The organism is Pedobacter panaciterrae (genome assembly GCF_013204795.1).
GTDB classification, from domain to species: Bacteria; Bacteroidota; Bacteroidia; order Sphingobacteriales; family Sphingobacteriaceae; genus Pedobacter; species Pedobacter panaciterrae.
Genome location: NZ_JABMKW010000008.1, coordinates 692058 through 749728, shown reverse-complemented (window position 1 = coordinate 749728; position 57671 = coordinate 692058). Strand labels below are relative to the sequence as shown.

The following is a 57671-nucleotide window of genomic DNA, read 5'->3' as shown; positions in this document are numbered from 1 at the left end:
GATTACGGTTATTCAATGCCATCAAATCATCCACAGTCTTAAATCCTGCCTGATGAAACGCTTCATCTGTGGGAGCAAAAATAGATTTGAAGATCAGGTAATTATCGTCGATCGACAATCCTTTGGGAAATCGATCGCGATCAACTGCCCCCATCATAGCCTCATCCCAAAGCATATCGGTTTTGGTCATAATTTCAATATACATTCCAAAACGGCCATCATCCTGCAAAGCCTGTAACATTGTTTTTTCTGGTTTTTTCAGTACCCGGTCTATTGGCCAGAAAGTTCCGTTTTTTGCCAGAGTAACAGCCGAGCCTCCGCTTTTTTTACCATTAATCAGCAGATCATTGCCCGATACATTGATGTATTGCCGGTAAAAATAAGGATCAGTCTGGTATTGGTTATCATATCCCTTTACTTGTATATGGGTATTTTCCAGCAAGCTGATACCAATCGTATTTTCTCCCCTTTCACTCAGGTCTTTAGGGTTAACAGCCGCCGATAAAGTATGGTAAAGCAGCAAGCTATCCAATAAAGCAGGGCTGGTGTTATTAATGACTTCTAAAGTCATTCCATCTGCAGTAAACGCCGCATCACTTGGCACCAAAAGGGTTATAGGGGCATTACTACCTCTTTTTTCTATAATACTGTTCATATTGCTGCGTTTCCAGGCTGCTTTAAAAAGTACATATGGTGATGCCTCCAGCACCTGGTTCAGTGTAATAGTTAAATCTTCTGCAGGTACCTGCACACCTTCAACTTCAGGCTGAAATTCAGCTTTTCTGCAAGATGCCAATGTTATAAATAACAGGCAGATATTGATAAGTTTTAAATTCATCTTATTCTTGTTATAAATCATCTAATTACTCTTTATTGCCTGCTCAGGAAGGATTAAAATACCTTGAAGGTCTTGTACCAGGCCATTATCGGTAAGGTTATCTATCGCTTTCTGATCGTGTCCTTTTACATTAGTCACAATGTCATAAGGGAAGTTCTTATTCGTCCTTACTTCAATATTATAGCCAATAGATTGATCGTAAATGTTGTCGTAGTTGAACCTGCCGGCAGTAATTGTCATGATATAAGTATCATTAGCTACCGGATGATAGTAAAAGGAATCGTTGTTGATGATACTGAATACCACAAAATCTGACACAAAAAAGTGCTTCTTTCTCATCACATAACAGCCAAACAGACGGTCGCCGATATAACTATTTACATTTAAGCCGGCAATTACCTCCGCAGTCATACCATTCGCTTCAAACTCCTTATTTTTTGGGGCCAGTATGGTGTAAGGTCCCTCTGTTGCCAGTTCATCCCAGAATCCGAACTTCTTTAATCCGCTTACCAGGATGCTATATTCAGGTCTGGCAGACAACCAACCTTGTACGGTGGTATTTGCAGTAGATTTCATTACCCTGTCCAGTACATGTAAGGTACCATTTGCCAGCGTTACATCTTTTCTGCTGGCAAGTGAGCCATTAAAATATAAAGTATTGCTGTTATCTCTGCTAACAATGGAAGCATACAATTCAGTCCCCGCCAGTGTACGGTAACGCACATCTATCCCATTAAAAGGAATATCCTTTAACATTATCCGTTCATTTAAAATATGGCGTTGTACCAGAAATTTTAATGTATCAGGGTTCATTTTATCAAAATCGCTGGGGCGGTTTATCCCTATGATATTAAAGGCAGCATTACTGGGGGCTAAGATTGTAAATTGCCCGGCACCGTTTAACTCTGGTCCTATTCCTGTTTTCTCTATTGCCGAAGCAAATAAGCTGAGGTCATAGTTATTCTTTACAAAGTCAAAGCCAGGTCGAAAATTGTCATTCGCCTTATCAATATGAAGATCGTCGTGCTTACAGGCGTTTAAACCCAGCAACCACAACACCGACAGGAAGTAAAGGCATTTCTTTAATGATTCGTATTTCATTATTCTAATTATTGGATTAAACCATTAGTAAACTGGAGGCGCATATTTACGCTGTATGGTACTGAGGTAAACATTTCCATTTACAATCTCAATGGTATTTACAGTGGCAAACGACCGCGGATTATATTTACCGGAGTGGATGTTTACAATCATATTGGGCATTACGATCTCGTTCCATTGCCTGTAATCCGGGTACGGTGTTAAACAGTTTATAGAAGCCCAGTTCCCATCCGTTTGATTTACGGTGGGGCCATAAGGAATATTTCTAATGTCCATGCCGGGTGCCAGAAAATCAAACCGCTGCCACATGTCAGTAAAAATACCTCCAGCGCTTGCATCGGCAAACAATGGAAAACTGTAATACGGGCTAACTTCAAGTACGTCAGCGTTTCTGGTTAAATTGCCCAGATATTTTCCGTTATAACCGGATATTTTTGGTGAAGAAACAGTCCTGTTTTTATACAGGGTTACAAAAATATTCATCTGGTCTTTTACACCATTTCCCATGGCTCCCTTTCCGTATTCGTTGCCTCCTTTAGCGTCGTTATCTGCCTGCCAGTATCCCTTGGCACTCATGTTATAGAAGTTAACATAGATTGAGGAATCGGATAATGGCAGTTTGTGAAAATTCTCTTTTCTAAGGTAAATGCCATTCCTTTTCGTCAGGAAATCTTTCTGCAACACATGCAGGGTATATACCTCCTTGCTATCCAACACCATCGTAGTATCGATCAGGAAACTTTTTTTCAGTTTAGGATCCAGGTTAAAAAACGGAACGGTGTTTTTTGGACGGAACATAAACACAATGCGGTGTTTACCTGATGGAATCTGCGCCCAGCTGCTTAAATCGAAACCATTTAAAACAGGTCCGACCAACACATTTTCCCTGCCTGGATACTCCGGGTTGTTTACACTTGTCCCACTCCCGATATGAGATGGGTAAGGTGGCGCATAAGGATCACGCTTATCCAAAAAATCTCCTTTAATCTGAGCGCCGACAGGCATACCGTCCTGATCCATTTCAGGATCAATCAGCATGGTCAAAAAAGGGAGCATTTCATCTTTATTATCGACTCCAATCTTATAATTAAGGTTGTTAAAAACCCTTAGATAAGCTGGATCATCAATTTTTTTATACTCTACCTTTGAACAGCCCGTTGCAAACCACAACAGAGCGACAGCAGCATAAAATGTGACATTCTTAATTCTTAATGGTAACATAATACTGATTCTTTTATTTGGTGTGTTTCAGGATAATCATCTTTGCTTTTTGACCCGCAGGGGCTAATGGACTGGTGCTGCCAACCAATGCTATGGTATAAATACCAGGCTCATGGTTGGGTAAACCGCCCCTCACATATAAGCTTGGTCGGGCAATAAGCTGTTGTCCTTTCAGTACGGGTATATCACTAGCCCAGCTTCCAGGAATTACGCTTGGCGCAGAACGAAAAGCCATTATTTTATACGGAATATTATCCTGATCTATTTGTATATATGGGGCCTCCGTGGGAAAAACACCAGGTCTCAGGTTATTTACTGCCGCCGGATTCCTATTGTAACTGTGAAGAAAAGACTGTCCGTTATCCTTTGTAAAAGTGACATATGGTAAATCCGGACAAAGGTTAAGAAAACGGATACTAAAAGGATAGTCCAGTTTATTACGCACATAGGTGGCGTCATCTGTGGCTGTATTACCGGGAATTACCCTGCTTAAATCATTAGCCACCGTACTAATGGTTGCCTTACCACCGGCGTCGGGATGAATCCATAAAGTAAAATTAGTATTAGGATCTAACCTCAGCTGATTACTGGCCAATACATTTCCAGCTGCATCTTTAGCTTCGATGGTATAATTACCCGTTATATAATTCTGATAATCTGTATGCTCGGTATAGGCTAGTGCATTACCCAATACATTTCCATTCATGGTTATTTTAACCCCGTCTATGCCTACCAGGGTATTTACTGCCTGCACTCTTGCATAGGTTACATTCAGTGGTTCACTGATATCATTCATGATCATGATGGCATTCTGATATCCTGAAACCTGTTCACCAGGATTACCGATTAAATAAGGGATCGTAAAATTATATGGCGCAATAACAATGGTATAAATCCCTCCTGGCACAAAGCTTTTAAATGCACTGAAAGTTAGGTGTGTATCCTCAGGAGGCCAGCCACGGACAGAGGTAAGGGTTGATGTTGCCGGAAAAATCGGCATCTTAGTAGTACCTGGCACCTGAATCCCTGCTGAGGTTAACACCTTTAGCTGCGCGGTAGTATAAGGCAGTTCGATATAATCAGAATATTGCCCCGGCAAGATGTTACTGGTCGTACCACTTACTGGTGTGCCATCAGCCCATGTAAGGCTCATTGGCCCTACCAGGTTCTCCATATCACTTATCTCAATATTCGAAGAAAGATTGAGCAGCCTTACTTTAAACTTGGCAGGATCTGAAGGGGGAGAAACCGCACGCGGAATTTTTAGATATTTAGGTTCTCCGTCTACAATACGTTCTGTGGCGAGCAGGTAATAATCCATAGCCTGTGCTGCATCTTCCTGAAGATCGATTGTAAGCTTATCACCCGGAGTATTATACCCCCCAATTTCGGTAAAAAAGCGGGCCTTTCCGTTTTTTAAAAGCGATTGAGGAATGTTCCATGTTGAACCCAGTTTACCCCCGTTTTCAGGAAAATATTTAGTGCCCGGTATTACTGTAGAGATTGGATCTGTAGGCAAAACATACCTGTTATTGGTCAGTGTATCACCATCCATTATCACCTGACCGTAATTCCCCAGGTTTACAATACGCAGTGATGAGTTTTTACGAGCGTCTGTGATTAGCCTGTTATCGTACTCAAAATCCTGCTTTTCCTTTTTACAGGAACCTAGCCCCAGCAACATCAAAAATCCAAGGAATAATGGCAATTGCTGAGTGTATTTCGTTAATTTCTTCATCTTTAATACAAATTATAAGTGAACCCCATCATAAATTCTCCCCCACGTTTATAACTGCGGTTCAGGTATTTATTTCCGTACCATTTACCACCGGTACCTGGGTTGGCATAAACGGTTTCAATTGCAGGATTTAATATGTTTTTAGCATATCCCTTAAAAATAACACGCTTAGTTACACGTTGACTGAACACAAAATCCAGCATAGGCACCGGGCGGGTATACAGATCGGGCTCCCCGGTTAAATTAATCTGTATCAAACGCTCGCCAACCATATTAAATGTTCCGGTAAGGCTGGTACCTAATTTCTTATTGTCGTAATTTATCCAACCGTTAATAGAGAAGGGGGCTTGCTCAAACAAAGGGCTGTTATCTGGCGTATGCCTGTCCAAAGACCTGTTGGCTTCCAATCTTTCCGGTGATTTTTTGATATCACTTTGTGCCAGTAAAAGGTTAGTTCCTGCAAAGAAGTTGCGGAGCGGGTCCCACATCCTTCCCAGGTCTTTTACAATCTCGAATTCTACTCCCCATACTTTACCCACGTTTGGATCATTTTCAAATCTGATGGTTGGATATTCAGGATATGTTGCTGCTAAACCACTGGTTTTTAAGCTAAAGACCTTATACAACTGATTTTCAATCCGTTTACCAAATAAGGAGACAGCGATAACCTCTCCACTATTAGGGAACCATTCCCACCTAAAATCCAGGTTTTGAGTAGTCTGATTGATCAGTTTTGGATTCCCGACAACCAGTCCCATTTGGAAAGCATCAAATTCAAATACATTGGTGATTTCCCTTAATTCGGGTCTGGCCAGTGTCGTATTAAAGCCAGCCCTGAAGTTCATATTTTCCCTAAAATTATAAGTGGTGTTCAAAGAGTAGTAAGGCTTATAACCAGGTTTATAAACGGAGTTAGGGCTCATTAAAGTAAGCGGAATATTGGTGCCCGGTGCGGTTAAAGCCGGATCAAGGAATACACCAGAGGTATCTACCGCCGACTGGATATTGGTAGATTCGAAACGAACACCACCGGTTAACCTTAAATCTTTGGTCAATTTTAAATCCAGCATGGCGTAAGCCGCTTTGGTCTCAAAAAAACCGGTATAGTTGTTTGGTGATTTCTGGCTGTTGTATAAGAATCCTCCTACCGGGCTTGCGCCTTCGCCCATACCTGCAGTTGGTGCATGGATTCCAATAATCTCATTACTCACCAAACGATCGAGGTTTCCGGAAACCGTATACAATGGCAACGATTTATTGGAAGAAAAATTAGAGCCCGGTAAGAACAACACATTCTCTGTAAATACACGGTCGCGGTTCAGGTAATTTACCCCGGTTTTTAGCTCCTGCTTTTGCCCGAATAATTTAAACGGCACTGTTAAATCTGCCTTATAGTTATAATTGGTCTCGTCCAGGTTTCTGTAACGCCGACCATTGGGCTCTGCCTGAATAATTCCATAAGCACCAAAGCCGTTAACATAACCAGAAGAAAGTGCATATAAATGCGAACTGTATACCTGGTCCGGAATGGTGTTACCATTGCCGGTGGTAGGGCTACCATAATACCCGCCGTTACGTGGTGTATAATCTGCCAGGGTTACAAACCGGTAATCAGGATCATTCTGACCAGCCTTAGAAGAGGAAATGTTGTAACTTAATTTAGGCGAGTAGTCTGATTCCAAAAACTTATGCTCTCCCTGAAGGTTAAAGGTATTTAGTGTACGATAACTCTGTTTTAAAGAATAAATGGTACTTTTCACTTCTCCTGGCAACCCGGTATATTCGTAACTCCCATTCATATTGGTGGCTTGTGTTTCACCTCCCCAGCTACCCAGATACTGCATGCTAATTTCATTTCGGGTATCGAAGCGATAAGTTAAACCACCCAAAACACCATAATTAAGTGTTTCGTTACCTGTATTTTCCTTATAGGTCTGGTACCGGCCCATGTAAAGATTGTTCGGAGTAATGTAATTTGGAATATTTCTTGGACTGCTTACCTGCGGGTTTCCGGTTACCACACCCTGATAAATACTGTATTGCTGAATATCACCACCCGAAATATCTGTGGTACGGCGATAATAGTTACCGCCAGCTATAATACCCAGTTTATGCTTTTTAAACAAGGTATAACTATTACCAAAAGTTGCAGAGTATAACTGATTTAATGGAGCCTGTTTATATTTGGTAGTCAGCACAGGATCAAAGCCCTGCATTATCCCGTTAATACGACCAACTTCCTGCTTTGCCGCGGGACTGTACCCGCTGTTCGAAATCATATTCTGGATCTGGTTTACCCCACCTTTATACTTTGTGGCCAGGTTTAAGAAATCAGCAGACAAATTCTTGTTATTGATCTTATCCCCCAAAAAGCCCATATCGCTATTGAAAAAACTATTATACTGTCCCCCTATCCCGATATTTGAGTTAAAACCAGATTGAATAATTACATTCACCACCATGCTATCGGGCACAGACTTGGTTTTCAATTCTACAATACCTGCTGCTGCATCTGCAGGTTTATCAGGTGTAACTGTTTTATAAATGGTAACATTATCTAAAAGAGAGGCGGGTACCAGATCGAAAGGAATTGAACTTCTGTCAGGATCTGACGAAGCTAAGCGTACGCCATTCAACTGGCCAACTACACTCCTGTCTCCCAAACCACGGATAGCTACATATTTATCATCAGTTACTGTAACCCCAGGCACTCTCTGCAGCGCCTGTGTTGTAGTAATACTTGCTGTCCGTTCTATCTGAACTGCAGATATGGCATCTTGTACAATAGCCGCTTTTTTACGCTCGTCGAGCACCGCCACCTCTGTATTTGTCTTCCTACGGGCCTGAACAGTTACCTCGCCCAATTGGGTAGAGGATGATTTCAGTAAAATTCTCAACTCTTTAGTATTCGCATCAACCTTAATTTCTCTACTCTGATAACCGATGTAAGAAATCACAAGTATCGCTCCGCCCTCAGGTACGGTAATACGGAACTTACCATTCATATCAGTAGATGCGCCACCACCCATTGTTTTAATGCGAATACCTACGCCAATTAGTGTTTCACCAGTTTTCTCATCTACAATCGTTCCTGAGATAATTATGGGGACTGGTTTTTTAGTAATTACAACATAACCCTCAATTACTTTATACTCCAGATTAGTATTGTTTAAAACTTTAGCCAGCGCATCGGCCACAGTAATCTCAGTAGCATCTATGCTTATTTTTTTTGTGATTTTATTTAGCAGGCTTACCTGGGCATTGATCTGTATGTTCGATTGCTTTTCTATTGTACTTAAACAATTTTCGACACTTGCATTTTCCAGCTTAAGCTTAATTTTCTGATTCAAATTCTGACTGCGAACAGAGCTGGCAAATAGCACTCCAATAAATGTGAGGTTGACAGCGATCAGAAGGAACGAGCATTTCATAAAGAAATAAATTTTATCTGTTACCAGATTGTTATTAGCCATCTTGCTAAACTTCTTTCTGATGATAATAGCACCTTTTAATAACATGCTAATAAATCGAAAAGAAGAACGCAGATGTAATCCTTTTTGCATATTTTTGATCATTACGGGTTTTCGCCAGTGGCGGATATCTGTTAATATTTATCTCTGGGCTGATGCGTCTTCGAAAACAACCAGCTCGTTGATGATTTTTGCGTCCTCCTTAGCGGGAGGGCGTTTCTTTTTTTAAGTCCAGGTGTTACATATCTTGTCCTTTCCGATTAATTAATAGTAATGTGATTGCCTTGAATATGATATTTAAATTGTCCCGAGACACTTAAAATCTTCATTAAGGTATTGATAGGTACATTTGCCGTCAGGTTGACTTTTAACAACTTTGAAGCGTTTTTTTTATTTTTAAAACTGATTTCCACGTCATACCACCGCTCCAGAATATTTGCGATTTCTGATAGAGGGACTTTATTAAACACCAAACGTCCATCTTTCCATCCGCTGATATCCTTAACCACTACAGAGCCTAATGTTTTTATATGATCAGTTTCATTCCATGTTACGGTTTGCCCGGGCATCAATATGGCAATTGATTCTGTTTTGTTAGTGGCATGCCTATCCACGCTAACCTTACCTGTACTTACAGAAACAGTAACCGGCTTATTAATAAATGCATCTACTTTAAAAGAAGTACCTAATACCTTGGTTGTGATTATTCCGGTATGGATAATGAATGGTTTCTTTGGATTTTTAGTAACCTCGAAAAAGGCTTCTCCTTCCAGATTTATTTCTCTGGTACTTCCATTAAATTTTTCTGCATAACGCAATTTACTCTCAGGCCCAAGATAAACCTGTGAGCTGTCAGGCAGCGTTATAATCGTTCTGCGTCCGCTAGGGTTATGTTTTTCTACATAAGCAATCACTAATGACTCATTGCTTCTTTTGGATGTAATAACCCAAAGTCCGGCCCCAATAAATAATGTTACCCAGATTGCTGCGTATTGCCAGTTCGTAATTCTTTTAATAAATGGAATAGGAGTATTTTTTGCAACGGTTATTTCTGAGTTTAGAGATTCTTCATTGATCCGCTGATGTATTTTTCTTTTCCAGTCAGCCATCTGCTGCGAATGGTGGTTTGTATCATTGGCATTAGTTTCATTTACCCATTGTTCATTCCATACTTCATCAAACAGTTGCTGAGCATTCTCCTGCTTAAGAAAGTCTCTCACTAATTTTAATTCCTCCTTATTACAGAGGCCGGCAAGGTATTTTTTAATGAGGGCCTTATCTATTTTTAAATTCATTGTATCTATCCTTCACCTACAAGACACCGATAAACGTTAGGCAGGGTGAGCGGAAATGAAAAAAAAATTAAAAAAAGAAAATAACAGTTAGTAGGATCGTGATATCGATGTGTTCTTTAAGACTCTCCCGCAGATATTTGAGCGAAACCAGCATCTGGGTCTTGATTGTATTTACAGAAAGGTTCATGCTTTCTGCAATTTGCGGATAAGTCATTTGTTCTTCACGACTTAGTTTAAAGATTTTCCTTCGCTGCGGGCTTAGCTGGCTTAGTTTCAGCTGGTATACCTGTTCCAATTCCTTGTACTGAAGACGATGGTCTGCTGAATGGCTAACAGTAGCCGCCTGCTCTGGCAAAAAACTAATGTCTGCAGTGAGCAGCTCCTTTTTACGGAGATGATTGAACATCACATTTTTCATTGCTGTAAACAAGTAGGCACTGAATTCTCCGGTAACCTCCAAATCCATCCTTTTTTTCCAGATGTTGAACATCAGGTCCATAACCAACTCTTCGGCCACGGCGGAATTTTTAACGTAGTTCAAGGAGAACTGGTAGAGTTTACCAAAATACCGTTCAAACAACTGATCATATGCCCTCAGGTTGTTCAGGCGACATTCTTCAAGTAGCAAGTGGTCGGATAGCTTGTGGTAATCTTTTATCATTCGCTGAACAAATAATTCATTCAGCAAAACTAAATGTTTAAAAAGCCTCCTGCATTACCATAATGTTAATTGTAATATTGTTCTTCGGATCTTGTTAAGAGATGCATCTCAAAAGACATTCAACCTTTATTTAAAAGCGTTGTTTTGGCTTGTAAGTCGATAAAAGGCCTAAAATATCATCCCTGGTGACCAAAGCAGGATTATTGAACTGCCTGTCTAAAAGATAAGCAGGCATATCAAAAGCACCCCCGGTAGTAATCACTGAAATACCTGCATTTATTTTTCTATATGACTGATATTCACCTATTCCCGGATCAAATTCTTGGGCTCTCATCAGCAGTTCATAAATTACATATACAGAGAATTTCATGCAATAAAATTACATGATTTAAATAATATTAAATTATCATTTATTTAACAACGGACGACATATCTTACTCATTGATTTGACCTTTCGGCAAGTCAAGTACATAGTAAAGTACATCTTCAGTAGTTCCATCAAGACAATTACATGCTTCTCGATGGCTGTATCGAAAGCCAAAATGTTGGTTAGCGGCTTTGGAAGCAATATTGCTCTCCCGGTGGCTTACACTTAGCCGCTTGCCGTACCAATAGTGGGTAAATAGTCGCATTTTTTACTTCAGTAGATGATGCATTGACTTATGAAGTTATCGTGTTGGCAGACTGCTTTGATAACGTTCAATTAAACGCAGTAATACCTCGGTCGGAACAACCAGTGTAGTTGTCCTGCTGGAACGCGCTATATTAATGCCACAGAAACGATTCTTAAGGTCAAAAACAGGACCGCCACATTCCTCGGGCTTGACCCTGCCATCATGACTAAACACCTGCGTAAACCCATCGCGTCTGATGCTTTTACCTCCATTAAACAGTTCTGCTGGATGCGTTGATAAAGGCGATTTGAATACATCCAAAGTCAGGTTTTTGAAATAGAGTTGATCTAATCGTTTTATCTTAAAGGTAAGTGAATCAAACGGCCAGAACTTCATCAACTCGGCTCCATAGTCTTCGGGCTTATTGATCGCCATATCATTGATGCTTAGAACCCGATCACCTACGGCTATCCCACTTATTCCGGCCGGAGAACCTGCCTGGACTGCAGTAATCACAATGTTGCTATCTTTGAATGTAGCCATAGCCCCTAAATATCCAATGCTAAACCTTTTTGGGGCATTAAAATACATACTCCCGATTACACTGACCTGATCAGGGCGATCTGGTAGCGGTGAAATCAGAAATTTACCCAGTCTTTGAAAGGATAAGCTATCCCGGTTAAACTGTTTTAATTGTATACCGCCCTGAATTGAACCTATCGGTTGCAGCAGCACAAGGTCGTTTTCAGGATCACGCAAAATGACTTTAAGCGCAAAGGATTTATTCGCAGTAAATACAACCGGATCTTCGCCAATTAAGGAACTCTTACTGATCACAAGACTATTGATGACATTGTTACCAACGGCTGATCTTGCAGTCAGGGAGATTAGAGTTCCATTAATTTTTTGTGTTTTGCCATGTACCGTACTGCTAATACCTAAACAACTCTCCTTTAGCTCTGTAGTCAGGGTAGAAAAACTACCCTGTTGATCTTGGAGGGCAGAAATACTCAGAATTGCCGATTGAAGCGGATCATTGCCAACAGCATCCTCATTTGAAGGGAGTGCACCGTAAGTTTTGGAGACATTTAAGGCTGTCCAGTATTTCCGGTAAAGATCGATAGGGATCTCATAATTTTCATCTTCATCGGTTCCAATTGCACTGTGTAACGCAACAACCCGTCCAAAATGATCAAACAGCGGACCCCCTGAATCCCCCGGCTCCATGACGCAAGTTGATTGAATAAACCCAAACTGATTTTTCAGATCCGTGATTCGGCCAAACCTAAGGGTTGGCAGTGTTTGATTTAGTGTTTCCGGGTAAGCGATACTTAAACAAGGTTCATCTATCTTTAGGGAAGATGACCAGCCCATTTCGGCATAAGGCCAGGCACCAGCTTCGATGATTTTCATGAGTGCTACATCGGGAAACATCTTATTCTCCGTAAATTCAATTTCACCGAGCCCGCGTGCGACATGCGATTTCCCATTAGGGAACATGATTAAATAAGTATTATCAGGTTGATTCACATGTGCCGCTGTTAGAATATGGCCTTGGGCAGTAACCACTACACCCGTAAACTGAGCACTAGTCTGCACCTTTTTCAATGTATCATAACCCCATATCCTTACACTAGCACCATATGCTTTTTTTACGGCTATAGATAATGTTTCTTCTAGTTTTTTGGGACGAAATTTCTGACCGAAGCATTGGGCAGACAGCAGTAGTAGGAATACACCTGTAGTAAATGTTTTTTTTATAATGATCATTACCATTTTTGAAAGATACATGTTGATTTCATCACGTATTGTGCATTTCTGCCCCGGGCAAAACCATAAAGGTATTGCCCGGGGCAGAAGGCAATTGCTGCAGTTGCTTAATTCAGCAATTCAGCTAGTTTCTTGTTCAGCGCCTCCCCCACCAGGTGACTGCCGATAATCTTTCCTTCAGGGCTAATCAGGAAATTTGCAGGAACACCCGAAATGCCGTACACTTTGCGGGCATCATTGTCCCAACCTTTAAGATCAGATACCTGTGTCCAGGTCAGGCCATCTTTCTTGATGGCATCCAACCATTTCACTTTGTCCCCATCTACAGAAACGCCTAGTATTTCAAAGCCTTTGCCTTTGAAAGCAGCATATTGCTTAAGCAGGTTTGGGCTTTCTGCCCGACATGGAGAACACCAGCTCGCCCAAAATTCTACCAGTACCAATTTCCCTTTGTAATCTGATAAGGAAACGAGCTTGCCATTTACATCTTTCTGTGTAAAATTTGGCGCAACGGCACCTAAGGCAGTCACCGTATGTGCATTTAATAGTTTATAAAGACCTTGTCCCCCATAAGACAGACGAAGTTCCTCACCAAGCTTATTAAAGATCGGCATGGCGATCGCTGATTCCAGATTGTAGCCACTTACCAATTCAGATAATGCCTGCAACGCGAAATAAGAATGGGGGTTAGCTTTGGCAAACTCCAACATCTTTTCTCCACGTGATTTTCTGAAAGCCTGTACCTGTTTGTCCAATACTTTAAAATACATTGTGTCTTGCTGCTGTTCAGGCGTTGCCCTATTGATGGTAACATTCGCATTATGGTGCACGGTCATTACAGTAGGCCCCACCTGGTCATCAAAAGCTTTCATTTCATCATAAACCTTTGAGCCTGTCCATTTTGCATTGTAGAGTGAATCTGCAGACGTAATGCTGATATCTTCCTTTCCGAAGTTGACATAGATCACATCACCCAGTCCCTTGGTACCGTAAATTTCTTTGTCTCTGATGCCTTCACGCGAAAGCGTCATCCGCGAAGAAGCAATGCCTGCAATATTCCCTGAAAATTTAAATTTGCCATCAACCAATTCCACAGAATCAGTGCGACCATTGCCCTCAGAAGTATAATCAAGATAAATCTTCGCTGGTTTGTTTAAATTTCCTATTTTTCCTGTGATGGTAAAATTAGGCGTTTGTGCGGCCACTGCAACAGGTGCAAGGGCGGCAAGAATTAAAAATTTTAGTTTCATATGTTTTATAAGTTTTATTTATCGTACTGCCACATCTATCGGAGCACCTGGGATTCCTTCAATCTTTTTGATGAATGTTCCCAGTTTTCCGGTTGAAATATCCAGGTAGTAAATGCTACCTGCTACACCCACCATAATGGTTTCTTCATTTTCAGAAAGTCTGATCATCGTTACTTCCCCTCCACCAAAATCGGTTAACAACTCCCTTACATCTTCATTGATTGGGTTATATCTATATACTTTAGATCCTGAACTAAGGTAGATGATTCCGTTTTTGGCACCCTGCCATTTGGTTTTCTCTGTGATGAGTTCCTGGCGAATAAAAAGGCGTTTTCTTAATGGGCTAAAGGTAAAAGGACCAGTAAATTTCACATTGAAAGAGAGCTCGTAGATTTTTCCCTCTCCACTTTTGCAATAAGCAAAGCAGTCGCTGCTGTTGAGCTGTTCCATATGAATCAGGTCCATCCCTACATTTTTCGGATCAAATATTGCAGTCGATTCAGAATCGTACTGCGTACCAAAATAGGTGGGCCCATTATATACGTTGAGCCTTACAAACTGTTTTAGATTGCGTTCGAATCCGATAAAATAGGTCCCCTGGTTTTGGTTAAAATTCATAATAAATGAAGGTGCGAGTTGATACTCGCCTTCGGCCGCGCTAAACATGCCATAAGTAGGTGATTGGTCCCAGGTATTGGTTGTTCCGTAGGTAAGTGCATTGCTGATCACACCGGCCAATATACCTTGAGGATGCTGTTTGAGCTGGCCAACCTCCAGTTTATCGGGCGCAGCAAAAAAATTATCAGCAATGGTGTTAGGGTATTTTGGATCTTCCTGCATAGTATTGGCATTTAATCGTATTCCACCACCTTTAGTGATGATCCAATAGCCAAGGAGTGTACCACCTGTAGTAGTATTTTTCATCAGGAAAAGATTCATAGGGTCTTTTGGTAGGTCTTTTCCTTGCATGGCCTGATACAGGCGCGCCTGCACTTCTCCGTCAGTCTTAATAAACGAGAACTGAGTGGTGCCGTTTTCCAAGCTCAATACAGCGGTACCTGAGCCGAATTCTGTACCCCCATCTACGAAGAAATCGTGGAAATATTTCATTCCGTTTGTCTTATTGTAAACAGTAAGGCGAGCTTCATACCTTTGGGCCTCCAGGCCAAATATGATTCTAAGTGCCGGCCCGATAAATTTCACATCGTTACCCGTCATCACGCTTATGCGCCATTGCAGTTCTATGTCATCTCCCTTTGTATTTTTTATAGTGGGCTTGATGATTAAACTATCTCCAACTACAGCAGTATAAACTGAATCAAGATTTGACACTTCTGGTGCAGCGGGCATATTGATTTCATAATCGCCCAAATCTTTATGACAGGCAGACAGGGCGATTATAGTCAATATTATTAATCCTATTATTTTTCTAAGGCTCATCTTTATGTTTTTAAATAACTTCTTTTCCATTTTCATCTATGAAGTAATATTTTCCAGTCTGTGTATTTTTCCTCAGCAGCGTTTTTTTACTAGGATTTCCGGTATTGAAAAAATAATAACTATCCGAATTTCCAGGGGTTACTTCTTCCAACACATACCCCTTAGCCACATTCTTGGTAACCCAATTAAAAGGATTGTTCATCATGATGGTGAGCAAGCCAGTATAGTAAAGGTTTTTAGGTGCATCCAGGCCACCTTGAGAACCGGTGGTCATAGAAGTTTGACCGGTCGTGATGTAAAACAATTCGTGCTTGGTCCTTGAATAATTGGTCAGCCACGTATCCCACCAGTCTGGTTTTTCCAATTTGGCAGAAAATACTACTTTAGCCCGCAGCATTGTGGGATTTTTTACACCAAAATCATCAGAAGCAATCAGCTTGATAATGATAGAAACCGATTTTTCTTCCAGAATCTTATCCTTGTTGTACATGATGACCGGAATATAGGCCGTACCCGCGTCCGCCGGCATGGTGTAAGTGCTTTTCAATGGCTGATAGTGTTGTTCGGGAATAGCTGTAGATGAATCCGATTCTACCCGTACATTGTACGTTCGGGCAACAGATGTTCTTATCCCTGACAGCCGGACAGGTAACAACAAGGTGTCCTGAGCTTTGGTAGGCGTATAGGCAAAGGTCCTGACAAGGCTATCTTTGTCACCATTGTATATATCGAAATAGACATTGGCTTCATTACTAAACACCATTTCTTCTGCTTTTTTGCAGGAGGCAATGGACAATAGTAGCAGGATGATGATGATATATGATTTTATAGTTCTCATAATTATGTTCTTATAAATTATCTGCCTCCGTAAACAATTTCATCATTCGGAAGTGGCAATACGAATATTTTATCTGAAGGCGGGATTGCACTTCCTGTTGGTGCAGCAATAGCTTTATTAAGTCGCTTGTACATGTAGAACATCTGGCCTTCAGCAAGCCATTCTTTGCGGGCTTCTTTTAATAATTCATTAATAAGACCGTCTTCTGAAGGAACTGTTAGCTGATTTTGAAATCCTCTGGCAGCACGTACTTCATTAAAGTATTTCAGCGATTGTACAGGATCTGTTGCATAGCTACATTCAGCAGCGATGTAATACATCTCACTTAGCCTTATTGCGGGTGCCATCAGGTAATGCAAGTTGGCATTTGCCTCTGTACTGAGCGAGTTTCTATTGTACTTTACAATGTCATACCACCTGCTGCTTACATCTGCCATTAGCGTAAGCCACTGTTTGAAGCGAAGGTCTTCTCCCCCAACGGTACCCGCTTCATAAATTAACCTTGCATCGTCTTCCAAAAGGAAGAAACTACGGGTACCACTTTTAAACCAGTTTTCTTTGATGTCTTTTGCAGAGCCGGGGATATACCAACCAAATAACAGTTCCTTGTAAAGGATACGGTCTTTTTTTGCTTCATCAAAAGCAATAAAATCGCTTTGTGCGGTCCAAGGGAATTTATCCGAGTCGATCACTTCCTTGGCATTTTTCAGTGCATTTACTTTATCATTTTTATAAAGATAAACCCGGGCCAGTGTCCCGCACACCGCGTAGTAGTTCAGGTGATGTCTTCTGTTCTGGAGGAACAATATTGGGGAGCTCTCTTCTGTATTTTTGGTTGTATCTGTGACCAGCGGGTAGTTGACTTTATATCCCGCGCTGCGAATGGGATCATTAGTCATTAAGGTTTTAGCTTGTTCCAGATCTTGAATCAACAGACCCATTACTTCGGTAACCGACGACATTGGCGTAACCTCCTTGGAGTATTTTTTTGCAAATGGTATTCCGGGAGCTGTTGGGTTTTTGAGGTAAGATGGGGCAAACAAACGCAACAGGTCGAAATGCAAATAGGCCCTTAGGGCTAAGGTTTCACCTTTAATCAATTCATAGTTTGATCCGGTAAATACATTTTTACGCTCATCGATATTACTCAATATCAAATTGCAATTGACAATGGCACTATACAGGCCGCTCCATATTTTGTCCTTACGTTCAATGAATTTTCCATTGGTGTAGTTGTACAAGGAAGTTTGTCTGTAGTCCTGTCCGTCCGTACCAATAGAAAAATTTTGGGCAAGCGCTTCAGTAGTTCCAAATGTCAGCTCTTTCCCATATAGGTCATGACTGGTGCTCTTGATGTATATTCCATTTAAAGCTTCCATGAAACCATTTTCGGTACTGAAAAGAACCGGAGCCGATATTTCTGATTCTGGCTGAACTTCCAGCCATTTTTTACAGGAACTCAATGAGCCCGCAAGTAAAATGAAACCGATTAACAACTTAATGTTCATATTTTTATATTTTATCTGTTAAATAGTAAGACCTAAAAAGTAGCGTTGACCGAAAAAGTGATGCTTCTTGCAAAAGGATAATCAATCCCTCTTTCCTGTTTAATCGAGGACCATCTTGTTACCTCATTGGCAGTTACGGCAAACCGTAAGTTAGACATCGACAGTTTTTTGGCATATTTCTGATCTATATCGTAGGATAAATAAAGCGACTGCAGATTAAGCAGATTATCCTTTTGAACAAATCTGGAATTTACTTCTGTAGTGCCTAAATCTGCGATGTTTTTGTAAAAGGTCAAGTCACCGGATTGTTTCCATTTTCCTTCAAATACCCGCTTATCTACATTGTACCTTGCATCTGCGTTCTCTACCCGATCGACCAAGGTCTGGTTGTACGTATCCCCTCCAAAGTAAGTCTCGAAATTAGCAGTAAGATTAAAGCCTTTATAGGTGAATGTTCCACCGAAATACCCATTGACCTTTGGATCGGCATTGCCTACCACTACGATATCTCTTTTGTCGTAATCGTAAGTAAGTGTCCCATCTCTTTTTACATAAAGCTCACGACCGTTTTCAGGATCTATACCTAAGGAACGTACTGCATAGATGGCATTGATGGACTGACCTTCATTATACCTCAACAAGGGTACTCCTTTGAAACCTCCATCCTTTTGATCTACTGATTGCAGTTCATCGGCTTTGTCATTGTATTTTTTCAGGGCGTTGGAAATCCTGACAATACGATTTCTATTGGCTACCATGTTTGCTGTCAGGTTTACCGACCAGTCTTTTCTGCGAATGGCATCCCATCTTATCCCCAGTTCAGCTCCTTTATTTTCCATATCCCCAAGGTTCTCTTTGTAAGAAAGGAAGCCCGTTGATGGGGGAAGCGTGATGTCTGCAAGGATATCTTTGGTAAATTTCCTGTAAACTTTAGGAGAAATGGTTAAACGGTCTTTAAACAGACCTAAATCTATACTGATATCGGTCATTAAAGTTTTTTGCCAGGAAAGATTTTCGTTGCCATAATTGTTCACTGTGGCACCGATACCGGTTGAATACCAGTTATCAGACGAGTAGTTGTAAGTCGTTCTGGAGAGATAGGGATCAAACAATACAGAGCCGGTAAGTCCCGTTGATACCCTCAGTCTAAGCTGACTGATGACACTGTTGTCTTTGAGGAAATTCTCGTTGTGAAGATTCCAGCCCAGTCCGAATGACCAGAAAGGCGCAAGTTTATTGTCCACACCAAATTTGGAAGAGCCGTCAATCCTTACGGTAGCATCCATCAGGTATTTGTTGTCATAGGAATAGTTCATGCTCATGAATGAGCCGAATAACCTGGACCGCTCAAGCCTGCTGTAAGGCCTTCCATTTTCTGCATATCCTTTCGCAAATCCGATGTTTGAAAACCGGTCATTGGCAAAACCCAAGGCAGTATACTCCTTGGCATCCGAGAGCTCGGTACGTATGTTTACACCGGCCATCACGTTAAAATAGCTTTTGGCTATTTGCTTTAGCCAGGTTAAGCGGATATTTCCGTCCCAATAGGTTTCTTTCCTGTTTTTGTTGGTATATTCTCCCTTTTCATCAATTTTTGCCGTTTCATAGAGGTAATATCTATTAGCAAGGGGAGAAATGAAGATGTCATCTGTATTTGAACGGCTTGTTAAACTCATCTGCCCCCTTAGTTTAAGGTCTTTCATTAGCTCCAGTTCAGCAGAAAGGTTATCGATGATCTCCATATAAGAGGATTTGTTAAAACTGCTCAGTTGTGCATCGTATAACGGGTTGAAAATATAGGATTTTTCACCTGCTGAATTTTCCCAGATATCTATCACCCGGGTAATGTTTCCATTTGCATCGGTCATCGGGTAGTAAGGGTTTGTTTTTACATAGTCCGCGAAATTGCCATAGGGAGATTCATTTCCCGTCACCTGAGTAATAGAAAGGTCATTTCTGAATTGAAATTTGTTGACATTATAAGTAAAGTTCATGCCCCCGGAATACTGGTCCCTTGCAGAACCTTTCATCACTCCAGGCCTGGTTTGGTACCTCAGGTCAACACCATAACGGAATGCCTGAGAACCACCTTCCAGATACACAGAGTGCTTCTGTCCGGCCGTGGTACGAACCGGCTGCGACAACCAGTAAGTGTTTACCCCTCCGATTACGTTTGCGAACTTATGATAATACAGTTCCTCTAAATGATCCTGAGGGATATTCTCGTGACTAGAGTCGTACAGGCCGGCAAGCACTTCATATCTTAGTTTATCTTCAGCATTTAGCACCTGATAATCACTCAGGTCTGCTCCGGTAACATTCAATTCGTAATTATAGCTCACCCGTAACTTACCCTCTTTTGGTGCTTTGGTTACAATAACCAACACGCCATTAGCGGCCCTGGCTCCGTAGATGGCAGTAGCGGCCGCATCTTTTAGCAGGGTAACCGATGCCACACGGTTTACGTCCAAATCAAATACTTTTTGCACATCAACTTCATAGCCATCCAGGATAAATGCCGGCATGTTCACGCCACCCGAAATCGCATCCCTTCTCAATACTTCGCCATCACCACTTGGCAATGCCGAAGATCCACGTACATTAATGGAAGGTATTCTGTTTGGATTTGAACCTGCAAGATTGTTTTGCACAAGCCTGAATGACGGGTCAAAAGCACCTATACTCTGTAAAAGATTTTGAGGATTTATGGTTTTTAGCTGATCTCCGGAGATCGCTATAGCAGTGCCCGTAAAGCTATCTTTTTTTATGGTTTGATAACCGGTGATCACTACATCATTCATTTGAGTAACCTCATCTTCGAGTTCAATGTTCAGGAACTTCTTCTCTCCAACCTTTACCTCCTTTACCTGATAACCTACGTAAGTGAATAAAAGTACGTCTTCTGGTTGCGCAGCGATCCTGAATTCTCCGGCAGCATTGGTCTGGGTACGAATATTGGAATTCGACTTGAGTGACACATTCACCCCAGGCATGGGTTGCCTGGTTTTGCTGTCTGTCACCTGACCAGAAATCTCGACAAAGTTATTTTTTATGCTTTCTAAGGTTTTATTGCCGATCTGGTTCCTGATGACAATGGTATTGTTTATAATATTGAAGGTCAGACCCTGCTGTTCCAGCACGGCACTCAAAGCCTCACTAAGCGGTACATTTTTAAGTGCAACATGAATTTTCACACGGTTCACATTAACCTCTTCGCTGTAAAAAAAGAGATAGCCTGTTTGCTGTTTAATGTCCTGAAAAACAGTCTCAAGTGTGGTGTTACGTCTGGAAACACTTATTTTTTGCGAATAGCTTGCGGCGGACAAATGCATGGCGCCGATCAGTAATAAAATAGCAGTTAATTTCATCACTATAAGGAATTTGTACTTTACCCTCCGCATTTCGCACGCGGGGTTGTAAAGAAAAGTTAATTTCATACTTTTGGAATAGAATTAAGTGAATAAATAACAGCCCGGCCTCAACATCTGGCTGTTGACCTTTTTTTGAGCCGGAAGTGGTGAGACACTTTCGGCTTTTTAGTCCTGTGGTTCCTAGTGGTGGTGGTGTAGTTTTCTTATCATCTGATAAATGGTTTGTAGTTAAAAATTCGGTTAGTTTTGTATGGTGGTTTAGGGTTGTTCATTATTGGAAGGGTCATACGATACATATACCGTTTTGCCCTTTAAGTTCAGTTTTACCTGATTGAGCTCAAGGATTTTAAATACCTCAGAAAGTTTGCTGTTCCTGGATATGCCGCCGAAGAATTTCTTATCAGGAATAGCTCCGTTATATACTATCTTAATGTTATACCATCTGGAAATTTCGCTCATTACAGATTTCAGGTTATCCCCATCAAAAATGAACACGTCGTTGATCCATGCCATCTCCTTATCCAGATTAACCTGAGCGGTAGCAATGGAACCGGTACTTTCCCTACTAACGCTGGCCTGCTGCCCGGGAAAAATAATTATATGGTGCTTTCCGGCTACAACTTTAACAGAGCCCTCAACAAGCGTAGTTTTGATTGCACTTTCATCTGCATAGGCCTCCACATTGAAATGCGTCCCCAAAACCTCTACTGTTTGTAAACCTGAAATCACCTTAAAAGGATGTTGAATATTTTTGGCAACTTCAAAATAAGCCTCGCCATGGAGGTCAACTACCCGCTCCCTCCCTTTAAATGAGGTCGGAAAGCTTACCGAAGAAGCTGCATTAAGTTTGATCCTGGAACCATCAGAGAGTACAACAGTATATTGACCGCCGTTTGGAGTGGTTATGGTATTCATTGCAGTTTCCTCAGTTAAATCTGGGCTGGCTGAAACCTGATAGATCACTTCTCCATTATCTTTTTTAGTGATGTTGATCCCCGACTGCTGTGCGACCTCTCCTGTTTTAACCTCGTTCAATACAATTTTATTCCCATTAGCCAGTGTAAGCACCGCTTTATTACTTCCAGGAACAACGGTACGATCCATTTGTGCTAGCAGATCATTTTTTTGCTGGTAAGAGACCAGATAAATTGCAACCGAAACAAGCAGCAGCGCAGCTGCGGCAGCGCCGTATTTCATCCAGCCATAACTTAGTTTTCGGACTCTCGGACGTTCAATTCGCCTGTCAATATTTGCTTTAATATCATCTCTTAATTCCGAAAACTGAGACTCGTTGTCACCATTAATCAGCCCGTCATTGACCTCAAACATATTGTAGTAAGACTCCAGGAATTTTATTTCCTCAGAACTAGCAGTTTGTTGTCTATATTTTTTAAGAATTTCTCTAAAATAGTTTTTGTAGGCGCTTTTCATGATCCGTTTTATACTTATATGAGTCGAAAAACTCAAATTAGCCCACGCGGTAAAAAAATTTTTATTTTTTTACATTACATCAATGAAGAAGCCGCTTTTTTACCGTGCCTGATAGTATAACATAACTGCATAAAAGAGCATTAACGATGTTCTGAGCTTATTCAAAGCCTTGCCTAATTGATTTCGCACTGTTTTTGGAGAAATCTGCAGCCTCTCAGCAATTTCCTTGCTACTTAAATCATCTTCAAAACGCATTCTGAAGATGATACGCTGTTGCGAAGGGAGGCTTTCAATCAGCTGATCAAAAGCTTCAAGAAATTCGTCATGTAATATTTTCGCATCAGCATCACCGAGCACGCCTTCAAGTTCAGCTGCAGTATCGGGAAGCGCCGCATACTTACCCTCTTTCTCGAGATGTTTAAATACCCCATTTCTGGCCGCAACATTTAAATAAGCAGGAAGGTTTTCAATAGGACTTGCTGTACCCCTGATCCAAAGCTGAACAAATACATCCTGAGCAATATCCTGAGACCGTTCCATATCATTTAGCCTTTTAAAGGCAGTATTAAAAACGAGCTTCCAGTATCTGTTGTATAAAATGTCAAACGCATACTTATTACCCTCACTCAGTTGGAGCAAGAGCTCATGGTCTCCGATACTATTTAGACTTTCAGGGCACATCTTCACCTATATCAACCAAATCTATAAATATTTATAATATTCCCTGCGCTCATTTAACATAAATAGCACTATACCTCTGCTTTTTAATACCTCTGATTAAAAATCCTTCCTCAATATTGACATTGGAATGATTTTTTAGTAAAAAATAAAGCAAAGTTCACTACACATCAAGCATAAGACTAATAAAACCACCACCTAAACTATAGTTTGTTAACTTTTTTACACCAGAGCACCCGTTTAGCAAAGATATCGCACATTCCTCATGAATTACAAATACCTAAGGCACGCATGGACAGTTAGCAAGAATGTTCATAGAATAAAGCAGGTAAAATGTTAATGCAAGTTTATTTATAGGCTATTGCCGCGCTTGATGGCCCTGCTAATGGAAGAAGTGAGGTGGTTCTAAATCCGACAATATTAGCCCATCTGTTAAAGTCTGCAAATGTATAATCAAATCCCGTTCCTGTTTCAATCAGCATATTTAAACTCATCATCATACCAAAAACATTTTGCTTTCTTTCGTCATCTATGATGCCTTCAATAGCTACAAATGCCCCATTAGCTGGGAGAGCATCATAAGCTTTTTTCATTAAAGAAATTTTATTTTCTTCGTCCCAGTCGTGCAGGATGTTCCCCATTACCACAACCTCGGCATTGGGTATTGGCATGGTAAAGAAGTCGCCGCTTGCGGCTTTTACACGATCTGATAATCCGAATTGCTGGATGGTAGCGTTTGCAATAGGCTCAACCGGAGGCAGGTCAAAACTTGTACAATGCATATGAGGGTTATATTTTGCAACCATAAGCGAAAGCAACCCGGCTGAACCGCCTATATCAACTAATGTATTATATTTTTGAAATTCAAATTTTTGAGCAAAGGTCATAAAATTCCCCATTTGAATGCCGCTCATTGCATTGGTAAATTCTTTTAATTTTTCAGGGTCCTCATATATTAAACCGAAAAAATCCTCACTTCTTTTGGCTTCGTTTTGAGGAAGTCCCGTAAGCAGCCCCTCGCCTAAATTACCCCAAAATCCATATAAACGATTGTTCATCATTTCAAGGATACCTCCAATATAGGACGGCTTATTTATATCTAAAAATGTATCTGCATCAATGGCATTCGAATAAATGGCTGTTTCCAAAATACCTTCACGCGTTAAAAAACCAAATACAGTTAACGTATCTAAAAAATCATAAACATTTCTGTCTGTACATTTAAGTCCTAAAGTTTCTTTGACATCTTTGGCTTTCATAGTTTTCTTTTCCGAAAGCTTGCTGAATAATTGAAAACTCACAGCGGTCAAAAGAATTTTTGAAGCCCAAAAGCCTGTTCCAATTTTCATAATGTTTTCAGGCGATGGCTGATTAGTTTGCGGTTTCATTTTTTTCTATTAATTGTCAGTTTTAATAATTGGTCGTGCCCCCGGAAAATTCTACTGAAGCCTGGTTATCTAAAATACAAAGATTAATTGGATATAAAGCCATTATCTAACTGAACAACAATAATTTACTGCAATTTCTAAACAATCTATCTGGCCTTCGATTGTACTGTTATCATCACTATCGAAATCTAATGTGCTTTTTGACCTTACCTGCATTATTCCCTTTGTACAAAAGGTATATGGACAATGGCAGTAGCAACATAACCAGAAGGCACACCAAAGCAGGCAAAAATATAATTTTTACAGCAGCGATAGCTTCATCCAGATCTACAATAGCCCTCAACATAAGGGTGGCAGAAAGGCAGATCAGAAACAAAAGCAATGAGATTAGATAGTACCTTGTTCTAAGCATAGATTTTAAGATTTTATTGTGATTTCTGTCTGTTGGTATCTATACGAGTTGAGAATACAAAACGCTACAGACAATAATGCTATTAAAACAAGTGATAAATGCATGCTTTGATAGTAGTTGTTAGTACTGCTTCAGGAAACTATATAATGAGAAATATTTTCAACTTCGTTTAAAAACGCAACCAGTTTTGTATTTTAAATAATTGTTATCTTTAGTAAACCAATATAAATTAATATGGTAAATATAAAATCTAAAGAAATGCTATTTGCTGGACTAATGGGAGTAGGCGGTTTTGATCTTACTACTAAACTCCTTTACCCGATAAAATATCTTGCACCAACCTTTATAATATCATTAGCAGTTTGGCTTTATTGCTTTTATGTGAATAGGTCAGTAAGAAAATACGGGAAACAAAATAGTCGTGACAGTATTTTATGAAAATCGTAATACTAGACGGATATACACTGAATCCAGGGGACCTGAGCTGGGACGAGTTAAAACAATTTGGTGAAGTAACCCTGTACGATCGCACCCCAGTAGACAAAGTTGTTGAACGCACAAAAGGGGCAGATGTTATATTTACCAATAAAACACCGGTAAACGCTGAGGCATTAAACAGTCTTCCGGACTTAAGATACATTGGAGTCCTGGCCACTGGTTATAATATTGTGGATACCGCAGTGGCCAGGGAAAAGGGGATAACAGTAAGTAATGTACCAGGTTATGGTACTCCGTCTGTCGTGCAACTAACCTTTGGCCTTTTACTGGAACTTTGCCTACATGTACAGCGCCATAGTGATGCGGTAACCTCCGGCCGCTGGGCTTCCGCTCCCGACTTTTGCTTCTGGGATTATCCGCTGGTTGAACTGACAGGAAAAACAATGGGGATTATCGGATTTGGTGATATAGGCCGGCAGGTTGCTGATGTGGCCGCCGCATTTGGAATGAAAGTTATTGGAACAAGCCGGAACCGGACAGATCAGTCTCACCGCAGTAATTTTAAATGGGCAGAAATACCCGAACTGCTGGAGCAGTCAGATGTTGTCAGTATCCATTGCCCTCTAACACCTGAAACCAAAGGGCTCATCAATAAAGAAAACTTACAGCGAATGAAAAGCAGCGCTTTTCTTTTGAATACCTCAAGGGGCCCTATCATTATCGAAGAAGATCTTGCCGAAGCATTGAACAACAGTAAAATTGCCGGAGCGGGCCTCGATGTGCTTTCTGTTGAGCCGCCTGCGAAGGACAACCCGCTTTTCGGTGCAAAAAACTGCATCATTACACCTCACATCGCCTGGGCAACAAAAGAAGCGAGAGCCAGGTTAATGGAGGTAACTATTGCCAATTTGAATGCATATAAAAATGGGAATCCTGTAAACGTGGTAAACTTGTAACTGAAGACATGATGCACATCCTGATTTCCCCCAATGCCTTTAAACACAGTCTGAATGCCGAAGAAGCTGCGTTTGCTATTCAGGAAGGTTTAAGGCGAAGTAAGGCCGGTGTGACCACTGAGTGTTTCCCGGTAGCAGATGGCGGGGATGGTACAGCAACCTTAATTATAAAAAAATGCAAAGGCACATTATTGGATGTGGCAGTACACGATGCGCTGGGCAGACCAATAAATGCTGTATTTGGCCTGATCGATAATGGTGCAACAGCCGTTATAGAAATGGCAGACGCATCAGGAATAAGGTTACTTAAACCCGAAGAGCTTAACCCTTTGCGTGCCAATTCTTCCGGTACAGGGGAAATGATCAGAAAAGCACTTGACCAGGGGGTTGAAAAAATTATAATCGGCATGGGTGGCTCAGCTACTGTGGATGGTGGCACCGGCATTTTGCGTGCCCTTGGTGTCCGTTTCTTAGCAGCGAACGGCAATGAGTTAGCCATTCTTCCTGAGGATCTTAGAGATTTAGCGACTATTGACCTTTCAGCCCTTGACGAAAGAATATTGAAATGTGAAGTGATTGTTTTGTGCGATGTAGACAATATGCTACTAGGTAACCAGGGATCTGCGGCTGTATTCGGCCCGCAAAAAGGTGCCTCCCCGGATGAGGTAAAAAAATTGGACCAGGCGCTTAACAAACTTTCAGGCGTGGTTTTACACCATACAGGCAGGGATATGGCTGCGATAAAGTACGGAGGCACTGCAGGAGGCGCAGCTGCAGGCTTATATGCATTTCTGAATGCCCGACTGGTAAATGGAATAGATCATTTTCTTTCACTTACAGATTTTAATTCTTCACTGGAGCGGGCAGATCTGGTCATCACCGGGGAAGGGAGTATTGATGCGCAAACCTTACAGGGAAAAGGGCCTTTTGGCGTAGCATACCGTGCCAAACTTAAAGGGCTGCCTGTGGTTGCCTTCGCGGGGAAGGTGCCACTGAAACGGAATGTAAATTTACAGGCATATTTCGATGTATTAATGCCTATTGGAAACCAGCCAGACGATCTCACAACTGCGTTGGCATGTACAGCAGATAACCTTACACGGACAGCCGAAACATTGGGCAATATGCTGGTCTTGATGCCAGAGAAAAGAAGCTGAAATAAAAGGCATCAGGAACTGATCACTACATTTATGTTATCATGATGCATGTTTAAGTGATAATGGCCACTGCTCACCAGAATGGTGAGAAAAGCTACATATTTTGCTTCTGGTCGGAAAACAAAAAAAAACCTGAAATCAGTTGATTTTCAGATTTTTAGTTGATTTTAATATTAGTCTATGCGGGGTAGCTGGGAGTCCCTTGCAACACCTAGAGGTCATTTTATCGATCATAATGGAGATTTACAAGAAAAAATGAGCGGATGTTTTAGGCTATTTTCCCTCACTGCTTTTCAATTTCCAAATAAAGCCATCCAGTACATAATGCGTACTTTGTGACAGTGCAAGTAAAGGGACTAGAAAAGTTAGTATGCTGATGTCCATTATTTGTGGCAGGGAAGAGAAAATAGAAAATACGTTGGTGTGTTCCTTCCATATAAAACCATCCCACAAACCTTCCTCGATATAAGCCGGTAAAGTAAGTACTAGGATAAACACCAAAACACCATATTTACCAAATGTGGCACGCACCAACATATTCCCGAATGTGGTGCCGATTCACGAAGCCCTATTGCTCTATTGTAATGAATTGATTTAATGCAAATAAAGCCCTAGCCTAAATCCAATCTCATATCAACCTGTATATACCATAACAGGAAAAGCTGCAAAAAAATAATTCTGTACAGCTAATCAATAACTCATCGATTAAATTTAGGCTATTTGGTAGCCAATAGTTCCGAGTTAGAACGGTTGTTCCATTCCCCAAAAGATTTCTTTGCTAAAGCTTTAGCCTCGGAGACAGAGATGTTGCCCACAATAGTCAGATATGCATTTGAAGGAATAATATTCTTACTATAAAATGCTTTGATATCGTTTAAAGTTATAGCCTGAAGTGATGCCTCTGTAATTGTTTCGGGATAATAGCGGTCTTTCGCATTCACACTAGTAATTACTTTTGCTAAGGCTGTTTCAAAAAAAGTTTGGTTTAAGGCAGGTTCCTGTATTGATTTTGAGAATATCATTAAGGTGGCAGCAAAATCGGAGGTATTTGCAGCTATATTACCGCCCTTATCGCTGAAATTCATCATAACGTTAAATACTTCTTGCACACCAGGTTTACTGCTTTCAGTTGCTCGTTCATCTGCTGTAAAACCTGCAAATATTTTTTTACTTTCCCCATTCTCTGCAACAATTATGGTCAACCCATTTTTTAGTTTAAAACTAACAGGATCTTTCATTGAAATGGACTGAGCACTGGCTAATTGGACAGATAATACTGAAATAATTACGATGATAAAGTTTTTAATAGTTTTCATAATAGCTTATATTTTTGTGAATTGATTAATCAAAACTATTGCTGAAACACGATCTGCGAAACGAAAAGGAGATAGAAAGGCAAATTCTGTCGTCGAAATGGGGATTTGAAGCGTTATAATTTATAGTGATGTTTAATACGGGCTGTACCTTTACTGAATAGAAATATTAACGTATATTGGATTAATAAATAGATTATTTCTGATGAATTGCTTAATTGTAGATGACCAGGCGGTATTTAGAGCCGTTTTAAAGAAATTAATAACTTTAGACCCATCCTTATTCTTGGTTGGTGAATGTACAAATGCCGCCGAAGCCCATCAGATTATTCTTAACAACGATATTGATATCATTTTTTTAGATATTGAGATGCCCAGAATGAGCGGAATTGAGCTAGCAAGATTGTTAGAGGGTAAAAACCCTATGATTATTTTTACTACTTCTCAAATAGATTATGCTATAGAAGCTTTTGATTTAAACGTAGTTGATTTTTTAACAAAACCAATAGGATCTGTTCGGTTTTTGAAAGCGGTACAAAAGGCTCGAGATCTGATCAAAACCAAAAAGCAGGCTGCAAATGAAGCAGATGAATTTGTGTTTATCCGAGATTCAAATATCATTAAACGAATTAAATTATCTGATATTTTATACTTTGAAGCTAAGGGAGACTATATAAAAATTTTCCTTTCAAATACCAACTACTCTATCCATTCATCCTTGAAATCTGTAGAACAAAAATTACCCGAAAATACATTTTTCAAAGTGCACAGGTCTTTTATTGTTAACCTTGGAAAAATAGATTCCATTGAGGGGGGCACATTAATCGTCAATCACACTATGATTCCTGTATCTGACACCTATAGACCGCTATTAAATAAACGGATGCAAATTCTGTAACCATCTCAAGGCGCAATCTATAAATAAATGAAATGAATAAGTCTATTTTCAATTGAGTTTATTTAAATTAAAAACTAAATTAGTTTGATCTATTCCTATTTTCACCATGCGCTTACCAAAACTATTGCCTTACTTTTTGCCGGTCCTACTATTTTGTTATGGCACAATACAAGGACAATCCAATTTAATAAGAGCAGAGAAACAGAAATTGTCTTCTGTTAAAGACAGTATCGGTTATATCAATTCCATAAACCGCTTAGGAATGCTCTATCATATGCGGAATCTGGATAGCGCTCTTTATTATAGTATAAAGGCCAAAGAGATGGCCACTAGGTTACAATATCCGAAAGGAGTAGCAGATGCTGATAATGTTATAGCGACTATTTTCGCTATGAGGGGGATGTACCAGGAATCTCTTCAACTATTAACCCAAGCATTGTCTGCTTATAGCGCTCAAAAGGACAGCGCAAACGTTAGTCAGGTAACAATAAATATGAGCAATGTATATGGAAGTCTTAATGATTCTACAAAAGCTCTTAATCTTTTGAGACAGGTCATTCGAACAGGAAGTAAAGACAGTATTATGAGCCTGGCGTATGCCAATTATTGCATGGCTAATTCAACTCTTTCTGATGATAGTAGTCAGTACTATATAAATAAAACTCGGGAAATTGCTTCCAGGTATAATGATTACCGAATGCTAATTGGAGTAAAGGAGTTAGAATCCGATTTTCTACTAAAAAAAGGTCGTATTAAAGAATCGTTAAAGGTGCTGGCTGATGCCTTAGCTGAAGCGCGAAAATATGAGCTTAATGAACAGGAAATTTACTTGTTGAATTCCTACGCCCGATATTATAAAAACCAACCAGATAGTGCTTTGCATTATGCATGGAGTAGTTATCAATTGGCTAAAGAAAACGGTTATGTAGTGGCGTTGATCCCATTATTGCAGGATGTTTTAAGCTTTACTGAATTATTGGGCAATAAGGATAAAATTATCAGCGTTCAGAAGCTACTGGAAACCACAATGGCCGAAGAGAATGAGAATTTGAAAAAATTTGTTGGAGATTACATTAAATACAATATCATACAAGGTGATAATGCTGTTTTAAGTATCATAAATAAAAATAGCAAGACCAAAATATGGCTGCTGGTGTCCATTTGTGTAGTCAGTTTATTTCTACTCCTTTTCATGTATCGCTTATACCAGGTTTCGCGTAAACATGAAAGTGAGCTGGGAAAACTCAACCGGCAAATATTGGAACAAAATAAGACCCTACAGGCAACCGACGAATTCAAAAACAAACTCTTCTCTATTTTAGCACATGATTTCAGAACTCCACTTATCTCTACAATAAGCATTGCTGGTTTAATGAAGGACAATCCAGAATTTACGAAAGAGGAAATGGAACAGTTTTATGGTGATATAGAAAAGAGAGCTTCAGATATGCTGGAGTCATTCGACATCATATTGCAATGGATCAAACAACAATTGTCCGGTTATCAATATAAAGCTGAAACACTAGTACTGCATGATCTTTTTAGCGAATCGGCTGACATTGTTATGCCGCAAATGACTCCAAAAAAGATAACATTGTCAAACCAAATACCAAAATACGTAATTGCAACATCGGATAAGGAAATGCTACAATTCGTTAATCGAAATTTACTGTCTAATGCCGCTAAATTCTCCCCTGAGGGTGGGACAATTACAATTAGTTGCACACAGGACGATCATTTGATTACTATATCCATAACAGATGAAGGCCGGGGAATGGATGAGCAGACGCTCAGTAAACTATTTTCAGTATCCAGTAACTTCGGTTCATCTACACAACATGGAGCGGGGATAGCCCTTTCCATGTGCAAAGATTTTATTCAAAAACTTGGGGGTCGAATTTGGGCACAGAATGCAGAACCAAATGGCGCCATATTCTCATATTCCATTCCATTAAAAGCATGATTCCTTCTTTTTCAGATTGCCAACTTATCCATTTTATAAAATGTTCAATATCATCCATTTTTTAGCTCATTGTTTTTACCTGGGAGCAGTTACACAAGTGACAGGTCTTTATTGGCAAGATCATCTTTTCATTAAATAAGATTCTTATCTTAGAGAAACTAAATATAAGTATGAACGCTAAAATTATCTCTCTTACCATCGCTATATTAGTGATCTTCTCCCTGAATTCATCTGCGCAAACCCGGCTTAACATTGAAGGAACCTGGAGATTGGTATCTCAAAAAATTATAAATTCTGAAGGCGGTGTAACTACTTCCGATAGTGCCGCTTTAAATCAGATAAAGGTTTATACGCCAACCATGTTTGTTAATGTCGGCGAAAGAAGAATACCACAATTAGACAATCAAAAAATGGTAGTTTCTTGTGCCGGCGGCCATTATTCTTTAAATGGCGACGTTTATGAAGAGTTTACAGAATTTGCTTCCTATAAAGACTATAAGGACCTAAAGGTGAAGTTTAAATTGACAATGGAAAATGGCAAAATGCATACAGTTGGTACCCTTTCGGGTGCTGATGGAATCATCACCACTTACGATGAATGGTATAGCAAGGTTGAAGTTCCGACACAAAGCAAAGAACTAACCGGGACCTGGAGAGTAATATCTCAGCGGGTAAATAATCCTGATGGCAGCGTGTTTACTGCAGATAGCACCTCGGCAAGCATGCGCAAAGTATTTACTCCGGGCATGGTTGTAGTCATACGTGAACAGGCTATTCCAAAGGCAGATAACCAGAAGCTTGTAGTATCCTGTGCGGGTGGCCTATACACCTTAAAAAATGGTGTTTATGAAGAGTTTATTAGTTTTGCTTCATACAAGGATTTTAAGAGCATGAAAGCAAAATTTGATTTAAAATTTGAAAACGGTAAGCTCCATACATCCGGTATACTTACAGATGGAAATGGGCAAGAGGCGGCTTATGATGAATGGTTTGTGAGGGCCGATTAGCCGGTATATTCCGAACAAACAGATATGAGTTTATCGAACTAAGCAATATTCTCTAAATACTTTAACACCTCTTCCTTTTTTCGGCTTGAGACCAATATCTGTGCTTTATTTTCCATCAGTAAGTAACCCTCACGGTAATACTTTTTAACGAATTGAAAATTTACCAGATAAGATTGATGGCACCTCAAAAAACCGAATGGGGTAAGTGAGCTCTCATATTCTTTTAGCCCTTTTGAAACAAGTATTTCTCTTCCATCTATTAAATAAAAGGTTGTATATCCTTTATCACTCTTACAAAATACAATGTCATCTATCGCAACGATTTCAATGCATTCGATGCTTTTTAGTGCAACACGTCTGGCTGCACCTACTCCTTGTGCAAGGTAATGTGCTTTGGCAATGGCCAATTGCTGCTGACTAAAGCTTTCCTGTTCCCGATGATGAAAACATTTATTAAAAATTGCACTTAAAGAAATCTCATCTATAGGTTTAAGCAGGTAGCCGAAAGCACCTAAATTCAATGCTTGAATTGCATACTGATCATAAGCAGTAAGAAAAACTACCTGAAAATCATTCATTCCGATCTCATCGAAAAGGTGAAAGCTATCACCATCCTTTAGCCGGATATCCGCAAGAATAATATCCGGTGCCAATGCAGGTATCTCGATTGCAGCTATCGAAACTCTATCTGTGACGCCTACTACTTCGAGATAGCTGATTTTTTTTACAATCTGCAAAATATGCTGCATAATTCGCACTTCATCTTCGAGGATATATAATTTCATTTTTATCGTCTTTTATTCTTCAATTAAGGGTATTGTGATTTCAGCGATTACGCCATGGCCTTCTTTTTTATCGTTGACCGTAAATTTTGCACTTTGCTCATGTGATGAAAAAAGTAGTGCCAATCGCTCTCTCAAAATAACCTGGGCTAAGGATTGCTTCTTTTGTTTGTTTACATCATTACTTCTGAGTCCACTGCCATTGTCATCCACACTTATGGATAACATCTCATTTACCTTGTTAAATGAGATGTTTAACATGCCTTTATGACTTATAAGTCTAAAACCGTGTTCTATGGCATTTTCTACAAAGGGTTGTATAAGCATTGGAGGGATAAGTATGTGTTCAAGATTTAAACCTTCATCTACAATTATCTGATAATCAAACACACCTACATAACGCATTTGTTGAAGTCGGATATAGTTATTTAAGGAATTTAATTCTTCACTTAACTCAATAAAATCCTTTCTGTTTTGCTCTAAAACTCCTCGCAGTAAACTAGAAAATGAGTTAAGATAACAAACAGGTTCTTCAACATGACCCGAGGCTATTAAACTCTGAAGGTTCGCAATTGCATTAAAAATAAAATGTGGATTTAGTTGAGTTTGCAACAACTTTTGTTCAATATTTAGTCTTTGGTTCTCAGATTTTAGTAATCTGTTTTTTTGCTTTAAACGCTGTTGATTGTAAAGAATATAAAAGAAAAGAAAAATACTCAAAAAAATCAATGTGAGTAAAACAAGCGTCCAGCGTTGCTGCTTTATAGCGGCTTCGTTTAACTTATTTCGCTCGTTTAGTTCTTGAATACTTTGGTCCTTTTTTTCAGTTTCGTATTTCTCCTGCAATTCCGCAATTTTAACCGCTTCAATTGCCTGAAAATTCCTGAGTTCGATAGTATAAGCAGAATCTGCAGCCTCCATCGCCCTGGCAAAATCTCCCTTTAGTACATAGGCATCTTTAAGGCCGTTGTAATACAGTCCTTTTCGTTTTTTAAACAGATTCTTTTTTTCGAGTTCAATACCCTCACGATAATATTTGATTGCTGAATCGGGCTGCTTATTTCGAATAAAAGATGTGGCCAGATTGTTAAAAGCAATGTCATTTAGGTTGTTATGTTTTTTCAGATAATTGAAATATAACCTACTATATTGCAAAGATTTTTCATTCCGATTCTGCCTGGCATAAATCTGCGATTCATTATCGTAGCTACGGGCAATGGCAAGGCTGTCACCAATTTTAACAGCCAGTTCACGGGCCTTGCTATTATAAAACTTCATTTTCTGATCATCTCCTAATCGAGATGCCAGCAGAAAAGAAATATCATAGTAACGTTGTTTAACAACTGCATGAGTTTTATATGGATGATTTTCATAATACAGCCCCGAGTATTTGAACGATGCTTTCTCATTCTGGTTTTGAAAATAAGCTTTGGCCAGCAAATCGTAAAATCGGTAAGTAATAGGGCTATGAGTCCGTTCTGCAACTTCCATAGCGGAAATTATTTTTTCCATTACTCCTGATTCTACCAATAGTCCATCTCCAAAGCTCTGACTTAGAATACTGTAAGTCTTCAATAGTTCTATCGTGTCATTGAGCCTTTTGCCTTTCATCTTCTGATACTCCGCAATCGCACTGTCTCTTTTCTTTTCTAACAGATACTTTCTCCCTTTGAAATAATGAAGATAGGGGTCAACTGGATTGTTATAAATCTTAAAAAGACTGTCATGCTTATCAATTACTCTTTTGTAGGTCTCAGTTGATAGGGTATCCATCGCTATAACTGCTTCCAGATAATCCTTTTCAGGATTGCTCCTATGCATATTTTTTTTCTGCATTTTAGAAGTATTTTCATCATTTCTGCATGCACAGAATATCAAGGCACCACAAAACAGAAAACGAACAAGAGGGGTTACTGTGCTATTCATTCATTAAAATTATTTATCAAGATCCTCCAATTCTAATCAACCTGGTATCTTAAAAGTTTTCTGAACTGATAGAATACCCTTTCAATTAACCTTAAATCCTGGGTTACGATTTCGGCCTTGCCTTTAAGCTCTTTATCAAAAATAAGACTTTTATAATGAGAAGTTTTTAGCCCTTTGGGAAGAATAACATCTACATAATAATTTCCTTTTGCATCAGGGGTCAAAGATATGTTTTGCACTCTTCCTTCTACAATACCATATTCCTGATAAGGATAATTCTCCAATTTGATGAGCACTTTACCCCCCGAATAAATTTTTCCGGAATTAGTTGCTGAAACTGACATTTTCCCAATCAGCGTTTTATTATTGATGGGCAATACAGATAAGATCGCATCCCCTCTTTTTATAAACTGATTTTCTCCCCAAAACTGCTGAAAACTTGCAATACCCTCTGTAGAAGAAACAATCAGGTAACTCTGCTCCCATTGTTTTAATGACTTTCTTAATTGTTCAAACAGCTGTAAAGTTTGAGAGGCATAATTAATTTTATCTTTTTCGGTATTTATTGTTGCGCTACTTTTTGTTTTATAAAAATTGGAGATGCCCTCTTCTGTTTGAGATATTGAAATATTGATATTTTCTAAACTTTGCTGTGCTTGTAAAAATTTAATTCTTTCACTTTCCAATTCCATTGTTGAAATAACTTTCAGACTAAACAGCTTTTGTGAGCGTTGATAATTTTTTCTTATCAGCTCGAATTTTTCAAGTTCCAAATCTTTCTGTTGTTTTAACGTTACTATTCGCCCTCTATATTCAGCAATATTCTGGCTGGCAGCAATATGCTCTGGGGCATAGGGGCGAAATTTTGCAAACAACTTTTCATCCTGGAAGGCTTTTGCAAAGGCATTGTAGTCGCTTTGAAGCTCTCCTAATTTAAAAGCTGATATTTTTTGAACCGGAAAGGAAAACAGTTGAACTGAAGAAATAGAATCTACAATCATCTTAAGTTCCAGAATATTTTTATAATTTGCTGTAGATTGTAAAACCATTAATACCTCATCTTTCTTCACTTTTTGATGATCTTTGATGAATATTTTTTCAATCCTGGAATCAGTTCTTGCCTCCACCTTTTCGGTAGGATTCTGTGAGGTTACGATAATGGTGGCGGGCACAAATTCTGGATACCTGATCAAATAACTCATCATCAAAATCATCAAAATCGCACAAAAAATAATCACATTTCCCCAACGAAACATCCAATGCGGTGGTTCAGACAGAAGATCCTGAACACTTTCAGAACGCAGTTCTATCTGGTCTAATATGTCTTTCTTAGTTTCCAAGTTCCAGTTGATTTTTGATTAATCTATAATACTCTCCCTTTTTTGACACCAGTTCGGCATGATTGCCTTCTTCTACAACCATCCCCTTGTCCAATACAATAATTTTATCTGCATGTTTTACTGTAGACAATCTATGGGCAATAACAATTGCAGTCTTCCCTTTAAAAAACTGCTCTAAATTTTCTATAATTATCTTTTCGTTATTGGCATCTAATGCACTTGTAGCCTCATCAAAAAAGATGTAGTCGGGTGATTTATAAACCGCCCTTGCAATAAAAATCCGTTGTTTTTGGCCACCACTTACTCCCAAACCTTCGTTACCAATCTTAGTATTATAACTCAAAGGCAGGCTTTCTATAAACTCCTTAATATTGGCAATATCAATTGCCTTTCGTAGTTTTTCTTTATCTACAATATCTTCACCAATACCTATATTATTGGCAATAGTATCATCAAACACATGGCTTTCTTGCATCACAACACCACAGTGACTACGCCAAAACCTGGGCGAAATATTTTTCATGTTGGTGTTTCCTATCTTAATTTCGCCAGTACTAGGTTCATAAAACTTTGTCAATAGCTTTAGCAGCGTGGTTTTTCCGCTACCACTCGCACCAACAATTGCAGTTGTTTTTTGGTATGGGATGGTCAGGTTTAAATTTCGAAAGACGAAAGAATCTGAGCCGGTATACCTAAAGGAAAGGTTATTCAGCGCAATATTTTGCTGTGGTATTTCCGTAGCATATTGCTCGCTGGTATTTTCTTCATCTTCTTTATCATGAATCTCTCCTAACCTTTCTAACGATATTCTGGCATCCTGGGCTTGCCTGATGAAATCAATCAATTGTAACAACGGCGCATTAAGCTGGCCAATAATATACTGCACAGAGAGCATCATACCCAAGGTAAGGTTTCCACTTAAAACTAATTTTGCGGCCAGGAAGCTTACCAAAATATCTTTGACTTGGTTGATAAAACCTCCTCCAACAGACTGCCATTGCTCTAACGAAAGTGCCTTTATCTGAATTTTGAATAATTTGACCTGTAGGAATTCCCAATCCCAGCGCTTTTGTTTTTCGGCATTGTGCATTTTTATTTCCTGCATGCCGTTAATGAGTTCCATTACCTTGCTTTGTTCCTGTGCCGTTTGCGAGAACTTTTTATAATCTAACTCCTTTCTTTTTTTCAGAAAAAAACTAATCCAGCCAATGTATAAAACTGCCCCAATTAAGTAAACGATAAACAAACGGTAGTCGTAAATTAACAGAATGACACTAAAAATAACCAGGTTAACCATCGAGAACAGTGTATTGAGCGAAGAATTGGTAAGCAATTGCTCTATCCTATGATGATCGTTAATTCTTTGCATGATATCTCCTGTCATTCTGGTATCAAAAAAGCTGATGGGAAGCCTCATGAGCTTAATGAAAAAATCTGAAATGATAGCTATATTTATGCGCGCAGAAAGGTGTAACATTATCCAGCTCCTGATAATTTCTAAGCCCATTTTACCTAAAAAGAGCATAACCTGGGCAAGTAAGACCAGATATATAAAATTTAGATCCTGATTTTGAATTCCTACATCTACAATACTTTGAGTAAGAAAAGGAAAAATGAGGGATAATATACTCCCTGCCAAAAGGCCAATTATAAGCTGAGCAACAAGTGACCTGTACTTAAGCAGGTATTTAGATAAAAAAGAAAAGCTTGCTTTCTTTTCTTCATCGTCAAATTCACTTTTATAAAATTCAGGGGTGGTCTCAAGAATTAGCGCAATACCTTCTTCTGTATTTTCATTCGCATTTTCACCAATCCAACATTTTAAAAATTCTTCTTTGGTATAAGTAATTAAACCAAAGCTGGGATCTGAAATATAAACCCGGCCTGCTTTATCAATTTTATAAACTACGACATAGTGGTTTTTATTCCAATGCACAATACAAGGCAACGGTGCATCTGCAACCATCGTATTGAAATCTATCTTAACCCCCAATGTTCTAAACCCTAAATGCTCCGCTGCATTACTAAGCCCCATTAAACCACTTCCTTCTCTGGTTGTTTCAGAAAGCATTCTGATTTGCTGTAATGGAATACTTTTATTATAGTACCTAGCTATAATACGCAGGCAAGTTGGACCGCAATCCTTAGCGTCAGGCTGTTTAAAAAAAGGGAATTTTTTCATATTAAGCAGACCAGATACTATTGAATTTTTGAGATAACTGTTCCTTATCTATAAAGCATCCGGAGGCTGAAATAGTAACCCCGCAGTGATTTAGATCAAGGTAGTCTACTTCATCATCCCATTTTGATAAATACGGATTGTAGGCGCATTCGATTGGATGATACCACTTGTCAATACCTTTAACAGGAACCCGACTATCTACACACATGTACCTGAATTCACAATCACAACAAACCAGCATACTATCTTTCTGAATATTTCCCAATTCCTGAAACTGATCGGATGAGATCAGATTTAAAAACTGCACCGAAGAGATTGATTTAACCTGGCCAAAGCTTAGGGTATTGTTTAAACCATTTTTGATGTTACCATCGCTATCGATATACACCTTGCCAAAATAATAGGAATGGAAGTTATAAGCTTCTAAAAAATGCTCTGTATTGATGCCTAGTTTATCTATCGTTAATTTGCGTTTATAGACTGTAAATTCTTCATCAAAATAATTAAAGTAGACGTTTTGATACAGCTCGGTTTTTTCTATACTATTTTTTGAATTGAAAAAGTTTACAGAAAAAACCAAGTTATGATCGCTTAGCCGTTTACGATGATCTTCTAAAGCATCGTGATCGAAATTTTCGATGTATAGGTAAACACTATCTATTTCAAGGGTGTCTATCCTTTTTAAAACCTTAAACAAGTTATCATCTACCTGAGGGGCAATAATAGATAGATTTAGAATATATTCGTCTTTAATGCAATCGAAGAAATTAAGGTCTACATTGGTATGCAGTACAATGTTTGTGATTTTATTGGGTACTTCTAGCTTTCTGTTGAGCGCTGTAAAGCATTGTTTCTGGTTTTGATCGGCAAGTTCGAATACAATTTCTTCGTTAATTAAAAAATCAATGAGGGATTGCCTTTCTTCCTCATCTTCGATTTTATTAAAGTCGATGAAATCATCTGTATCTAAAATGTAAAAATGCGCTTTCGAAATGAAGAAATAATCTTTTCGAAGTATATCATAAATGATTGCCCTATTGTAACCTTTGACCGGAATACATAACTGGTTTCTTAGAAAGAATTTCCTCATAACGGCGATTTATAAAATAGGTCTAATTGTAAACTGTTGGTGGCAAAAATCTTTGATGCCCTGGTTTTAATGAGGTAGTCGGGCCTTTCTTTCTTGATTAAAGATTTTAAATGAACAGGTGCTACTCCTTTTTGTATTTCAACTTTAATTTTTTTCATATCAGAGGTTTAAAGCAAGAGCCTTTTCGAGATTATAGTTGCAGGGGTTAGATACCATGCCGAACTGGCCTATAGGGTTAAGGTCCAAAAAATAATACTGATGGTCTTCTTTAGAAGAAACGACATCAAATGAAGCACAATTTAGGCCGATATGATCTAGCAGCTGCTTAATCTTTTTTTGATAAGACTTTGGAAACTGATAGGGATTTAATCGATTTGGCTTTGAATTATCATAGTTTCTAAAATCTACTTCGGTCCTTTTATTTTTTTGCGAAAAGATTGCCATCGCATAGAAATCCCCGTCCAGATAAAAACACCTTATCTCGTAATCTTTTATAATGTTTTTCTGGAAAAATGTAGGAACAAACTCATCTGGTAATTCATTGATATCATTTACGCCGATTTCTGTTGTATAGGCTAAGTGAATAAAGTTATCTGAATCGTAAACAGAGAGTGGCGAGTTTAAGGGTTTGGAGATGATGTTTTTTTCTTTGTTGTAAAAATCTAACAGAGCGCCTTTATTGCCGCTAACCATAAAGTTTGGTGTCAGGATTTTAAATTTATTGCATAAATCAAGTACCTGAAGTTTATTGACATCTCTGGTTGCGAAATTGTTTATCGATTCCATTTTATCGAAAGTGTAGTGGATATATTCCATTAAGCTTTCATTTTCTGTTAACAGGTAGTTATTCAGATATTCGCTGTCAAAGTTTTGTTGAAAAAACAGATCACCTCTTCTATACCAGATCTTTGTTATTTCATTGCTACAAACTGTTTTACCATCAATATGGAGGGTGAAGGCTGTATCTGTAAGAGAAATTAATTTTACATCGGTATTTTCATTAATTCGTATAAAATCTTTCTTTAGGTTTATTAACCAGTTAATTACCCTGCTTGTTGAGTAATCGTCGCTGATGGAGAAAATTATGACCATATACTTATATGTTGTAAACTGGTTTAAAATTAGTTTTGCCTTACTACCGTTAAAAATGGAGGATGTACCTCCATTTTTATTTTTCAATTCTTAATCAATAGAATTTGAAAGATTGTAAACCGTCCTGGTGCTTCTGATGCTTCCATCATCATTATAATACGTATAATGTGTATCTGGGCAACTGGTTGTACCGGTTCGTACCTGACAATCGCTCATTGTACCAAAGGCCATTTTGCCTCCGTTGATCTGACAGCTTTTTAAGTCGATCTTTTTCTCGAATAAACCTTTATTAATTTTCATTTTTTTGAAATTTGCTTATTAAAATAATTAGATTAATTTTTCCAGATTATGGTTATTGCTGCGTAAGAGCTGGTGTTAATCCGGACAGTTATAGTCGGTACAAACCTGAATCGTAGTCTTGTTGTCGTCTTTAACCGTGTATCTGGTGTCTGAACAGCCCTGAACACAGGTACTGGTTGAAGTGGTTTTTTGGGTGGCAGCTAACCGACCACCATTGATTTGGCAATTTTTCAGTTCAATTCGTTTTTCGAACAATTGGTTGATTTTCATAATGGTTATAATTTAAATTTTGATAGATAATTCGCCAACTTACCCTGGCGCATAGGCTTTTGTCGAAGGCAAATTCGGTGTATACTGCAATTGATGCAAGGAAGAACTGATATTTGATAGCTTTAAATCTATTTCCGTAGGCTCTTTATAAATATTCGTTTTATAAAGTATCTAAAAAGTAGTTCACACTCGTAAAGGATTATTCGAAAAGCGGGAACGGTAAAAGATCCATGAATTCCAAACCTAAGGAAGAATTTCCTTTGAAGGGCATTTTACAAAGTCCTTGTTGCAGCACCAATATGACAGCTGGTTGGAGCAGGGGTAAAAATAAATAGTATATGTACTGCCGCTGCATTAAGCATTGTAATATCAATATTTCAGGAGCATCTGTTCATCAAAAAATTCAGGAATTACTGAAATACATCCGCTTCACTTCAGAATTTCCTGACAAGCTGATAGAAAGGGTTACTGACTTAGCAAAGACTACCCTTGAGGTAAGGGATCAAAGGCATAAAATTCTAGCGACAAAACTTGCGACGATTGAAACAAAAATTTAAAATATTGAAAATAAACTTTTCGATGGGGTGATTAATTATACGACTTATAAGAAGGTTTAATGTACATTGGGTATTTTTTTCCCTATGACCTAATATTATAATCTATCAATTGTCAGATTAGGTTCGAAAAACAAGGAATAATCATCCTAGTCCTCCTCCATTTATAATACCTCGACTCCCAGCTACGTTGTATAACACTTCAAACATTCTTTCGGGCGAAAAAGGTTTATTCAGAATGTCGAAAATATGCATTTTAGCGAGTTTCAATTTGACCTCGGTCATAATATCGGCAGTAAAAATAACGATATGTATTCCCGGGTACTGCTGCTGTATAAGATCCGCCAAAGCGTAACCGTCAATTTCAGGCATATGGAGGTCCAGCAGAGCTACATCATAGTTGTTAGCTGTCAGCAACGCAAGAGCTTCTTTTCCACTATAAGCGCAGTCTGGTGTACAGCCGAAGTATTCCAGCTGTTTTTTGGCCACCATCACATTAATAGGGTTGTCTTCTACAAATAAAATGCGTAAGCCATTTAATCTGCCTTCGTATACCGTAATTTCAGGCCCTGGCCTGAAAGCCCCTGGTGAATTTTTGTCGGTAGCCAAGTCAAAATTCAGTTCAAAATAAAATTCCGCCCCTTCGTTCGCTGTACTTTTAAGCAATATACGTCCTTCGTGAAGTTCCACCAATTTCTGAGTAATAGCCAAACCTAAACCTGTTCCTGTATGTTTACGGTGAGCGGACTGTTGTACTTGCTTAAAACTTTCAAAAACGGTTTCATGTAATTCTTCAGGAATACCGATTCCCGTATCCTTTACAGAAAAGTATACCTTGGCTTTACTGTCTGTCAATGCACTAAGGCGTAAAGTAATAGTTACCTCTCCCCTTTCCGTAAATTTAATGGCATTGCTTACCAGATTGTTCAATATTTGTCCTAGTCTCACCGGATCTGCAATTAGTCTTTGAGGAATATCATCGTCAATAAAGCTCTTCACCATGATCCCTTTAGCCTCGGCCAGCGACTTAAACTGATTTTTGATATTCCTTACCAGTTCAAAAATATTCACTTCTGCCAACACCAGTTCCAGTTTATCACTTTCTATTTTGGTAAGGTCCAGGATATCGTTAATGAGCTGTAACAAGTGGTCGGCAGAAAAGATCAGGCTACGCACATACTCTTCCTGATCCATCGTATGCTTAAGTTTTAGCAAATTGGCAATCCCGATAATTCCATTTAAAGGAGTGCGGATCTCATGGCTCATTACCGAAAGAAAATCTGTTTTTACCTTTGCTGAATGTTCAGCAATATCCCTTGCGCGCAGCAGTTCCAGTTCAATTTCCTTCTTTTGGGTAATATCCGTAATGGCTCCTCTCAGCACCACCACCTTATTGTCTGCTACAATGGGTATGCCAACGGCCCTAACCCATTTTCTTACGCCAGCAGGGGTGCATAGCCTGAGTTCAAAATCATATGGTATTTGCTTTTCAATCGCATCTTTTACCTTTGCTTCCATCATCTGGGCATAACCTTCTTCGTAAAGCGAAAGTACAGCTTCAAACGTAGGAACAAAATCCTGCGCATTAACGCCATTGATTTCATAGACCTGCTTTGTCCAGAACACCTCTCCTGTCAGTAAATTAAATTCCCAGCCACCTGTTGTACTCAGTTCCTGGCTCACATCCAGAATCAGGTTGCTGCGTTCCAGGCTCGTTTTTATTTCTTGAAACGCCAGTTCGCTAAGGGTGCGATCAGTGATGTCTTCTAAAAAACCAATATAATAAGAAACAACCCCATGGTCATCAAAAATAAACTTTGCATTCACCTTTAGCCAACGGATTCCTTTAGCGGGATGATGAATCCGATAAACAAAATCGAATATTTCCTTCCCTTCTGCCATTACGTTCTGAATCAGATTGATGATATGAACGATATCTTCCTCGTAAACGATCCTCATCCAACCTTTGCCAAGTGACTGTTCAACACCTAGTCCCGATATATTTTCCCATTGATGGTTCAGAAACAAGCAATTACCTGCTGTATCAGCCTGAAAAGCACCCATCGGGCTAACTTCCAGTATTTTTTGTGTTTTTGCTAATTCTTTACGTGAAATACTTGTCGGTTTACTATTCATTAAGTCTTGCATTATTGGGATGTTTAGGTAATTTATTAATATAATTACAGCTATGCAAAAAAACCTCCTTGTTAATGGATAAATAAAAAGACGCCTGGCAAAGGCTTCCTTTACTAGACTTGAGCAAAAGGGCAAATCTACATCGACGCGGGAGATGGCTTTGGCTATAAAAAAGGTGAATTTGAACTGCTAGTTTTTGAGGCCAGAAAAAAAAATCTGATTACTGTATTGAAGGCTATCGTTGCAAAATTTCCCTACCAGGAAATACCTATCCGGCAGCTAATCCCTATACTAATATTGGAGAAACAATTTGTCTTGTCCTACTATATAGATCTTTAACTTTTTCAAACTTGTGTTCCTTGTCAATACTAACGTTAGCAGTGGTTAAAATAGGCTTTCTATATCTGAGGAATTAATGAAACTTAATGGATTCCCATAACTTAATGCCCCTGAGGTTCCTAAAATTAGATTACTCAGAGTTAGCAATTGAGAAGAAAATGGCATTCCATCAACTACATATAAAGGGTCCATTTCCTTTAATCATACTATTCTGTATCTTCACCCCAGTCCCAGCAAAACCAGTCGCCTGCTCTATAAACAATCCAGCAGGAGGAGGTATCCACAGTTTGTGAGCTCCCTCTACCCCAAATTGACTTAGGATTCTTGCATCAACAGCATCGGTTTTAGTCTTGACATTCAGACTTGAAATAATAGCCATAATCAAGAATTTAAATCATATCGACTTAATCCTCTGTAGTCTATTCTTTTGTTTTATCCAGGCTCGTACATCCGCCTTAAAAAATCTGACAAATTACCTTCTAAGTCGTCTTACTATTACAAGTTCGAAAAGTGACAACCTATATCTGTATGAGACCACTCTGAGCGTCCTGCTGGCCCAATGGGAGTCGTGGGCGTTTTAACATAACCCATATTTTCCTCCTCTGACCTGCTTCGATGTTAGGCTCCCATATGGAGGCTCCGCTTTATACGGGTCTTCTGTCATGTTATTGTTTTTGATGGAGCAAATAGTCCTTTAAGCGAGGTTCCCAGTGCCAGCGCTTTACCTGTAATACCTCTTCGCGTTTCGCTACCTCGATCTGGCGTAAAAAGTAAGGAAATTACCGCTCCGACCGTAACCCCGGCGATTACTGCAATGGCAATCTATGTGCTATGATCAGATTTGCAGTTTAGTGTGGTTGCTATCAATTTCTTCAGCTTCATAATCTTTTTAATTGAGTCTTATCTTCTTTATAGTTCATAACCATTTCCAAGCCCATTCGTTTAACTTTTTTATTGTAACTAGCTAATATTTTTTCCTAAGGCTACCCGTCGCCCAGGCAATACTCCTGCTGACTACCGGGAACATTTACCTGCTAGGTGCTTTTTCCTGGCTTTTTTATTTTGCTGTCATGTCTTAGCTGTGCCTGAGTAAGGGAATAAGCTTGTTTGATATTCTTTTCCTGTTTGGCCAGGTCGGCCAGCTTTGCATAATATTTTTCGATAACCTCCAGCTCCTCTTCCGACAAATCCTCCACATCAATCATATGATTACTCGTCAGCTCATGGGCAGCTACAAGTTCGTTAAGCTTGATTTGTATGGCCAGGGAGTCCTTGTTTTGGGTTTTCTGAATCAGAAAGACCATTAAGAAAGTAATGATAGTGGTTCCGGTATTGATGACCAGCTGCCAGGTCTCCGAATAATCAAAGATTGGTCCGCTGATTCCCCAAACCACTACAATTAAAAACGCAGCCAAAATAACCGGAGTACTACCTGTAGCCTTAGTTACTTTGGTGGCTAGCTTTTCAAAAAAGCTCTGTTTGCTTTCATGTTTTCTTTTCATAAAAATAACGATTAACTAATTAAAAAGACTGATATGTGAGTATGACCATCATACCAAACTTTACTTTCTATCGCTCGATCTTTCTCTGTTTGCTATCAACCGAATTTTACTGATTTAGTTTTTGAAAAAAAACAATTTTTTCAGGTTGCCGTACTTATATCCTCCACGCTAATGAATTTTACATATATTTCACAGATAGTAGTTCTGCCCCTTGTGGTGGTGAAACGGAATCTATGCCTGATCCAACAGCGCTTCTCCTGACGCTAAAAAATGCATAAAACGAGCTGGGTGACTTTTTAGCGAAATCTATCGCTCAACTGGGGCCGTAATATAAGGCAGGTTTCCACCAAAGAGGTGGCCACATATGGAAAAATCCCCAGCTTAGGAGCGATCACGTTAAAAATAAAGTAAAATTTAAATATCAAAAAAGCAATAATTGCTATATTTAGAAAATGCCAGCTGTTAATAAAATAGTCATTTTTGATGACGATGATGATCTCCTGGGTATATTCCGTTTTCTTTTTGAAGACAGCGGATGGGAAGTGTATGCTTTTGAGAACTGTAATGATTTAATCAGGAAAACAAAGGAGATCATGCCTCGTCTGATACTCATGGATAATTGGATACCTCCGCAGGGAGGAATAATAGCGACGCAAATGATTAAGAATGACTCCATTCTGAAGGAGATCCCGGTGATTTTCGTATCTGCAAATAATGACGTCAAAGAATTAGCTATCAAAGCAGGCGCCGATGCCTATACCGAAAAGCCATTTGATTTTGATGTACTTAATGATTTAGCCATTCTGCTAATTAACAAACCTAGAGCCTGATGCCACCTGAAGAAAACAAAGATTCCCGCGCTCGGGTTGACACCGATGCCATACAGAGCCTGAATGAAGAATTGACAGCCTCCAACGAGGAGTTACAAGCCAGCAATGAAGAACTGATCGCCATGCAGGGTCAGCTGGAGGCATCACTGGAGGTCATCTCTGACCGGGAACGGCAAATCAATGCAATGGTAGAAAGCGCGCCATTTCCCATAGCAGTGTACATTGGCAGGGAAATGCGGATTGCGCAGGCAAATAAGGCGGTTATCCAGGTATGGGGCAAAGGCGATAATGTAATTGGCAAAACCTATTCCGAATTGTTACCTGAATTGGAGGAACAGAACATCTACGCGCAATTGCATGCCGTGTACGATAGCGGTATTCCCTTCCACATCAGGAACCAACAGGTAAACATTGTAGTTGACGGTAAGCTCACAGAGTTCTATTTCAATTATAGCTTTACTCCTTTGCTGAATAAATCCGGAAGCGTTTATGGGATTATGAATACTGCAGCGGATGTAACCGATTTGTTCCTTGCAAAAAAGCAGATGGAATACAGCGAGCAGAACTTCCGGAATATGATCATGCAAGCACCAGTGGCTATGTGCCTGTTGAAAGGACCTGACTTCATTGTTGAGCTGGTCAATACCCCAATGGTGGAGATCTGGGGCAAGCCATTAGAGGAAGTGGAGAATAAGCCCGTGTTTGATGCCCTCCCCGATGCGAGGGAACAAGGCCTGGAATCGGTAATGTCAAATGTATATCATACCGGAAAGACATATTTCGCCAACGAGCAACCCGTATCTCTCATCAGACATGGCAAGCCCGAGATCGTTTATCAAAACTTCGTTTATCAGGCCTACAGAGACACTAATGGCAGTATCGAGGGTGTGCTGGCAATTTCTGTAGATGTTTCTGAGCAGGTACTCTCGCGCCTTGAACTTCAAAAGACCTATGAACAAATTCAGTTATCTAAGGAGGCCGCTCAATTGGGCACGTTCGATATGGATCTTTTAAAAGGAACAATGGAATGGGATAACAGGTGCCGGACGCTTTTCGGTATCAGCCATAAGGATGTGGTCACTTACGAAAAGGACTTTCTAGGCGGACTTCATCCGGAAGATCGTCAAAGGGCAGCAACTATCATTGACAGTCTGTTTGCAAGCAGCACCGGTGATAAAGACTACGATATTGAATACCGCACCATCGGGGCCGAGGATGGTAAGACTCGCTGGGTACGGGCAAAGGGTAAAGTCTATTTTGCCGGCCAGTTACCCATTCGCTTTATCGGAATGGTTTTGGACATTAGTGTCCAAAAGGAAAATGAATTGCGCCTAGCCGAGCTTGCTGAGAAACAGGCCCGACTGGCAGCTATAGTCAACTCATCCGACGACATTATTATCAGCAAAACGCTCGACGGGATCATTACCAGCTGGAACCCGGCTGCAGAGCGGACTTTTGGCTATCGGGAACAGGAAGCGGTTGGTCGTCATATTTCTATGATTATCCCCCGAGATAGGTTGTCCGAAGAAGATTACATTATCTCTCAAATCCGAAACGGCAAAAAGGTAGATCATTTCGACACCATCCGGGTGGGCAAAAACGGGCAGGAACTACAGCTTTCACTTACCATATCACCGGTTATTGACGACAATGGTAAAATTATAGGTGCATCCAAAATTGGACGGGACATCAGCGCTAAACTTGCCGCCGAGCAAACAGCAAAAAAATATACAGAGCGCCTGGAGATCATGAACATGATCATGGGTACCATCTCTGCAGAACTTGACCTGAATAAAATTTTACAAAAGGTTACTGACGCGACCACGAACCTGACCGGTGCAAAATTCGGTGCCTTCTTTTATAATAAGACCGACGAACAGGGAGAATCCTACATGCTTTTCACCTTATCAGGTGCTCCACGGGAAGCCTTTGAAAAATTTGGTATGCCACGAAATACGGCTGTCTTCCATCCGACGTTTTCAGGCCAGTCGGTGCTCAGATCCGATGACATTACCAAGGACTCACGCTACGGACAAAATGCCCCACATTTTGGCATGCCAAAAGGCCACCTGCCAGTGGTGAGCTATCTTGCCGTTCCAGTGGTTTCCCGCTCAGGCCAGGTGATCGGCGGGCTGTTCTTCGGACATCCCCAGCCCGGAAAATTTACAGAGGAGCATGAGATATTGGTGTCGTCGATTGCTGCTCAGGCAGCAATCAGCCTGGATAATGCCAAGCTTTTTGAACAGGTGAAAGCCTTAAATGACAAAAAAGATGAATTTATCGGGTTAGCCAGTCACGAGCTCAAAACACCTCTGGCAAGCATCAGCGGATACTTGCAAATTCTGGGACGACTGCTAAAAGACAGTCAGCATCAAAAATTCCTGGGTAAAGCGTCGCTACAGGTTTCCAAGCTCACCTCACTGGTCAACGATCTTCTTGATGTTTCAAAAATAGAGGCCGGCCAGTTGAAATTGACTATTGCAGCCTTTGACCTCAAGGAGGTTATCAACGAAGCCATAGAGTTGATCCAGTATGGCGCTGACAACCATACAATTACTTTCCGTACCAAACTCAACCATTCCATTATTTCCGGCGATGCTCAGAGGATTGAGCAAGTGGTGCTGAATCTGCTCTCAAATGCTATAAAGTATTCTCCCGAAGCTAGCCTGGTCGAAGTTGAACTGTGTGAGGCCGAGGAAAATCTAATAGTCAGTGTCAGGGATTTCGGAATGGGAATAGCGCCAGAAAAGGCAAAACATATTTTTACGCGTTTTTACAGGATTGACGAGGCCATAGCCAACATATCAGGACTGGGAATAGGTTTATACCTTTCACATGAAATGATCAGCCGCCATCAGGGTAAATTATGGGTGGAAAGCGAGGCCGGAAATGGAAGTACGTTTTATTTTTCCCTGCCTAGGCGCACAGATAAAGGAGGTTTAGCAAGTGACGCCTGAGCCACTACGGCTTTCGTTGGTCCGGTTGTGCATTCTATTGGAATTCGCATCGGCCATTACATCCGCAGGAGGGTTCTCATATATCGCAACAACCATACGAAAAAATTTACTGGACCTACTATTAACAAGATGCTATATCTCAAAACCCTCTTCAATATCATATTTTAGCATCCTAATTTGATGTTATTTAGCTGCTATGGATCAACTTACCAAAAAAATCACTGTTGTGTGCCAGCGTCGGCAGCCTTTGGGGTTTTACCCGACGGCCATGCGGAAATCATCTTTCATTTTGGCGGCGATCTGCTGCTGGAAGTACAGTCCGGACCACTACCTTCACCTTTCTTAGTTCAATTAAACTCCCGCGCTTAGGATTAATCCAGATTGTCATTTACCGGGTAACCCTCTTCATCCAGGTCATCCCGGTCGTCTTCCGCAGTCCTTCCCAGAAATTCATCTTCAGGGTTAAGTTTCACACTTTTTCCGTTGTCTACATGCATTCCAAGGTCATCTAACTCGCGGCTCCCGCCTGCTCACTTTTATTAGCATACACATCTCCGACATACGGATTCGCCTCTCATAATCTGAATTGGAATCGGCACCATTGTCTGAAGGGGTTTCATAAGGAAGCGGGTGGTCATAGGCTGTATCCTTATCTGTTACATCGACTTCAAAAGTATTTCTTTGTTCATCGAAAGATAGACTATCAAAATCTTTGGCTTCCTCCACGACTTGGTTTTTGAGTTTATCTTTCTCTTTATTGTGATCTCCACTTGTTTCGATATTTATACATTTGTCAGTAAAACACTGCTCCCTGAGATTTGTTTCAACTCACATAAATCAACTCTTACATTCCGCCGAATTTATCACATAGGTTGCCCCCAGGCGATCATGGCTTCCAGGCATCCTCAAACTGCCCAGCAGAGGCAAGTAGCATCAAAATACGTTTATGTTGATTCCACAAATCTTTTTTCAGCAAAAACAGCTAGAACACAGCATCGTTTCAGGCCAGTTTGCCTAAAAAGTTATCAAATAAGCAAAACTATATTGATGAGCTGGTTGTTCAAATCATATCAAATCTTACTGACATGAAATCGACTACAACAAAAAAAGCGAACACCTTCACACCAGGTCATGCTGTTCGCCTCGTTAATACTCCCGCTTATTACTTCCACCCTGATGAGGACTTTAAGGAAGATTACGATTGGGAAAAAAACAAAATGGTTTCAAAAATCAATAGTCACAATACTGATAAAATCGTATCGCGTTAACAGTACGCCCCCGACTAGATATTCTGCAAATCATATCAGAATCATTACCGGAAAGGAATTGATTCTCTGATAACCATGATCTCTAGGCGCTCACAACCAACCTTTGCGCTTAAACCAAAGATAGATCGAAATGGTTACCACCACCATCAATCCCATCACTCCGGGATAACCTATTTTCCAGTGGAGTTCCGGCATGACATCGAAATTCATTCCATATATCCCGACGATAAAAGTCAGTGGCATAAAAAACACAGATAAGATGGTCAGCACCCGCATGATTTCATTGGTCTTTTGAGAAGAGGCCGAAAAATAAATTGCCAGCAACTGGTGAATGTTCTCAGCAAGCGAATCAAACATACTCTGGAATTTAACATACTGATCGCGGATATCCCGTGTATTCACGTCACCCTCTGTGGAATCAATGGCATCAATGATTTCAAATGAAAGAATAAGCATTCGCTTCAGTAAGTCGACTTTCCGCTTCAGATAATACAGTCCTTTCAAAAGCGGCACTTTTTTGGGCCTGAGAAACACAATCTCCTCAAAATAATCCACCGATTTAGCCAGTTTGGCCAAGGGTACATCATAGGTATTCAAACAGGCACTGATCAGTGAATTCAGTAGCTCTCTGCTATTCCCGCTTTTGCCAGCTCTCGTCAGATCCATCAATGGCTTAATAAATTCATGTTCCCGCCGGTGAACAGTCAGCAGAAACTTTTCCCCATAAAAGATCGCAATTTTATGAGTGAGCAACTGAACTGTATCTGCTTCAGCTACATTATTATCCGTATGTATCCTGAAAATGATAAAAGAATAGTTTTCCATTCTTTCATATTTAGGCAGGTGGTCAGGCTGAAGACAATCCTTAACTAAAGCAGGATGCAATTTATACTTTTTGGCAAGCCCGTTTAGCTCTTCTAAAGAAGGATCTACCAGATCTGTCCATTCAAAACCATGATCTGCAAACGACGCGACGTGATTTACCATATTTTTTTTAAGATCAGGATATCAATATTCATCTTCCCCATGCAATCGCCTTAGCCTTTCTTCAAGTGCTGATCTCCAGGCCTGGATCGCTGCATCCCGTGTATCTCCGCTCCCGAATCCGGACCGGAAAGGCAGCAAAAAATATCACCTTCCTGATATACCTTCGGCTTTAACTTTTGTACAGCCTCGTCATACTGGCTATAGTCCACCTCTATTCTACCCTGCGGATCTATCGAATCATTTTCCATAACTTAATTCACTTACTTAATCAACCAAATAGGCAAATCAGGAGACAAACACATACACCCAGTAACATCAACGCGCTATTTTCCTGCCGATTTCCTGCACCATCTCCTCATCCAGCAGGATGTCCTGATGGCCAGAAGTTTCATCATATTCATAAACAGGAAATCCTCCCGGCTGCAACTCATCAGCGGTTAAAGCCTTCCATTTTTCACCGTCAGAACCTAAAAAAATCTCACCGATCAGTGCACCATGGTATACAATTTTGTAAGTACCTGCTTCCTCTGGATGGATATTGAGTTCAATTTCTTCTTTATCAGTATTGATAATAATATTAAAGGGATCCATAATTAATCAGTTTTAAACAGGTTTATTGTTTAAATAATCTTCCAGCTGCTCGCCAAGCTGCGTCAATAATGCTTTGACGACCACACCCTCACCACACCAGACCTTCCCGGTTTTTCCAGATTCCTGCCACATGGTACCCAAAGGAATATGCTGATCAAAAATGGCGTATTTGGGCTCCTCACGGTCCGGAACAACCAATAAGGATTTAACCTCGCCCTCAATGGTTACCTGAATTTCGAAAGGCTCCCATTCTTCTGCTATATTTCCCATAGTTTAGTTCCCCTTATCCTCAAAATCTTCAGAAGAACTTCCGGTATGACTCTCATCGTCACCAGGATTTTCCTGCGGTTTCTCTGAAGAACCCGTAAACGCATCATCACTCAGGGAGTCATATCCTTGCGTTCCTGTATTATCTAAACCATCTCTGGGGCTTACTGGGGTTGAAGGTGTAATTTGCTTCTTAGCCATATGAATCTTTTTTAGGTTTAACTATCCATTGGGTGATGATTAGAACCGGGATTGGTACCATCCAGCTCTCCAAGTCCGGGAGCTCCACGCTCGGTGCCCTGTTCACCTGCAGGTTCAATGCCTTTCGATTGATCATCAGCATCATTTATATCTTTCTGTGTTTCCTCGAACACAAATCCGGGATCTACTGAGCGGTTTTCAAACTCAACGTCTTTATTTATAATCGCAGATTGATCCTCATCTTCCGGCAATTCTTCCTCTATATTATTCATGATATATTATATTAAGTGTTGACTAGAGCCAAGCATCATCCGCCTTTTATTAAGTGTCTCCCAACTTGAGAAATACGCTTGATTGAGACGTGATAAGCCAGCTTAAGTTCAACACCTTGTTAAACAGAATGTTTCATAAAATTTATTTTAATATTTTATGAACAAAAACTCAAACCCGGCTGTTATAGTCAACGTAATGAAACAAACCAGTGTTTCCGGAATACCTAATTTTGTTAAATACACCATGCCAGAAGGAACAGTATTTTTTTAATGAGTTAAAAGGATTTGGTTTCATTGTACCCAACAACGGAGATCCGGAATTATTTGTACATGCCAGCGCGTCAAGTGCTCCATCGCTGTAAAAGACTTGGTGACAGAAGCAATCCTATAGTTCGTACACTGGATTTAACATTTTTTTCCGGGCAAACAATACACATGCAAACAGGAGCAGCGAAAGCATAAAAGGAATTTCTTTTATGTTAATAACGTTAGTTAAATCTAATTCAGCAAATTTTTCCGAACAAAAAAAAGGGAAAAAACCTGCTTATAAACTGCATTTAAGCCAAATCAATAGGCATAAGATTTCGCCAAACGTTGCATAAAGTGGGGACTATTCTATGTGTGGCCACTTCTTTCGCGGAACGCGGATGTTCATCCACTATCTGTGAAATATACATGTTATTGCTAAATTAAAAATTTCATCGTCAACTCCTCTTCTGCATGGTAACAAAATTTTGGTTTTCTTTGGATGGCAGAAACTGGCCTGATGCCGCATCCATTATCCAGGTCCCGACGTTCGCCGAATCCAGGTTAACAATTGCCACATCCGGTTCTAAAAAAGAATCAGCAAGGCTTGGGAGACGATTATCAGCGGGATTTATTTCGCTGGCGTTATCATTCATAGGGTTTTGAAAAGGCTGTATTTTTTCACAATTACAACTTTTATTTGGCAGTTTCAGTTGTTATGTCTAGACAGCCCACCGGTTGGCTATTAGGAACGGTATACCACCGGATAGCAGTAAGCAACAACCCACCAAAAAGTTAACTATATCAAATCCTGGTTGCCTCTTTCCCAAATCTTCTGAGCGTAACATAATGTGAGCGTAGGGCGGCGAAGAAAGTCCTGTTTTCGATGTAAGGTAAATTGAATTCCAAAGCCGTGCGCTTCACAATGAGCGATATCTCTCCGTAACGTATGTGACAAACTTTAGGAAACAGGTGATGCTCAATCTGCCTGTTCAACCCTCCTAAAAAGAAGGCCGCCAATTTATTATGTGTAGCGAAATTCGCCGTAGTACGCATTTGGTGTTCCGCCCAGGCCTCCTGGATCTGTCCCATATGGGTGGGAACTGGAAAATTAGTCCCTTCCACTACGTGCGCAAGCTGAAATATCAGACCCATCGTTAACCCTTCAGCAATGTGCAGCACAAGGAATCCGATAAGAAACTGCCACCAGGTAATATCCAATACCAGCAGCGGAAGCACGATAAACATAAAATAGTACAGCGCCTTATAAAAGAATAGATTGTAATACTCCAGCTTAGGGTGCTTGCTTTGTTATGCGCCTATCTTTTTCTGGAAGAACTTCACATAATCTTTTCTAAACACCCAGGAAAGGGAAGCAAGGCTGTATAATGGAAAGGCGTACCAATGCTGAAAACGCTGGATCGAATTGACCTCATCCTCCTCAGCAATCCTGATCAGGCCCGGAGCGACTTCGACATCCTCGTCATGTCCAGGAATATTGGTGTAGGTATGGTGAACCCATTGTGCGTGATGCTCAAAACATAGGGGTTTGCCCCAATCAGATTACAAATAAAGCCAAAAAGCTTGTTCACTTTTTTATTGCCCGAAAGCACACCATGACAAACATTGAAACCGACAAAGGCGCTGAACATCCCCAAACCTGCGGCCAGCGGCAACAGCTGCCAGGCGGGCATTGATCCCGAAATGATGATCATATACAATCCGGTAAAACCGGACAAGAAAAAAACCGTTTTACCCCACATATAGGCATTGGCATGCTGACTTAATTGGTGCTGAAAAAAAACTGGTCTACTCTGGCCCTGATGGTCGCATAAAACTGCGAACCGGAAGCCGATGAAAATTCTAATTTTTGTGACATGTGATCTGATTTGATCTACTTAACGCGAACAAACAGATGTGCCAGGACCGGGTGTTGGAATTAGAAGAAAGATTAACCTCCGGCACCATACCGGATTCGTTTATTTTATAACGCATTAATTTATATTATTGCATTCAAAAAATTATTTTCTTTACTGCATATCAATCAGTCATGAAACTCAGGAAATCAAGACTACATCAATACCGATGGCCCGCTAAGCAAAACAGGTACAGAAGAAATCGGACCTTCAAAATAAAGAAGATGAGAAGAAACGGATGACATTTCAGGTGACCTTTCCGGCAACGCTTTAGAAAACACAGACTCAGAAGACCAATAGCTCAACTTGAATGAAATAAATTATCTTTTTTGGTGACAGCCTGACCGCAGGATATGGCTGCGGCCAGGCTCCACCAAGTCCTTCCCAGCCCTTTTTACAACAAAGATCTACCAGGCAGGCTTTGGTTATCAGATCATCAACGCTGGAATCAGCGACTTACCTTCTGATACTTATAAGCTATTTTCACTAGTGAGCTTTTGGATGTCAGCTATATCCATTGATACTTCCGGCATAAAAGCATTTCCCTCCATGTATTTCTGCAGGCTATATAATAATTGTCTTGCCTCCGGACGCTGATCACGATCAGATAGCAGGTCAATAGCGCTAACTATCAGGCTTCCTTTGCCCACTTTACATTCAAATATCAGACCCAGTGGTCGGGCGGTAACCCAATCATCAATGACCCTCAACAAAGGGTTGATTTTTTTACTGAGAGCATCCATTCTTACCACGCTTGAATGGGTGACCGCGTCCCACCATTGCCAGTTACTATGGTACTCTGTTGGGAATGCAGCAAAGGCAGGATGTTCAGGGTTGCACAAGATACCTAGTGTGGTTGGGGGCTGGCTTTTCGTCCAAGCTGTATTCCAAAAGATGCTTGAAAAACCGACCTTGATATCACCGCCCATCTCTGGCTTAACAGATCCCTTTTTTAAAGTCAATAGTACTTTGCCACCGTTGTTTAGTTCCTCGACAGCTTCATCATCCAATACCTGCGTTACCCGCACTTCCTTTGAAATATCAGGCAGAACGGTGGGATAGACAAAAATATCCCATGAATTTTCTGCCGATCCTGTCTTTACCTTTAAAAGTAGCTGTTCTGCAGATTGAATGGTGCTGAATTTTTGGCGGATCGTGCCAATATGCTGACCGTTGCCCAATGCAATATCTACCGGATTAAATTCACCATGGTAGAGGGGGGTGCCATCAGTTTTAGTAATGGTCCAACTTACTTTTGCACCGGCAAGTGCTTTACCTCCGAAGTTTGCTACTTCAACCGGTGCCACCAGCTGCTCGCTGGTGGTATAAATCATGCTGGGAAGCCTGACTAATGGTACAACAGCATTACAAAAACGTCTGTACTCAACTGCGGTCACATAATTTTTTTCTTCCCAGAAAGGATCAAGTACACCTACAAGGGCAGTTCCCTGTCCTGGGAAATCATTTAATCCAAGCAGTTGGAACCCGCCAAAACCAGGAGTCCTCAGAGCCGCTTCAATATCAGCTTTGTAACAGAGGACCTGTAATTTTCCAGAAGCCATCAAGAAACTGTCAGCTAACATATACATTCCGTTTTCTTTCAATCTGTCCTGAAAGATCTCGAAGTTCTTCGGTTTCAGGATGCCAGTGTATTTCTTCATTTCTTTAAAATCCGGATAGACACACCACTGACCGATTTCATGGCTCACCGACGGCTGTTTCCACTTGGATATGATCTCACTCCAGTCGTACGTTGTCGAAGGTTTCCGGCCATTCAGTATACTGTTCAATCCCTCGCCCCACCGCTGTATCCTGGGGTCTGGAGTGTTATTGTAATCGCTTTGATCGACTACAGGCCAGCCTGCAC

General features: G+C 40.1%; 51 protein-coding genes (2 of these 51 cut by a window edge). 9 read left to right on the top strand and 42 right to left on the bottom strand.

Going from position 1 to position 57671, the window contains the following annotated elements:
- The 17 genes from HQN86_RS05495 to HQN86_RS05415 all read right to left on the bottom strand — a co-directional run.
- Positions 1 to 838, bottom strand: the 5' portion of a protein-coding gene (locus tag HQN86_RS05495; RefSeq protein WP_172659993.1) for a fasciclin domain-containing protein. The gene continues 389 nt to the left of window position 1, outside the view; the window shows 838 of its 1227 coding nt (coding positions 1-838); its start codon is at positions 836 to 838; its stop codon lies off the left edge, out of view.
- A 21-nt stretch (positions 839 to 859) separates the two neighbouring features.
- Entirely contained in the window at positions 860 to 1939 is a 1080-nt protein-coding gene (locus HQN86_RS05490) for a fasciclin domain-containing protein (RefSeq protein ID WP_172659992.1), read from the bottom strand.
- A 24-nt stretch (positions 1940 to 1963) separates the two neighbouring features.
- Positions 1964 to 3160: a hypothetical protein gene (locus HQN86_RS05485; RefSeq protein WP_172659991.1), complete on the bottom strand. Its 1197-nt coding sequence runs from the start codon at positions 3158 to 3160 to the stop codon at positions 1964 to 1966.
- Positions 3161 to 3173: 13 nt separating this feature from the next.
- A complete protein-coding gene (locus HQN86_RS05480; protein WP_172659990.1) occupies positions 3174 to 4898 on the bottom strand; it encodes a DUF4397 domain-containing protein in 1725 nt (574 codons plus the stop codon).
- 2 nt (positions 4899 to 4900) lie between these two features.
- Positions 4901 to 8461 (bottom strand): TonB-dependent receptor, encoded by a 3561-nt coding sequence (locus tag HQN86_RS05475; RefSeq protein WP_246269441.1) that lies wholly within the window; start codon positions 8459 to 8461, stop codon positions 4901 to 4903.
- Positions 8462 to 8628: 167 nt separating this feature from the next.
- Complete coding sequence (locus tag HQN86_RS05470) at positions 8629 to 9663, bottom strand: FecR family protein (RefSeq protein WP_172659989.1); 1035 nt, start codon at positions 9661 to 9663, stop codon at positions 8629 to 8631.
- 67 nt (positions 9664 to 9730) lie between these two features.
- Positions 9731 to 10351 carry an RNA polymerase sigma-70 factor gene (locus HQN86_RS05465; RefSeq protein WP_172659988.1) on the bottom strand — a complete coding sequence of 207 codons (621 nt, stop codon included), beginning with the start codon at positions 10349 to 10351 and terminating at the stop codon, positions 9731 to 9733.
- A gap of 103 nt (positions 10352 to 10454) precedes the next feature.
- Complete coding sequence (locus HQN86_RS05460) at positions 10455 to 10694, bottom strand: hypothetical protein (RefSeq protein ID WP_172659987.1); 240 nt, start codon at positions 10692 to 10694, stop codon at positions 10455 to 10457.
- 298 nt (positions 10695 to 10992) lie between these two features.
- On the bottom strand, positions 10993 to 12708 hold the full coding sequence (locus tag HQN86_RS05455) for a S1 family peptidase (protein ID WP_172659986.1): 1716 nt from the start codon (positions 12706 to 12708) through the stop codon (positions 10993 to 10995).
- Between the two features lie 107 nt (positions 12709 to 12815).
- Positions 12816 to 13958 carry a TlpA disulfide reductase family protein gene (locus HQN86_RS05450; protein WP_172659985.1) on the bottom strand — a complete coding sequence of 381 codons (1143 nt, stop codon included), beginning with the start codon at positions 13956 to 13958 and terminating at the stop codon, positions 12816 to 12818.
- A gap of 18 nt (positions 13959 to 13976) precedes the next feature.
- Positions 13977 to 15398, bottom strand: coding sequence for a PKD-like family lipoprotein (locus tag HQN86_RS05445; protein ID WP_172659984.1), 1422 nt, complete (start codon positions 15396 to 15398; stop codon positions 13977 to 13979).
- Between the two features lie 10 nt (positions 15399 to 15408).
- Complete coding sequence (locus HQN86_RS05440) at positions 15409 to 16236, bottom strand: DUF4843 domain-containing protein (RefSeq protein WP_172659983.1); 828 nt, start codon at positions 16234 to 16236, stop codon at positions 15409 to 15411.
- Between the two features lie 17 nt (positions 16237 to 16253).
- Positions 16254 to 17744 carry a RagB/SusD family nutrient uptake outer membrane protein gene (locus HQN86_RS05435; protein ID WP_172659982.1) on the bottom strand — a complete coding sequence of 497 codons (1491 nt, stop codon included), beginning with the start codon at positions 17742 to 17744 and terminating at the stop codon, positions 16254 to 16256.
- A gap of 32 nt (positions 17745 to 17776) precedes the next feature.
- Complete coding sequence (locus tag HQN86_RS05430) at positions 17777 to 21181, bottom strand: SusC/RagA family TonB-linked outer membrane protein (RefSeq protein WP_246269439.1); 3405 nt, start codon at positions 21179 to 21181, stop codon at positions 17777 to 17779.
- Positions 21182 to 21373: 192 nt separating this feature from the next.
- Positions 21374 to 22546 (bottom strand): FecR family protein, encoded by a 1173-nt coding sequence (locus HQN86_RS05425; protein WP_172659981.1) that lies wholly within the window; start codon positions 22544 to 22546, stop codon positions 21374 to 21376.
- A 99-nt stretch (positions 22547 to 22645) separates the two neighbouring features.
- Positions 22646 to 23227 carry an RNA polymerase sigma factor gene (locus HQN86_RS05420; RefSeq protein WP_172659980.1) on the bottom strand — a complete coding sequence of 194 codons (582 nt, stop codon included), beginning with the start codon at positions 23225 to 23227 and terminating at the stop codon, positions 22646 to 22648.
- 344 nt (positions 23228 to 23571) lie between these two features.
- Positions 23572 to 24612, bottom strand: coding sequence for a methyltransferase (locus tag HQN86_RS05415; protein WP_172659979.1), 1041 nt, complete (start codon positions 24610 to 24612; stop codon positions 23572 to 23574).
- Between the two features lie 846 nt (positions 24613 to 25458).
- Here HQN86_RS05415 and HQN86_RS05410 point away from each other — a divergent pair.
- Positions 25459 to 26418: a D-2-hydroxyacid dehydrogenase gene (locus HQN86_RS05410; RefSeq protein WP_172659978.1), complete on the top strand. Its 960-nt coding sequence runs from the start codon at positions 25459 to 25461 to the stop codon at positions 26416 to 26418.
- A gap of 8 nt (positions 26419 to 26426) precedes the next feature.
- Entirely contained in the window at positions 26427 to 27575 is a 1149-nt protein-coding gene (locus HQN86_RS05405) for a glycerate kinase (RefSeq protein WP_216854326.1), read from the top strand.
- A 273-nt stretch (positions 27576 to 27848) separates the two neighbouring features.
- On the opposite strand, the gene HQN86_RS05400 is transcribed toward HQN86_RS05405, so the two are convergent.
- Together HQN86_RS05400 and HQN86_RS05395 are read right to left on the bottom strand one after the other, a co-directional pair.
- Positions 27849 to 28112 carry a hypothetical protein gene (locus HQN86_RS05400; RefSeq protein ID WP_172659977.1) on the bottom strand — a complete coding sequence of 88 codons (264 nt, stop codon included), beginning with the start codon at positions 28110 to 28112 and terminating at the stop codon, positions 27849 to 27851.
- A 179-nt stretch (positions 28113 to 28291) separates the two neighbouring features.
- Positions 28292 to 28891, bottom strand: coding sequence for an insulinase family protein (locus tag HQN86_RS05395; protein WP_172659976.1), 600 nt, complete (start codon positions 28889 to 28891; stop codon positions 28292 to 28294).
- 202 nt (positions 28892 to 29093) lie between these two features.
- Between HQN86_RS05395 and HQN86_RS05390 the strand changes: the two genes are divergently transcribed.
- From HQN86_RS05390 to HQN86_RS05380, 3 genes are all read left to right on the top strand, one after another.
- Complete coding sequence (locus tag HQN86_RS05390) at positions 29094 to 29786, top strand: LytR/AlgR family response regulator transcription factor (RefSeq protein WP_172659975.1); 693 nt, start codon at positions 29094 to 29096, stop codon at positions 29784 to 29786.
- Positions 29787 to 29892: 106 nt separating this feature from the next.
- Positions 29893 to 31749 (top strand): ATP-binding protein, encoded by a 1857-nt coding sequence (locus HQN86_RS05385; RefSeq protein WP_172659974.1) that lies wholly within the window; start codon positions 29893 to 29895, stop codon positions 31747 to 31749.
- A 170-nt stretch (positions 31750 to 31919) separates the two neighbouring features.
- Positions 31920 to 32756, top strand: coding sequence for a hypothetical protein (locus tag HQN86_RS05380; protein WP_172659973.1), 837 nt, complete (start codon positions 31920 to 31922; stop codon positions 32754 to 32756).
- Between the two features lie 38 nt (positions 32757 to 32794).
- On the opposite strand, the gene HQN86_RS05375 is transcribed toward HQN86_RS05380, so the two are convergent.
- From HQN86_RS05375 to HQN86_RS05320, 12 genes are all read right to left on the bottom strand, one after another.
- A complete protein-coding gene (locus HQN86_RS05375) occupies positions 32795 to 33541 on the bottom strand; it encodes a LytR/AlgR family response regulator transcription factor (RefSeq protein WP_172659972.1) in 747 nt (248 codons plus the stop codon).
- A gap of 12 nt (positions 33542 to 33553) precedes the next feature.
- Positions 33554 to 35464 (bottom strand): histidine kinase, encoded by a 1911-nt coding sequence (locus HQN86_RS05370; protein ID WP_172659971.1) that lies wholly within the window; start codon positions 35462 to 35464, stop codon positions 33554 to 33556.
- Between the two features lie 32 nt (positions 35465 to 35496).
- On the bottom strand, positions 35497 to 36804 hold the full coding sequence (locus HQN86_RS05365) for an HlyD family secretion protein (protein WP_172659970.1): 1308 nt from the start codon (positions 36802 to 36804) through the stop codon (positions 35497 to 35499).
- Positions 36794 to 38986: a peptidase domain-containing ABC transporter gene (locus HQN86_RS05360; RefSeq protein ID WP_172659969.1), complete on the bottom strand. Its 2193-nt coding sequence runs from the start codon at positions 38984 to 38986 to the stop codon at positions 36794 to 36796. The genes HQN86_RS05365 and HQN86_RS05360 overlap by 11 nt, the downstream gene beginning before the upstream one ends.
- 1 nt (position 38987) lies before the next feature.
- Positions 38988 to 40076, bottom strand: coding sequence for a hypothetical protein (locus tag HQN86_RS05355; protein ID WP_172659968.1), 1089 nt, complete (start codon positions 40074 to 40076; stop codon positions 38988 to 38990).
- Complete coding sequence (locus HQN86_RS05350) at positions 40073 to 40234, bottom strand: hypothetical protein (RefSeq protein WP_172659967.1); 162 nt, start codon at positions 40232 to 40234, stop codon at positions 40073 to 40075. Before HQN86_RS05350 ends, HQN86_RS05355 begins: the two co-directional genes overlap by 4 nt.
- 1 nt (position 40235) lies before the next feature.
- Positions 40236 to 41168 carry a grasp-with-spasm system ATP-grasp peptide maturase gene (gwsG, locus tag HQN86_RS05345; RefSeq protein ID WP_172659966.1) on the bottom strand — a complete coding sequence of 311 codons (933 nt, stop codon included), beginning with the start codon at positions 41166 to 41168 and terminating at the stop codon, positions 40236 to 40238.
- Positions 41169 to 41258: 90 nt separating this feature from the next.
- Positions 41259 to 41468 (bottom strand): hypothetical protein, encoded by a 210-nt coding sequence (locus HQN86_RS05340; RefSeq protein ID WP_172659965.1) that lies wholly within the window; start codon positions 41466 to 41468, stop codon positions 41259 to 41261.
- A 75-nt stretch (positions 41469 to 41543) separates the two neighbouring features.
- The gene (locus tag HQN86_RS05335) at positions 41544 to 41738 is read right to left on the bottom strand and encodes a hypothetical protein (RefSeq protein WP_172659964.1); all 195 of its coding nucleotides are present in this window, start codon (positions 41736 to 41738) and stop codon (positions 41544 to 41546) included.
- A gap of 698 nt (positions 41739 to 42436) precedes the next feature.
- Complete coding sequence (locus HQN86_RS05330; RefSeq protein WP_216854325.1) at positions 42437 to 44440, bottom strand: hybrid sensor histidine kinase/response regulator; 2004 nt, start codon at positions 44438 to 44440, stop codon at positions 42437 to 42439.
- Between the two features lie 987 nt (positions 44441 to 45427).
- A complete protein-coding gene (locus HQN86_RS27140; RefSeq protein ID WP_394367888.1) occupies positions 45428 to 45574 on the bottom strand; it encodes a hypothetical protein in 147 nt (48 codons plus the stop codon).
- Between the two features lie 227 nt (positions 45575 to 45801).
- Complete coding sequence (locus tag HQN86_RS05320) at positions 45802 to 46269, bottom strand: low affinity iron permease family protein (protein WP_172659962.1); 468 nt, start codon at positions 46267 to 46269, stop codon at positions 45802 to 45804.
- A 452-nt stretch (positions 46270 to 46721) separates the two neighbouring features.
- On the opposite strand from HQN86_RS05320, the gene HQN86_RS05315 reads away from it, so the two are divergent.
- Together HQN86_RS05315 and HQN86_RS05310 are read left to right on the top strand one after the other, a co-directional pair.
- Positions 46722 to 47099 carry a response regulator gene (locus tag HQN86_RS05315; protein WP_172659961.1) on the top strand — a complete coding sequence of 126 codons (378 nt, stop codon included), beginning with the start codon at positions 46722 to 46724 and terminating at the stop codon, positions 47097 to 47099.
- Positions 47099 to 50056: a PAS domain-containing sensor histidine kinase gene (locus HQN86_RS05310; RefSeq protein ID WP_172659960.1), complete on the top strand. Its 2958-nt coding sequence runs from the start codon at positions 47099 to 47101 to the stop codon at positions 50054 to 50056. Before HQN86_RS05315 ends, HQN86_RS05310 begins: the two co-directional genes overlap by 1 nt.
- 371 nt (positions 50057 to 50427) lie before the next feature.
- Here the strand turns inward: HQN86_RS05310 and HQN86_RS26970 are convergent, their stop codons facing one another.
- On the bottom strand, positions 50428 to 50553 hold the full coding sequence (locus tag HQN86_RS26970; RefSeq protein WP_262889285.1) for a hypothetical protein: 126 nt from the start codon (positions 50551 to 50553) through the stop codon (positions 50428 to 50430).
- 588 nt (positions 50554 to 51141) lie between these two features.
- Between HQN86_RS26970 and HQN86_RS05305 the strand changes: the two genes are divergently transcribed.
- Positions 51142 to 51324: a hypothetical protein gene (locus tag HQN86_RS05305; RefSeq protein ID WP_172659959.1), complete on the top strand. Its 183-nt coding sequence runs from the start codon at positions 51142 to 51144 to the stop codon at positions 51322 to 51324.
- A 90-nt stretch (positions 51325 to 51414) separates the two neighbouring features.
- On the opposite strand, the gene HQN86_RS05300 is transcribed toward HQN86_RS05305, so the two are convergent.
- The 6 genes from HQN86_RS05300 to HQN86_RS05275 all read right to left on the bottom strand — a co-directional run bounded on the left by HQN86_RS05300 (position 51415) and on the right by HQN86_RS05275 (position 53642).
- On the bottom strand, positions 51415 to 52311 hold the full coding sequence (locus HQN86_RS05300; RefSeq protein ID WP_172659958.1) for a magnesium transporter CorA family protein: 897 nt from the start codon (positions 52309 to 52311) through the stop codon (positions 51415 to 51417).
- A 50-nt stretch (positions 52312 to 52361) separates the two neighbouring features.
- Positions 52362 to 52559 (bottom strand): hypothetical protein, encoded by a 198-nt coding sequence (locus HQN86_RS05295; protein ID WP_172659957.1) that lies wholly within the window; start codon positions 52557 to 52559, stop codon positions 52362 to 52364.
- Positions 52560 to 52626: 67 nt separating this feature from the next.
- On the bottom strand, positions 52627 to 52902 hold the full coding sequence (locus HQN86_RS05290) for a hypothetical protein (protein WP_172659956.1): 276 nt from the start codon (positions 52900 to 52902) through the stop codon (positions 52627 to 52629).
- Between the two features lie 12 nt (positions 52903 to 52914).
- The gene (locus HQN86_RS05285; protein WP_172659955.1) at positions 52915 to 53172 is read right to left on the bottom strand and encodes a hypothetical protein; all 258 of its coding nucleotides are present in this window, start codon (positions 53170 to 53172) and stop codon (positions 52915 to 52917) included.
- Between the two features lie 3 nt (positions 53173 to 53175).
- Positions 53176 to 53370 (bottom strand): hypothetical protein, encoded by a 195-nt coding sequence (locus HQN86_RS05280; protein ID WP_172659954.1) that lies wholly within the window; start codon positions 53368 to 53370, stop codon positions 53176 to 53178.
- 17 nt (positions 53371 to 53387) lie between these two features.
- Entirely contained in the window at positions 53388 to 53642 is a 255-nt protein-coding gene (locus HQN86_RS05275; protein WP_172659953.1) for a hypothetical protein, read from the bottom strand.
- A gap of 230 nt (positions 53643 to 53872) precedes the next feature.
- Between HQN86_RS05275 and HQN86_RS05270 the strand changes: the two genes are divergently transcribed.
- Complete coding sequence (locus tag HQN86_RS05270; RefSeq protein ID WP_172659952.1) at positions 53873 to 54004, top strand: cold shock domain-containing protein; 132 nt, start codon at positions 53873 to 53875, stop codon at positions 54002 to 54004.
- Positions 54005 to 54346: 342 nt separating this feature from the next.
- On the opposite strand, the gene HQN86_RS05265 is transcribed toward HQN86_RS05270, so the two are convergent.
- The 4 genes from HQN86_RS05265 to HQN86_RS05255 form a co-directional block, all read right to left on the bottom strand.
- A complete protein-coding gene (locus HQN86_RS05265; protein WP_172659951.1) occupies positions 54347 to 54544 on the bottom strand; it encodes a hypothetical protein in 198 nt (65 codons plus the stop codon).
- A gap of 148 nt (positions 54545 to 54692) precedes the next feature.
- Positions 54693 to 55127: a fatty acid desaturase family protein gene (locus HQN86_RS26830; protein WP_317171652.1), complete on the bottom strand. Its 435-nt coding sequence runs from the start codon at positions 55125 to 55127 to the stop codon at positions 54693 to 54695.
- A gap of 215 nt (positions 55128 to 55342) precedes the next feature.
- Positions 55343 to 55603 carry a hypothetical protein gene (locus HQN86_RS26825; RefSeq protein ID WP_246269437.1) on the bottom strand — a complete coding sequence of 87 codons (261 nt, stop codon included), beginning with the start codon at positions 55601 to 55603 and terminating at the stop codon, positions 55343 to 55345.
- A 671-nt stretch (positions 55604 to 56274) separates the two neighbouring features.
- Positions 56275 to 57671, bottom strand: the 3' portion of a protein-coding gene (locus tag HQN86_RS05255; protein ID WP_172659950.1) for a sugar-binding domain-containing protein. It continues 1489 nt past the right edge of the window; the window shows 1397 of its 2886 coding nt (coding positions 1490-2886); its start codon lies beyond the right edge, outside the window; the stop codon is at positions 56275 to 56277.

Bases quoted from the DNA above. Each gene is read 5' to 3' on its own strand.
- HQN86_RS05490 (WP_172659992.1), bottom strand. From the start codon at position 1,939: ATGAAATACGAATCATTAAAGAAATGCCTTTACTTCCTGTCGGTGTTG.
- HQN86_RS05485 (WP_172659991.1), bottom strand. From the start codon at position 3,160: ATGTTACCATTAAGAATTAAGAATGTCACATTTTATGCTGCTGTCGCT.
- HQN86_RS05480 (WP_172659990.1), bottom strand. From the start codon at position 4,898: ATGAAGAAATTAACGAAATACACTCAGCAATTGCCATTATTCCTTGGA.
- HQN86_RS05475 (WP_246269441.1), bottom strand. From the start codon at position 8,461: ATGCAAAAAGGATTACATCTGCGTTCTTCTTTTCGATTTATTAGCATG.
- HQN86_RS05470 (WP_172659989.1), bottom strand. From the start codon at position 9,663: ATGAATTTAAAAATAGATAAGGCCCTCATTAAAAAATACCTTGCCGGC.
- HQN86_RS05460 (WP_172659987.1), bottom strand. From the start codon at position 10,694: ATGAAATTCTCTGTATATGTAATTTATGAACTGCTGATGAGAGCCCAA.
- HQN86_RS05455 (WP_172659986.1), bottom strand. From the start codon at position 12,708: ATGATCATTATAAAAAAAACATTTACTACAGGTGTATTCCTACTACTG.
- HQN86_RS05450 (WP_172659985.1), bottom strand. From the start codon at position 13,958: ATGAAACTAAAATTTTTAATTCTTGCCGCCCTTGCACCTGTTGCAGTG.
- HQN86_RS05445 (WP_172659984.1), bottom strand. From the start codon at position 15,398: ATGAGCCTTAGAAAAATAATAGGATTAATAATATTGACTATAATCGCC.
- HQN86_RS05440 (WP_172659983.1), bottom strand. From the start codon at position 16,236: ATGAGAACTATAAAATCATATATCATCATCATCCTGCTACTATTGTCC.
- HQN86_RS05435 (WP_172659982.1), bottom strand. From the start codon at position 17,744: ATGAACATTAAGTTGTTAATCGGTTTCATTTTACTTGCGGGCTCATTG.
- HQN86_RS05430 (WP_246269439.1), bottom strand. From the start codon at position 21,181: ATGAAATTAACTTTTCTTTACAACCCCGCGTGCGAAATGCGGAGGGTA.
- HQN86_RS05425 (WP_172659981.1), bottom strand. From the start codon at position 22,546: ATGAAAAGCGCCTACAAAAACTATTTTAGAGAAATTCTTAAAAAATAT.
- HQN86_RS05420 (WP_172659980.1), bottom strand. From the start codon at position 23,227: ATGTGCCCTGAAAGTCTAAATAGTATCGGAGACCATGAGCTCTTGCTC.
- HQN86_RS05415 (WP_172659979.1), bottom strand. From the start codon at position 24,612: ATGAAACCGCAAACTAATCAGCCATCGCCTGAAAACATTATGAAAATT.
- HQN86_RS05410 (WP_172659978.1), top strand. From the start codon at position 25,459: ATGAAAATCGTAATACTAGACGGATATACACTGAATCCAGGGGACCTG.
- HQN86_RS05405 (WP_216854326.1), top strand. From the start codon at position 26,427: ATGATGCACATCCTGATTTCCCCCAATGCCTTTAAACACAGTCTGAAT.
- HQN86_RS05400 (WP_172659977.1), bottom strand. From the start codon at position 28,112: ATGTTGGTGCGTGCCACATTTGGTAAATATGGTGTTTTGGTGTTTATC.
- HQN86_RS05395 (WP_172659976.1), bottom strand. From the start codon at position 28,891: ATGAAAACTATTAAAAACTTTATCATCGTAATTATTTCAGTATTATCT.
- HQN86_RS05390 (WP_172659975.1), top strand. From the start codon at position 29,094: ATGAATTGCTTAATTGTAGATGACCAGGCGGTATTTAGAGCCGTTTTA.
- HQN86_RS05385 (WP_172659974.1), top strand. From the start codon at position 29,893: ATGCGCTTACCAAAACTATTGCCTTACTTTTTGCCGGTCCTACTATTT.
- HQN86_RS05380 (WP_172659973.1), top strand. From the start codon at position 31,920: ATGAACGCTAAAATTATCTCTCTTACCATCGCTATATTAGTGATCTTC.
- HQN86_RS05375 (WP_172659972.1), bottom strand. From the start codon at position 33,541: ATGAAATTATATATCCTCGAAGATGAAGTGCGAATTATGCAGCATATT.
- HQN86_RS05370 (WP_172659971.1), bottom strand. From the start codon at position 35,464: ATGAATAGCACAGTAACCCCTCTTGTTCGTTTTCTGTTTTGTGGTGCC.
- HQN86_RS05360 (WP_172659969.1), bottom strand. From the start codon at position 38,986: ATGAAAAAATTCCCTTTTTTTAAACAGCCTGACGCTAAGGATTGCGGT.
- HQN86_RS05355 (WP_172659968.1), bottom strand. From the start codon at position 40,076: ATGAGGAAATTCTTTCTAAGAAACCAGTTATGTATTCCGGTCAAAGGT.
- HQN86_RS05350 (WP_172659967.1), bottom strand. From the start codon at position 40,234: ATGAAAAAAATTAAAGTTGAAATACAAAAAGGAGTAGCACCTGTTCAT.
- gwsG (WP_172659966.1), bottom strand. From the start codon at position 41,168: ATGGTCATAATTTTCTCCATCAGCGACGATTACTCAACAAGCAGGGTA.
- HQN86_RS05340 (WP_172659965.1), bottom strand. From the start codon at position 41,468: ATGAAAATTAATAAAGGTTTATTCGAGAAAAAGATCGACTTAAAAAGC.
- HQN86_RS05335 (WP_172659964.1), bottom strand. From the start codon at position 41,738: ATGAAAATCAACCAATTGTTCGAAAAACGAATTGAACTGAAAAATTGC.
- HQN86_RS05330 (WP_216854325.1), bottom strand. From the start codon at position 44,440: ATGCAAGACTTAATGAATAGTAAACCGACAAGTATTTCACGTAAAGAA.
- HQN86_RS05320 (WP_172659962.1), bottom strand. From the start codon at position 46,269: ATGAAAAGAAAACATGAAAGCAAACAGAGCTTTTTTGAAAAGCTAGCC.
- HQN86_RS05315 (WP_172659961.1), top strand. From the start codon at position 46,722: ATGCCAGCTGTTAATAAAATAGTCATTTTTGATGACGATGATGATCTC.
- HQN86_RS05310 (WP_172659960.1), top strand. From the start codon at position 47,099: ATGCCACCTGAAGAAAACAAAGATTCCCGCGCTCGGGTTGACACCGAT.
- HQN86_RS26970 (WP_262889285.1), bottom strand. From the start codon at position 50,553: ATGCATGTAGACAACGGAAAAAGTGTGAAACTTAACCCTGAAGATGAA.
- HQN86_RS05305 (WP_172659959.1), top strand. From the start codon at position 51,142: ATGAAATCGACTACAACAAAAAAAGCGAACACCTTCACACCAGGTCAT.
- HQN86_RS05300 (WP_172659958.1), bottom strand. From the start codon at position 52,311: ATGGTAAATCACGTCGCGTCGTTTGCAGATCATGGTTTTGAATGGACA.
- HQN86_RS05295 (WP_172659957.1), bottom strand. From the start codon at position 52,559: ATGGAAAATGATTCGATAGATCCGCAGGGTAGAATAGAGGTGGACTAT.
- HQN86_RS05290 (WP_172659956.1), bottom strand. From the start codon at position 52,902: ATGGATCCCTTTAATATTATTATCAATACTGATAAAGAAGAAATTGAA.
- HQN86_RS05285 (WP_172659955.1), bottom strand. From the start codon at position 53,172: ATGGGAAATATAGCAGAAGAATGGGAGCCTTTCGAAATTCAGGTAACC.
- HQN86_RS05280 (WP_172659954.1), bottom strand. From the start codon at position 53,370: ATGGCTAAGAAGCAAATTACACCTTCAACCCCAGTAAGCCCCAGAGAT.
- HQN86_RS05275 (WP_172659953.1), bottom strand. From the start codon at position 53,642: ATGAATAATATAGAGGAAGAATTGCCGGAAGATGAGGATCAATCTGCG.
- HQN86_RS05265 (WP_172659951.1), bottom strand. From the start codon at position 54,544: ATGAATGATAACGCCAGCGAAATAAATCCCGCTGATAATCGTCTCCCA.
- HQN86_RS26825 (WP_246269437.1), bottom strand. From the start codon at position 55,603: ATGATCATCATTTCGGGATCAATGCCCGCCTGGCAGCTGTTGCCGCTG.